Origin of the sequence: Acinetobacter sp. Z1 (assembly GCF_024296945.1) — a bacterium.
In the GTDB taxonomy this organism is placed as follows: Bacteria; Pseudomonadota; Gammaproteobacteria; order Pseudomonadales; family Moraxellaceae; genus Acinetobacter; species Acinetobacter beijerinckii.
The window spans coordinates 634384-692054 of sequence record NZ_CP101115.1 but is presented as its reverse complement, the minus strand read 5'-3'; the positions used below and the strand labels follow the sequence as shown (position 1 = coordinate 692054).

Sequence of the window (57671 nt, the reverse complement as noted above, 5' to 3'; positions counted from 1 at the left end):
TGGTGGTGACTTGGATGAGCTGATTCAAGTACAACCTGAACATGCCACTGACTTTTTCAAAATGATTGAAGAACTCAAAGGTGACTTACGTGCAATTGAAACTTTAGGTGTACCTGTTGTTGCAGCTTTAAACGGTACTGCGCTTGGCGGTGGCTGGGAAATCGCTTTAGGTTGTCATTACCGTATTGCCATTAACGATCCAAAAACCAAATTTGGTTTACCTGAAGTGACTTTAGGTCTACTTCCTGGTGGTGGCGGTATCGTCCGCATGGTGCGTCTACTTGGCTTACAAAATGCATTCCCGTTCCTCATGGAAGGTAAGCAATTTGGTGTCGATAAAGCAAAATCACTGGGTTTGGTACATGACACGGCTGAGAATGAACAAGAGCTTTTAGAAAAAGCGATTGCTTGGGTTAAAGCTAATCCGAAATCACAGCAACCATTTGATGTGAAAGGCTACAAAATCCCTGGTGGTGATCCTAAAACGCCTGCGGTTGCGCAAGTGCTTGCAATTGCCCCTGCCATGCTACGTGACAAAACTAAAGGCTGTTATCCTGCACCTGAAGCAATCATGGCTGCTGCGGTTGAAGGTGCACAGGTTGATGTTGATACCGCACTTCGTATTGAATCACGTTACTTTACACAACTGACTGTCGGTCAAGTGTCGAAGAACATGATCGGTACATTCTGGCATGGTCTGAATGCAATTAAATCAGGTGCAAGCCGCCCTGCTGATGTTGCAAAATGGCAAGCGAAGAAAGTCGGTGTTTTAGGTGCAGGTATGATGGGTGCAGGTATTGCCTACTCAACCGCAATCAAAGGTATTCCTGTAGTACTCAAAGATGTGTCTGTAGAAAATGCAGAGAAAGGCAAAGCTTACTCGCAAAAGCTACTTGATAAACGTGTTTCACAGGGTCGTATGACAGCTGAAAAACGAGATCAAGTCTTAGCACTGATTACTGCAACCGCTGATGCTGCTGATTTACAAGGCTGTGATTTAATTATTGAAGCAGTATTTGAGAATCAAGAACTCAAAGCCAAGGTGACTCAAGAAGCTGAACAGTATTTAGCTGAAGGTGGAATCTTTGCATCAAATACGTCAACTTTGCCGATCACAGGCTTAGCTACAGCAAGTAAAGATACTAAAAACTTTATTGGTTTACACTTCTTTAGCCCTGTAGACAAAATGCAATTGGTAGAAATCATCAAAGGTAAAGAGACTTCTGCTGAAACATTGGCTAAAGCATATGACTTTGTACAACAAATTGCTAAAACGCCAATCGTGGTAAATGACAGTCGTGGTTTCTTTACCAGTCGTGTGTTTGGTACGTTCATTCAAGAAGGTATGCGTCTTCTTGCTGAGGGCGTACATCCAGCAAAAATCGAAATGGCAGCACTCAAAGCAGGTATGCCTGTTGGTCCTCTTGCGATTCAGGATGAAGTGTCTTTAACTCTGACTGAGCATGTTGCAGGAGAAACGCGCAAAGCACTGCAAGCTGAAGGTAAAGACTTACCTAAAACTCCAGTAGATGAGGTGGTTCACACCATGATTCACGAGCTGAATCGTAAAGGTAAAGCAGCCGGTGCAGGCTTCTATGACTATCCTGAAAATGGCAAAAAACATTTGTGGGATGGGCTCAGCCGTTGGACGAAAGCGAATGATATTTCTGAACAAGATATGATTGATCGTTTCTTATTTGTTCAAGCACTCGATACTTTACGCTGCTATGAGGAAGGCGTTCTGGAATCAGTAATTGATGCCAATGTCGGCTCGATTTTCGGAATCGGTTTCGCACCGTGGACAGGTGGAGCGATTCAATTCTTGAATCAAAATGGCGTTGCGAAATCACTACAACGTTCAGAAGAATTGGCAGCTAAGTATGGTGAACGTTTCAATCCACCACAATTGTTAAAAGACAAAGCGCAAAAGAAAGAAATTATTTCATAAGCTATTTCTTTTGTCTGTTTATAGCCCATATCGATATTTATGATCGATATGGGTTTTTCATATGCATCTCATGCTGTATCAGAATTTCGCCTAATCCATCACAAATTATGCTATAAATATATCCATTCTGCTTTACTTTTTGTCCTTTGGAAATTTGTCTTATGTCTGAGAAATTATGTCCTGAAACCTCGCCTTGGGGTTGGAGAGCACTGATCATCACCTGCATTTTAAGCTTTATTTTTATGGTGGTTTTCTATTTAGCCATAAATAATGAGCCTGACTATATGCCAATGAATCAGAAAAAAGCCGCTGCCGAAATGTCTCAATCTTCTATGAATGCAGAATCGGCTCAGGCAGAACATCAGCACAATCACTAAAGTATTCTTGTCGAAGATGATAAATCTATGTAAACATGGATTTATCATGATATTCGAGATTTTCAATGCTTCACCAAAATCGTCAGGCACTGGTTGTTGAAGGTGGTGGAATGCGTGGCGCATTTACCAGTGGTGTCTTAGATGCATTTTTACAGCAACAATTTAATCCTTTTGATCTTTGTGTTGGTGTTTCTTCAGGCTCTACCAATGTGGCTAATTATTTAGCTGCACAACAAGGTCGTACCCTACAAATCTATTTAGATCATTCACTTCGTTCTGAATTCATTCATTATGGACGCTTTTTTAAAGGCGGTGATTTACTCGATCTAAAATGGATGTGGGACGTGGTTGAGAAAGAAAATCCACTCAATCAAGCTCAATTATTTGCCAATCATCCTGAATTTTATATGGTATTAACGCATGCCATCTCAGGTGAAGCTACCTATATCAAAGCATCTAAAGACAATATTCTCGATGGATTGAGAGCATCTAGCTCTATTCCAGTGCTGACACGTCAAGCAGTTGAAGTTTTTGGTGAGCCCTACTTCGATGGTGGCGTCGCAGATGCATTACCCACTTTTTGGGCAGCAAAGCAAGATCATGTTTCAAAACTGATGGTTTTGAGAACACGACCTAAAAGCTACTATAAAGCGAGTAATAAAGGTGATCAGCTACTTGCCAAATATGCCTTTAAGCAGCAGCGTGGTTTTGCTAAGAGTTTATTGACCAGAACTCAACGATATAACGATTCTGTACAGTTTATTAGATCGCCTTCAGAGCAAAAAATCTTGGAGGTTTGCCCACCAGATTTAAAACATATGGCAGGCAGACTGACTAAAAATAAAACTAAAATTCGTTATAGTTATGATGTTGGTGTTGAAACTGGACTTAAAGCGATTGAGGATTGGAAAAATCTTTAATTAAAATTAGACCACCTTTTATATGCATTAGTTAAAAGGTGGTCTTTATTGTTCTAGCAGATTTATTAAACCAACGAAGTAGATGCTCAGCCTTAAAATACTTTGCTATTCAATCAATCTCTTCTAATTCCAAATATAATCATCACCTTTCAGCAAATCACAATATAAAAACCATATAATATTTAAGGTTTTCTCAATTTGATGAATTAATACGGCTATATCTCAATTTATTGCTTTTCTTTTTTGGAATTTTTTATGGGCAAACAATCAAACTCTCACAACGATTCAAGTGAAACCGTCTTAGGCTGGAAATTTGTTATTATCGTCGGCGTACTGAGCACGATCTTTTTAAGTTTTTTTTATTTGGCAATGAGCCAAGAACCTGATTACATGCCTGGAGCACAACGTAAAGCCCAACAACAGAAAGAACTTGCTCAACATGATCATGCTTCTGCTGCATCAGGCGTTATTGAGCACAATCCACAACAGTAGCATCAGCATATTAACTTACCCAATCTTGATCGCTAAATCGGTTGGGTAAGCAAGTACGAATTTCATCTAGTTTAGATTAATCATCATTTCAATGTGCGGAATTCCACACTCATCATATTGATTGCCTTGTACCGCAAAGCCAAGCTTTTCGTAGAATGAGATCGCATGGACTTGCGAGGATAACTTCAATACCTGCCGAGATTGCTGTCGAGCATAAGTGATGATCTCTAACATGATCAAGTGACCTATACCTTGACCACGATATGGTTTGAGAACAGCGACCCGCCCCACACTATTATTTTGCAATAGTCGTGCAGTAGCGATTGGCTGATCATGATCATAAACCACAAAATGTTGCGAAATTAAATCCTGATCATCCCACTCATCTTGTTCAGAGATGTTTTGTTCGATGATAAACACCTGTTCCCGAATAAATTTGGCATCTTGATGAAGTTGATCCCAATTTCCATTTTCTACTCTAAACATTTCGATCTCGATTCATTTAACACTTACAACCCAGATTTTCAGTCGGCATTTGATCTTGTAACAATAATTCTAAACTTTGTTTTTGAATGCCATACATCTGCTTTAAAGCTTGAATCTGCTGAATAATTTTTGGATCAGGCTGTTGAATATCTTTACGCTTAGTCGCTAAGATCATTTTGTTCTTACTGGTATGTTCTAAGGAGACAAACTCAAAGACTTTGGTTTCATAGCCATATGCCTTTAGTAATAAAGCACGCAATGTATCAGTCAACATTTCCGCCTGCTGCCCTGCATGAATGCCAAACTGTAACATCGGTTGCAACACTTCTGGGCTTTTGAGTTGTGGTCTTAATTCTTTATGGCAACACGGCGCGCACATAATCATCGAAGCATTCAGACGAATCCCTGTATGGATTGCAAAATCTGTTGCCACATCACAGGCATGTAATGCGATCATCACATCCAACTTTTCTGGTGAATAACTACGCACATCCCCTTCAAAAAAATCAAGATGATTAAAGCCCACCTCATCGGCAACTTTTTGACAAAACTCAACTAAGTTTGAACGCAACTCAACGCCTGTGATGAGGGGTGTTTTATTCTGTTCCAGTAAATAATCATATAATGCAAAAGTTAAATAACCTTTACCTGAACCAAAATCAACGATATTTAATTGCTGTTGCGAAGCATCAATCTGTTCATAGGCATTTGAAAAGATTTCAATAAATTTATTAATCTGTTTCCATTTACGCGCCATGCTCGGAATGATTTGCCCTTTTTCATCGGTAATACCTAAATGTTTTAGGAATATACTTTGTTGCTGTACAAATCTATGCTTTTCTCGGTCATGTTGCTGTTGTGTCTGAGGTACGGATATTTGTTTTTTTTGTACATTCAACATTGCTTTCTTTTTATTTTTCTTGAGTTGTACATCTTGATGATGCGTAAATAAATTTGCCTGTTTTGATTGATTGAGTAATTCCGCTATTTTCGCTAAACCTTCATCAAGTGAGTAATTTTTAGTCACATCTTGAGTTGTATGATGATACAAGCAAGACAACATCACTTGACCTTGTAACTCAATGGTACGAAAACTTATCTTCTCTAAATCTGCCAACTCCCCTTTGTACTGACTCAAAATAAGACGCTCAAAGCTATTATTTTCAATAGATTGCTGAATATCCAAGAAAAACTGCTGTTCTTGTTCAAAAGAAAATTTTGGCGCAAACATAATGAAAACCTGACAAATAGAAACTAAATTTTAAAGCGTCTTACTTTAAAAGGGAAATTACATTACGATACAGTTGTACTTTTATTCAGATGAGCTGTAAATGGCTTCAATTTCCCCACTCGATTATGACCCTAAAGAAGAACTCATCAATGCCTATAGTCATGGTATCGGTGCAGGAATCGCTGTAATCGCTTCAATTTTTCTCATTATAAAAGGCGCTCATTTACCTCTCGGTCAATGGATCAGTTTATGGGTTTATGGATTTAGCCTGATCTTATTGCTGAGTAGTTCAATGCTCTATCATTTCGCTCAGAATGAAAATAAAAGATACTGGTACAAAAAATTAGACCACACCGCAATTTATTATCTTATTGCAGGAACGTATACACCTTTTTTAAGTATCGCTATTCCTACAGCTAAAGCACATTATTTATTGATTGGGCTTTGGGTGATCGCTTTAATTGGAACATTATTCAAATTAGTGTTTATTCACCGCTTCCAAAAAGTCTCACTGGCGGCTTATCTGGTGATGGGATGGCTCGCTGTTTTGGTCATGGATGATATGCAACGTTATCTTTCCAAACATGCTATTACCTTCTTGATTGCAGGTGGACTAGCCTACACGATCGGCACGTTGTTTTATGCTTTAAAAAAGGTAAGATATAGCCACGCAATTTGGCATGTTTTTGTGCTAATAGGGGCTGGTTTACACTTCTTAGCGATCTATTGCTATGTTTTATAAATGAAGACATAGCATCAAATTTCCTGAGTAAAATCCGCATTCAAAAGGAATTTTCATGGGCAGATTTGGTCTGTTCCCTGAATAAATAAAGTAAAGGTCTTGTATGTCGTCAGGCGCTACGACTGCTACCACGGAAGTGGCAAGCAATTCAAAAACACGAGTATTATTTGCTAGTCTCGTTGGTACAACAATTGAGTTTTTCGACTTTTATATTTACGCCACAGCAGCAGTACTCATTTTCCCACATTTATTTTTCCCAGAAAGCAGCGATGGTGCTGCGGTACTAAAATCACTTGCCACGTTTGCGATTGCTTTTATTGCGCGCCCCATTGGTGCGGCAATCTTTGGACATTTGGGTGATCGAATTGGTCGTAAGGCGACTTTAGTAGCCGCATTACTGACGATGGGTATTTCTACAGTATGTATTGGCTTGCTTCCAACCTATGCTCAAATTGGTCTTGCTGCCCCACTGCTTTTGGCTTTATGCCGTTTAGGTCAAGGCTTAGGGCTTGGTGGCGAATGGAGTGGTGCTGTCCTACTAGCAACTGAGAATGCGCCTGAAGGCAAGCGCGCTTGGTATGGCATGTTTCCACAACTGGGCGCACCGATTGGTTTTATTCTTGCGACAGGTTCATTTTTACTACTCAATGCATTTATGTCTGAACAAGATTTTATGACATGGGGATGGCGTATTCCATTTATCTCGAGTGCAATTCTCGTTTTAGTCGGCTTATATATCCGTTTAAAACTGCATGAAACTCCTGCGTTCCAAAAAGTTTTAAATAAACAGAAAGAAGTGAATGTCCCTTTTAAAGAGGTAATGACCAAACACTTACCAATGTTAGTGCTTGGCACAGTTGCAGCAATCTGTACTTTCGTGGTGTTTTATCTGACAACTGTATTCGCATTGAACTGGGGTACGACAAAACTAGGCTATGCACGAGGAGATTTCCTTGTATTGCAATTGGTGGCAACCCTATGCTTTGCAGCGTTTATTCCTATTTCAGCGATTCTGGCGGAAAAGTTTGGTCGTAAAAGAACTTCAATTGTAATTTGCATCTTATCTGCATTATTTGGACTCTGCTTTGCACCACTTCTAGGTTCAGGTAATCCTCTTTTGGTATTTTTGTTTTTGTGCCTCGGTTTGTCGATTATGGGATTAACCTATGGTCCAATTGGAACTGTACTTTCAGAGATTTTCCCGACCTCTGTTCGTTACACCGGATCTGCTTTAACATTTAACTTAGCAGGTATTTTTGGTGCCTCATTTGCGCCTTATATCGCAACCAAACTTGCTGAAAGTTATGGCTTAGGTGCGGTGGGAATGTATCTAAGCTTAGCTTCAATTTTGTCTTTGATTGCATTTTTACTCATTCGTGAAACCAAGCATGATGATGTAAACAATCAAATCTAAATCCTTGTACTCCATTCAGGTGATCGTGTTTATATGATCATCTGAATTGCCTCTTATCGATTAATGCGTTTGCTTTCAGCTCAACGTTTATAACAATATTCTCCGAAATAATTTTTATGCTAAAATGCGCGACTCCCATTTTTTAGATGATTGTGCTTATGTACGCAGTGATTATCGTTGCCGTATTTTTAGTCAGTTTCTTATACACTTACTATCGTGGTAAAGAACGCTTAAAAGCATCTCGACAATTATTTGACCATTCGACTTTCTTAGCACCAGTGAATATGTTTATGACTGGGTTTTCAAAACTGCCGAATCAGCCTTTTTTTGATGTGGCGCAGTTTCCAGAACTCAAACCACTGCAAGATAATTGGCAAGTAATCCGTGAAGAAGCCATTCAACTCCAAAATCAAATCAAAGCTGCTGAAAAAAATAATGATGCAGGTTTTAATACCTTCTTCAAACGCGGTTGGAAGCGCTTTTATCTAAAATGGTATCAAGCAAGTCATCCTTCTGCGCAACAACTTTGCCCAAAAACAGTGGCATTGTTAGAAAGTATTCCTTCAGTAAAAGCTGCAATGTTTACCGAACTTCCTTCAGGAAGCTATTTGGGTAAGCACCGTGATCCATATGCAGGATCAGTACGTTATCATTTGGGTCTAGTTACGCCAAACAGTGATGATTGCTTTATTGAGGTGGATCAAGAGCGTTATAGTTGGAGAGATGGTGAGGCAACTGTTTTTGATGAGACCTACGTACACTGGGCTGAAAATAAAACCGATCAAACGCGTATTATCTTATTTTGTGATATTGAACGTCCAATGAAATGGGGTTGGGCTCAAAAGTTGAATCACTGGTTTGGACGGAACATCATGTCAGCAGCTAGCTCACCCAATGATGATCAAGATAAAACAGGTTTTATCAACCGCATTTTCAAATATGGCTATGCCGTGCATCACTATGGTCGAGGCTTAAAAGAGCGTAATCGTCCTTTATACTATGTGTCTAAATGGCTACTATTCGCCATTCTTATTGGCTTAGTATTACTTCCAAGTTTTTTATAATAAAAATTTGCTGTAAAAAAGAGATGCTATTGCATCTCTTTTTTATTAAATAACGTATTCGTTATTTATTTTGAGGTGCTTGAGCACTAGCGGTTTGTGCAGCAGCTGCGTCAGCCGCTTGAACAGCTGCCTCACCAATTAAAGCAATCTTGGCTTTTTCTTGGCTTTTAGCAGAAAGAGCTGGATTTGATGCCACAATACGATTGATGTTTGCAGAGTTTGCAGGTGCAATCGCCGCAGTTTGCAAGACGATTGGACGATTTCCAGTATCACCTAATGTATAACGAATACCAGTACGTGGACTTATGACTGTCGTTACTTCGCGTTTTACTTGTGCTTGTGCGGTAGTTGTACCTTGAGCAGCCAAAACTTTATCCACCGTCGTGGTTTGTGGCGCATCATTTGCAAATGTAATACCTGATACCGCAGCACCTGCTAAAATTAAAAGTTGTAATGGTTTTTTCATTTTCTTCCCGCTTTTAATGCGAACCCAATCAAGATTTATAACTTCAATAATAAAACTACAAAGATGGATTTGACTCAAGTTACTTCTCGTAAAAAAGCAGAGCCTATGCTCTGCTTTTTACTGTGTAGATTAAATCTAAAATAAAGTTAGATTTTACCGTGACATTGTTTGTATTTTAAACCAGAACCACAAGGACAAGGTGCATTACGGCTTTCTGGCACTGGGAATGGTGTATTGCTAGTAACATAATCAAGCTCTTCAGATGCGGTCACCTCACCAGTCAAGCCATCAACATCGTCGTGCTCAAATGAAAGACGCATAGATTCTGCTTGACGTTGTTGCTGAGCCTCAAGTTCAGCCAACTCTTCAGCGGTAGGAACATGTACACGCGATAAATCTGTTACAACATCCGACTTAATCACACCCAACATATTTACGAATAAGTTAAATGCTTCTTTCTTGTACTCTTGCTCAGGGTTTTTCTGAGCATAGCCACGTAAATGAATGCCTTGACGTAAGTAATCCATTGCAGCCAAATGATCTTTCCAATGGCGATCCAATGAGTTCAACATGAAATGACGTTCAAGCATTGCAGCAGACTCATCGCCCATTTGTTCACGACGTTGACGGTAACGGGCAATCACTTCATCAGAAATACGTGCAATTAAACCTTCTTCATCTAATCGACGATCTTGGTCTAACCATTGCTGAACAGGTAATTCAATGCCTAAATCTGCATGCAAGGCATTTTCTAGACCTTCAATATCCCATTGATCGTGAATCGATTCAGGTGGAATAAAGTTTGCGATTAAACCTTTAATCACTTCTTGATGCATTTCTTCGATGTAATCTTGCAATGTGCTTTCAGCTAAGACTTCATCACGTTGTGTATAAATGATCTTACGTTGCTCATTATTAACATCATCGTACTTCAACAAGTTTTTACGAATGTCAAAGTTACGTGCTTCAACTTTACGTTGGGCATTTTCAATCGAACGACTCACCATTTTATGTTCAATGGCTTCATTTTCTTGTAAACCCATTGCACGCATCATCGCAACAACACGATCACCTGCGAAAATACGCATCAAGTCATCTTCTAGCGATAAATAGAAACGAGAAACACCTGGGTCACCTTGACGACCTGCACGACCACGTAACTGGTTATCAATACGACGTGATTCATGACGCTCTGAACCGATGATGTGTAAACCACCAGAACTTAGTACATCTTCGTGATCTTTTTCCCACTGTGCTTGCAAACGTGCTTCATCTTCTGCGGTATGATTTTCGATTTTTGCTAATTTCGCTTTCCAGTTACCACCAAGCAAAATATCCGTACCACGACCCGCCATGTTCGTTGCAATGGTTACTGCATTCGGACTACCCGCTTGAGCAATAATATCGGCTTCACGCTCATGCTGTTTTGCATTCAAAACCTCATGATGAATACCTGCTTGAAGCAATTTAGAAGAAAGAATTTCACTGGCTTCAATGGTTGCAGTACCAATCAAAATAGGTGCAACCCCTTTTTGACGGATATTACTGATTTCTTCAATGATGGCGTTGTATTTGCCGTTGCGATTCAAATAAATTAAATCATTATGATCTTCACGAACCATCGGACGATGGGTTGGAATCAATACAACATCTAAACCATAAATTTCTTTCATTTCAGAAGCTTCAGTATCAGCCGTACCTGTCATCCCTGAAAGCTTTTTATATAAGCGGAAATAGTTTTGGAATGTTGTCGTTGCAAGCGTTTGGTTTTCTGGTTGAATTTCCATATTTTCTTTGGCTTCAACCGCTTGATGCAAACCTTCTGACCAACGACGTCCAGGCATCGTACGACCAGTGCTTTCATCCACAATAATCACTTCTTCTTTTTGTGTCTGTGGATTAATGCCGATGATGTAGTGAACATTCTTTTGATACAAGTAGTGCGCACGTATCGCAGCCGTTACATGGTGAACCAAGTTTAGATTGGTTGCTGAATATAGGCTTTCACCTTCAGCTAACAAGCCCATACGAATTAACTCTTGTTCAACTGCTTCATAACCAACTTCGGTCATTTCAACCGAACGTTGTTTCTCATCAACCCAGAAATGACCGCCATCAGCTACTTTTTCTTCCTTTTGAGGACTCAACTGTGGTGGGATACTGTTGATTAACTGATATAAGTGAGATGAGTCTTCACTTTGCCCAGAAATGATCAAAGGCGTACGTGCTTCATCAATTAAAATTGAATCCACCTCATCGATGATGGCATAGCTCAAACCACGTTGTTTCTTCTCTTGAAGAGAAAACACCATGTTGTCACGAAGATAATCGAAACCAAATTCGTTGTTAGTTCCGTATGTAATATCCGCAATGTACGCTTCAGCTTTTTCGGCTGGCATTTGCATCGAGTAAATGACACCAATGCTTAAGCCTAAAAATTCGAATAAAGGACGGTTCAGTTCAGCATCACGTTGCGCCAAATAATCATTCACGGTAATCACGTGAACGCCTTGTCCGCTCAATGCATTTAGGTAACAAGCCAAAGTACCCATTAGGGTTTTACCTTCACCTGTACGCATTTCAGCGATTTTACCTTCATGCAAGGTAATACCACCAATCAACTGCACATCATAATGACGCATACCCATGACGCGTTTTGCCGCTTCACGACATACAGCAAAAGCTTCAGGTAATAACTTATCTAAACTTTCACCATTATTAAAACGTTGTTTGAATTCTGGAGTTTTTGCAGAGAGGTCTGCATCGTTTAATACAGATATCGTCGGTTCAAGCGCATTGATTTGATCAACAATTTTACGCATGCGTTTGAGTTCGCGCTCATTTTTTGTACCGAAGATACCTCCGATCAGACTTGCCAACATGAATAAACTCTCTAATCCTGTTTGTTTAAATAAGTAATTTTTTCTTAGCTGTTATTATGGAGTCAGAAATAAGAACTACAAGGGCTTTGCATCCAAACAGGTAAAAAATCTGCTAGGCGATTCTGACATCACACAACCAAAGAGCCGTTAATGTAGCAAATTTGCATTTAAGTTACACCGATTTAAATGTGAATTTATGATCAAATTTTCTAAGTCAGCAAAATTCAATTATCATAATTATTCATAAGAAAATGAAAAAACAATAATTTTATTTATAAGAATGATCCTGCATATTAAACGGACAGATAGAACATAAAAATGTATTGAGGATGAATCATGACACTACGTTTAGGCGACATTGCTCCAAATTTTCAACAAGAATCAAGTGAGGGTACAATTGATTTTTATGAGTATTTAGCTGATGGTTGGGGGATTTTATTTTCGCATCCAGCAGACTTTACTCCAGTGTGTACAACTGAACTTGGTTTTACAGCAAAACTAAAAGATGAATTTACGAAACGGGGCGTAAAGGCAATTGCCCTGTCAGTGGATGATGTTGAATCACATAAAAATTGGATTCAAGATATTAATGAAACACAAAATACCACAGTGAACTTTCCGATCATTGCCGATAAAGATCGAAAAGTATCTGAGTTATACGGATTCATTCATCCAAATGCGAGTGAAACCCTAACCGTACGCTCATTGGTAATTATCGATCCGAACAAAAAAGTACGTTTAATTATCACTTATCCTGCATCGACAGGTCGGAACTTTAACGAAGTCTTACGTGTGGTCGATTCACTACAATTAACGGATAAGCACAAGGTAGCAACGCCAGCAAACTGGCAGCATGGTGAAGATGTCGTGATTGTTCCGTCTCTCAAAGATGAGGAAGAAATTAAACAACGCTTCCCTAAAGGTTATAAAGCTGTGAAACCTTATTTGCGTTTAACAGCACAGCCTGAGCAAAATTGAAGCCGATTAAAGGCTTCAAGTGAAGCGCAAGACAAACGTAGTGCGTAGCAATAAAAACGAGCAACGCTCGTTCCGAATGCAAGTCGAGCAGCTATGCTGCGAATTAAGAAATTAAAGCGTAGTCTTTATTAGCTACAACATTAAAAAGCGCTTGTTTTAAGCTTAAAAACAAAAAGTGAAAAACAAACTCCATCGCCTATCTTCAGATAGGCTTTTTTTCGAGTGTTTGAAAATTTCTTTGGTATTTTTGAATCAATCGGTTATAAAAATATTTCGATATTGAGACACAATAAAAATATTATGATCTATAACATTCATCATCTTCACTGTGGGAGTTTCTGCCCTGTCTGCGCGCCATTATTCGGTCAAAAGGGTTGGAAAGCGCATTTAGTCTGTCATTGCCTTCTGATTGAAACTGACCGTGGCTTAGTTTTAATTGATACAGGTTTAGGAATCCAAGATTATTTACATACTGAACAACGTTTAGGGAAATTACTTACCCGCTTTGGACAATTTGAATCTAACCTAAAGCTAAGCGCTATCCATCAGATCCAAAAGCTTGGTTTTAATCCCAGTGATGTGAAACATATTTTCATCACTCATCTCGACTTTGACCATGCTGGCGGGATTTCAGATTTTCCACATGCAACAGTCCATATGCTCGCTTCTGAATATAATGCGACGCAATCTCTTTCTGGCAAAGCCAAGGTTCGATATAAAACTGAACAATTTAAACAACATCGATACTGGAGTTTTGCAGAACACAGCGATGGTGAATCGTGGTTCAACTTAGAAAAAGTCAAAGGTTTACCCTTTTTTAATGATGAAATACTAATGATTCCATTATTAGGTCATACACAGGGTCATTGTGGTATCGCAATCAAAAAGCAAGATGGCTGGATTCTGTTTTGCGGAGATGCCTACTTCTCACAATTAGAATTAAATCCGAAAAATAAACTTAGAGCATTAGATCTCACGGAACGATTACTGGCTGAAAATAATCAAAAGCGTTTACATAATCTGAAACGTTTACAATATCTCGCTCAACATGAATCAAGTATTGAGTTAATTTGTGCGCACGATCCAGTTGAATTCAATCGTTACCAGTAATATGAAAAAAACACTTTCTAGCATTCTTTTAATTTCCACATTAACTACAACTGGATGTATGAAGCATCCGAGTCTAGATGATGAGCAACGCCCTGAAAATTGGGGAATGCTGATTTCGAATACTCATAACTTTTATCAGATCAGTCATGATGTTTTTCGCAGTGACCAACCAAACAATCAATTAATTCCAGCGCTTAAACAGCATCAAATTGATACGGTAATTAATCTTAGAGCAAGAAATGAAGATGCTCAGGTATTCAATGATAAATCATTCAATCTTGTGCACATCCCTATTTATACATGGGCGATTAACCGTGATGATTTATTAAAAGCAATGCAGGCAATTCAAATAGAAAAACAAAAGAATCATAAAATTTTAGTGCATTGTTATCATGGTTCAGATCGGACAGGCGCAACGATAGCGATGTATCGGATTATTTTTGAAAATTGGTCCATTGAAGATGCGGTTAAAGAAATGAAGCAAGGAGGATATGGCTACCATATCATTTGGAAAAACATTGAAAATATATTTACACCTGAAAATGTAAAATGGATTCGACAACAACTGTCGAATCCATCTCGTTAGAATATTGGAATTGCTCTAGATAAAGCTCTATTTATTAAAACAATAGAGCTTATTAAATAAACCGACCTATCAAATTATTCTCGATCAATCTGTAAAGTACATTGCTCAAAATTGCATACCTTGCGAATAGGTTTCACTTAAACTTCTTGTTTTATAAAAGCTGAATTAGCCAACAATATCTTCAAAACTTCAGAATCACCACCATCACTGTCAGTGACCAATAAAAATACTTCGCAATCAGATCGAGATTCGAGCCATGTAATCCCTTCAACTTTAATTGGTAGCGTTTTACCCTCTGCACTCTGAATCAAATGACTCGATATAGGTTGACCATCTGGTGAGAACAGCAAAATAAAACTCCCCAACACATCACCATCATCATAGGTATTTAATGTTTGCTCAACCGCAGCGGTGGCTATCAGTAGGTTTTGATCCACTAAAAAATAGGCATCTGAAATACCACTTACTGAACCATTAATCTCAGGCAATGTTAAATTGAATGAGCGTATAAAGGAGTTTTCTAAAGATTTATGTGCTTGAATTTTTGCTAAATCAAATACTAAAACACCATGAAAGTGATTAATGTTGCCACGTTGAAAGACATAAAGATGACGGTTGTCTGAGCATACTGCTTCAATATTTAAATCGGCTCCGCCGGTGAGTGCAGCACAGTGCTGCAAATAATCATAATCCACCTGATCAAACAAAGTCTTGAATTGATGATTGGATGGATTATATAGGACAGCTTGCTTTCGCTTTTCAGTCGAACCTGATCCCATAATTAATAAATGAGGCTGTTCATTATAAATAATACAACTTAGTGCTTCAAAATCAGGCTTTTCTGCTTTGCTTAAAATTGCTAGAGCTTGTTGTTCAGACGATTCAAATAAAGGGACTTTTTCAAAAGCTGTCGTTGCAGTCAATTTATTTTTTAGGCTCGTTTTTAATAAGTAACGAACATCATCTCCAATCAGATATAAATAGTCCTCTAAGCAAGCAACTCCAGACAATGCACCAATTGCAGAGTCTGGAGAAAAGCTAAATTTTTCAAGTATCCTCAAATCCGTTTGTTTCATAACTTCATCGCCTATTTGATGAAAATCTCACAATCAACTGATCCTGATGATACTTTACTTACTTAGATCAATATGACTATTTATCTCTGATCAAGTGGAACCCAATCAATTACCCAAGCCGATTTCATACCTAAACTTTCATCTGAGGTGATTTTTTTACGCGCTGCGTCAGCAGTATCTCTATCTTTCGATGGTCCAACCATGATACGGATACCTTTAGAGGTTGGGCTAGTTGTCACTTTATAGCCTTTCGCTCGTAATTTAGACACTACTGCATCAGCATTGGCTTGATTTGCTGCTAATGCAACTTGCACCATCCACTTTTTATCACCATTTTCCATCAACTCACGAGCTTTCTCAGCCTCAGCTTTTTTATCTGCTTCAGCTTTACGTTTTTTCTCATCTGCAGCTTTTTTCTCTGCTTCAGCCTTACGCTTTTCTTCAGCAGCTTTCTTATCTGCTTCAGCTTTGCGTTTTTCTTCGGCAGCTTTCTTGTCTGCATCAGCTTTGCGTTTTTCTTCAGCAGTTTTCTTGTCCGCTTCAGCTTTGCTTTTTTCTTCCGCAGCTTTCTTATCAGCTTCAGCCTTACGTTTTTCTTCCGCTAATTTCTTTTCAGCATCTGATTTTTGCTGATCTGACTTGAGCTGTTCAGCTTTTTTCTTTTCATCGACCTTTCTTTTTTCTTCGGCTAGACGTTGTGCTTTCGCTTTATCATCTTCATTTAATTCAGGCGGAATATTATCTGAACTTTCCTGTGCAGCGTTTCGACGTGCGTTAATCGCTGCATATTCTTCAGCTGCCTTTCGTGCAGCAGCAGCTTCAGCTTCTTGTTGCATCTTTAAAAAATCAGCAGCACGCGCTTCTTGCTCTGCAACAGCTTTTTCACGTGAACGGCGTTGTTCTTCAAGTAACCGTTTTTCTGTTTCAACATCAACAGCCAATGGTTGTAGCGAAACCATTTCGCCATCTTGCGCTGGTTGAGCAGTTTTAGGAGTCGATTGCGTTTTGGGAATAGGATGCGTAATAGTCGCTTGTGTATTATCTTGCTCGATTTCTTCATTACCTTTAAGGAGTAATGCAGCCAATAACACACCACCTCCTAATAAAACAACGCCACCCATCCAACGTTGTTTGTTATTCATTGACATTCTTCTAAATACTCCCAGACCGCTTCTAAAGTATGAAACGAACCACAGACTAAAATCAGCTGATTGTTATTACATTTATTCAGCACAGTTTCAAAAGCTTGCTGGATATTACCAAACTCATGTACCTGCTGCCCTTGCAAAGCTTGTTGCAACTGTTGCATTGGTGCGGCTCTTGGCACATCTAAGGTAGCAATAAACCAATCTTTTACTGTTGTTTTTAGTAAATCGGTGACAGACGAAATATCTTTATCTGCCAGCATTGAAAATACTGCGACAACATCTGTGTACTGTTTATTGTATTTTAAGAATTTTCGCAACTGATTCAATAAAAATTCGACGCCATGCGGATTATGACCTGCATCAAAAATGACGGTTTTATCTTGAATGTGCCGTATTTCAAAACGACCTTGCAAACGAGCTTGTTGAATACCCGAGACAATCGCTCCTTGAGAAATATCCACACCACTTGCTAAAACAGCAGCAACAGCAGTCGAAATATTATCTAAAGCTAGCTGCCCTGTAGGGAGCTTTAAAGTTGTGCCAGAAGATGCAAATGACCATGTTTGACCATCATCATTGAGCTGATAAAAATAATCACGGTTTAAAGCATATAACTGGGATTGTGTTTCATTCACCTTGTTTTGAATCGCTTGAGGTAACAGTTGTTGCCCAGCAAAAATCACAGGGATATGAGGACGAATGATGCCTGCTTTTTCGTAAGCAATTTTTTCAATGGTATCCCCTAACCAATCAACATGATCTAGCCCAATATTGGTAATTACCGCAATATCAGGGTCAATCACATTGACAACATCAAGGCGACCACCAAGACCAACCTCAAGTACCCAAACATCACATTGTTTTAACTTAAAAATAACAAAAGCAGCCAAAGTGGTTGCTTCAAAAAAAGATAGACTTAATCCACATTCACGGCGCGCTTGATCGACCATGACAAATGCATCAACCAAACTTTGATCATCAACTTCCAAACCTGCAAGTTTTACACGCTCATTGAAACGATAGATATGCGGTGATTGGTATAAACCAACGTTGTAGCCTTGAGCATTTAAAATTGCAGCTAAAGCGGTTGTGGTTGAGCCTTTACCATTGGTACCCGCCACAGTAAAAACCTTTGCCTTCGGTTGCATTACGCCTAACTTTTCAGCGACAGGAATAACGCGCTCTAAACCTAAATCAATGCCTGTAACGTGAACATGGCCCCAATAATCGAGCCATGTTGTTAATGTATCTGTTGAATGTGGAGCGTCGGGTTTCAAGGTAAGTTCATCAGTTTAGCCACGAGTCTATATACAGTATCACGTAATGCATGACGATGAACAATTTGATCGACCACACCATGATCAAGCAAATATTCTGCACGTTGGAATGGTTCTTCGAGCTTTTCACGAACCGTTTGCTCAATCACGCGCTTGCCCGCAAATCCAATCATCGCTTTAGGTTCAGCAATATGTACATCACCTAACATTGCTAATGAAGCCGTTACGCCACCGTAAACAGGGTGTGTTAATACCACAACATATGGAACACGTGCTTCTTTCATTTTTTGAATCGCAGCCGCTGTACGTGCCATCTGCATTAAAGACAACATGCCTTCTTGCATACGTGCGCCACCAGAAGCAGCAAAACAAATCATAGGTTGATGAAGTTCAATTGCACGTTCAGCAGCTTGTACAAAGCGGTCACCCACAACTGTACCCATTGAACCGCCCATGAAATCAAAGTCAAAGGCACAAGCCACCAAGTCCAAACCTTTTAAAGAACCTTGCATTACAACCAATGCTTCAGTTTCGCCAGTTTTGTCTTGAGCTTCGCGCATACGTTCAGGATATGGTTTGCTATCAACAAATTTTAATGGATCTTTAGCACTAAATTCTTGTCCTAACTCAACATTCACTTGATCAAAGAACCAGTTCAAACGATCACGTGCGCGCATACGTAAATGCTCATCGCACTGTGGACACACATAAGCATTAAAAGACATGGCTGTACGTGTCACTAATGCATGGCATTCAGGGCATTCGATTGTCGGCTCAGTAAAAGTCGATTTAAATATTTGCTGCTGATTCGCAACCTGAATGCTCGGTACTTGACGCTCAGTCCAAGGCGTTGAAGGGCTTAGAATCTTCCCTGTTGTTAACTCTTGACTCATACTAACTCATCGAGCGCAGCTCGAAGCTCCTTGACTTTATTCACCGTCTGTTGCGCAGCTTCATCGGCTGGCAATGTCGCAAAAGATTTAACGAAAGCACTTCCTACGATAACGGCATCAGCAACTTGACCCATCGCTTTTGCAGATGCAGCATCACTAATTCCAAAACCTACACCGACAGGTACGTCAGTCATGGTCTTAATTTTAGCAATACGAGCTGCTGCTTCAGAGGTATCTAGAGTTGCAGCACCTGTCACACCTTTTAGTGACACGTAATAAACGAAACCACTGGCTTGATTTACCACATGTTGAATACGCTGGTCTGTTGAAGTTGGTGCAAGCAAGAAAATTTGATCCATCTTATTTTGTTTTAAGACTTCACCAAATTGTTTAGCTTCTTCAGGGGGTAAGTCCACCAAAAGTACCCCATCAACACCACAGTCTTTCGCATAAGCAACAAACTTTTCATACCCAATCACTTCAACAGGATTCAAATATCCCATTAAGACAACAGGTGTTGTTTGATCTTTTTGACGAAATTCTTTCACCATATTCAATGCATCAAGCGTACTTGTTCCACCTGCTAACGCACGTTCAGCAGCTAAAGCAATCACTGGACCATCTGCCATTGGGTCAGAGAATGGGAGTCCCAACTCGACGACATCAACGCCAGCTTCAACCATTTGGTGAAGTAATGGAACTGTTACCTGTGGATGCGGATCACCTGCCATTACATAAGAAACAAGCGCTTTACGTTGCTGAGATTTAAGCTGTTCAAAACGAGTGGCAAGACGTGACATAGGATTATGCTTTCCTGATTTATATAAATTAAGGAGTTGTTTGTAGTCATACAATAACACTGCATTGTAACGCTATTTTTTGTTCATTGAACAGAGTTTGACGTGATTGCAACAGTGAATGTTTCTACTTACAACTGCCTTATTACATTTATCTATATTTTAGGTTTTTTCTCAATGATCAAAGCTTCCTAATTTCTAATGAATGTTCTTGCATTTTAGAAATAGGCTCAGCTCCTTTATACTAGCCACAATTTCTAAATTTTCTTTTTAATTCTATGTCTGCCCACGCTCAGGAAAAAGTACAAAGCAATGCCCTTGCTTTGTTACCGCTATTGGTATTTTTGATCATCTTTCTCGGGAGTGGTCTTTATCATTCAATGATTGGGACAGAATTTGCCTTCTATCAAGTCAAAGCGCCCGTTGCTGCAATCCCTGCCGTGATTTTGGCATTACTACTCTATAAACAGAAACTGAATGTTGCAATCGAAGAGTTTTTACAAGGTGCTAGTCATCCAAATTTGATTTTGATGTTTATGGTATTCATGTTGGCAGGTGCATTTGCAAGTGTTTCAAGTACGATTGGTAGTGTAGATGCCACCGTTCAACTTGGGCTTTCACTCATTTCAGCTGAATTTGTGTTGCCAATGCTATTTATTATTGCAGCATTTATTGCAACAGCCATGGGAACCTCAATGGGTACCATTGCCGCCTGTGCCCCAATCGCTTTTGGTTTTGCTCAAGCCACAGAAATTGCTCCAATTTATGCGATTGGTGCTGTAGTTGGTGGTGCTATGTTTGGTGACAATCTATCGATGATTTCGGATACCACCATTGCTGCTACACGAAGTCAAAATGTAGAACTCAGAGATAAATTTAGAGTTAATATTTGGATCGCATTACCCGCTGCGATCATGACACTCGTGCTTTATATTTTTATGAGCCATCAGGCTGAAGCGATTCAATCAAAACCCTACGATATTTGGTTGATTTTGCCTTATCTTGCGGTATTTTTTCTCGCCTTTACCCGCTTGCATGTCCTTGCTGTATTGATGATTGGCATCATTCTCTCAGGTGTTATTGGACTCATTGAAAAACCTGAATTTGATTTATTAAAGTTAAACAGCTCTATTTATGATGGCTTTGTTGGCATGTTTGAGGTGGCATTACTTTCCATGTTGCTTGGTGGACTGTCCACGCTGATGCAAAAAGAAGGCGGACTACAATGGTTAATTCAACGTATCTATTCATTAACTCGCCTATTTAAATTCGGTAAACAACGCGCTGGTGAGTTGGGTATCAGTTTTCTGGTTGTATTCTCAAATCTATTTGTGGCGAATAATACCGTCGCGATTATTTTATCGGGTGATATGGCACGTGAAGTGGCGAGAGAATATGGTGTTGATCCTAAGCGTAGTGCCGCTCTGCTCGACATTTTTTCGTGTGTGATTCAAGGTATTATTCCCTATGGTGCGCAATTATTGCTTGCTTGCTCGATTGCCAAACTCTCTCCAGTTGAGTTGATTGGTAATATTTATTATTGCTGGATTCTTGCTGTTTGCGCCGTGCTCGCCATTGTCTTTCATTATCCACGCCTCAAAACATGTTAAATCCTGTGCGAAATAAGAGACTCGGAAATGTCATTCACAACCTGAGCAAGCCAAAGCGACTGAAGCTTTGGTGAAGCGCAAGAACGAGGAAGTGAACCTTGCGGAGCTTCAATCGCTCCTCATGTGAATGACAATGGTTTTGCCTACTTTTGCCAAAACACTTGCGAAGCTTTAAACGCTTCTCAGGTCGAACCTGAACAAAGTTGAAATATATTTCAACTGAAGTGCAAGACGTAGTGGCTTATCCAATAATTAGGTGAAAATACAGCAAGACTCTGTTGAGAAAATTTCTATTTAAATAAGACTTACGCCCAGTGGAAAGATTCATTTAAAATCTAAAGTGATTTTAAAAACTGTTTGGGAGTAACTCCTGTCCAACGTTTAAAAGCCCGTCCAAACGCACTCTGATCTGCATAATCCAGACGTTCCGCAATCTCAGAAAAAGATTTTCCTTGCTGCAAATACAATTTACTTTGCTCTAATCTGTACTGATCTAAAATATCTTGAAAATTGAGCTGATAGGTTTTGAGTTGTCGTTGTAATGTTCGTTCAGAACAATGCAAACGTTTTGCGACATAACTCAGTAATACTTCTTCTTGCTGCAAAAGACCTTGCTCGATATGCGTCTGTATTTTTTGACGGAATTGTTGTTGCTGAATCTCAAAAGAAGTAATGCTGTTTAAGGATTGCTGGGCTTGGGTAGAGAGTACATGGTTTAATTGCTGATCAGCGGCGATACTTTTCGCTTTTAAAATTTGATTAGAAAAACGAATCGCATACTGCCCTGCTTGAACTTGAATCGGACAACCATAAAATTTTTCAAAATGATATAAAGCAGTATGTGGCATGTATCCAAACTGAATCATCTGCGGCGGAACCAACGCATCTTGGACAATCGATTGAGAAATTTTAAAAATCAACGCGAGGTTTAATTCATACATTTCCCGAAAATCGCTATAAGATGCACTCCACACAATTTGAATATATTCAGAAAATTGCTGCACATCGAGCTGTTCTAAATTGGTTTGCTTAAATACCAAAGAATAATAGCGTTGTAATAATTGTAAGGCTTGTTGTAGATCAATACTGGTTGATGCCAAATAACCCATTAAACCTAAATCTTGCAAATTGGCATGTTCAGCTAAAACTAATGTGATCGGACGTGTGAAATGCGGCTGAGCAGCTTGTAACAATAAAGCATAGCGCTCCACATCAAAGTCTCTTTCATCTGGATTTTCCAAGCAAGCTTGAAAAGCCTGCCAAAGTTCAGGCGCGACAACTTTAGACAAATCAATTTGTTCTTGTTGTAAAACACGATTAAATAATCGCAAATATCCAATGATAATTTTGACTGACATATACCGATCTCATCCTGATCTGTCGTTATTTGTATAAAAATTGGCTGTAACTGTCAAAACATTTCATCGGAGTTTTCTCATACTGAGTTCATGAAAAGACAAGTAATAGCAAAAATGAATGCACATGTTTCCTATCAAGTTGAACCCGTTGTAAGAACAAAGCTAGACTTTCATTTAGATCAAGCACCCCGTTTTTGGTTTGGTGGCGATCCATTTCGTACCCGTATGTTTGATGCATTGAGCCTGACTTTTCCTGATGGTGAGCGCTATTTTATTGAATGTGTGCGTTTATTCCGTGACAAAATTGATGATCCAGACTTGCAGGAACGTGTTGCAGATTTCATCCGCCAAGAAGCTCAACATGGTATGGCTCACGATAAGATGAACCAAATCATGAAAGATCAAGGTATGCCAGTTGATCAGTTCACTGCTCGGTTGAAAAAGATTTTTAGATTTGAATTGAAAAATCGTTCAGCTCAATACAACATCGCTATGACCGCAGCCGCAGAGCATTTAACTGCGTTAATGGCAGATACCTTCTATAGTAAAAAAGAAACTTTAGTGGAAGCCGATCCTTTTGTACGCGCATTATTTGCTTGGCATGCAATTGAAGAAATGGAACATCGTGATGTTGCTTTTGATGTGATGCGAGAAGTGGGTGAAGTGCCCGAAGCAACCCGTCGCTTTGCCTTGGTGTTCACAACAGTGATGATGTTTGGTTTTACCTTGTATCGTACTGATGTGATGCTTAAAACGGATGGCTTTAGTTTAAGACAACGTTTTGATATGGCACGCAAGGGTTTGCCTTGGTTCTTTGGTCGTAACGGTATTTTGACTGCGAAAAGATCTCAATACAGTGACTGGTTTAAAAAAGATTTCCATCCAAATCAACATCCTGTTATTCGCCAATACGATGTCTGGATTGATACTTTGGCCAAGACCAATGATCCAATTGCTGCGGGTGAAGCTTTTTGGCAAGCGGGGCTTTAATTCACGTCTCATAAAAAATTCCCCTTTGAATTTAGGGGGATTTTTTCTGTCATTCTCACCACTTCGCATAATGCTGTTCTAACAAACCATATTCATTATCTAATGACACTAATTCGACTTGGTCATTTGCAATCGTACCTCTGACTTTGGCTTGCCATTGATTGAACTGGCTGCCAATCAGTCGTAGATTAATATTTTCAAAACGACACCAACCTGTTTCTACCACTAAGTTTAAACATCCACCCAAAGAACGAATTGACCAAGTATTAGCATCTTTCTGTTCAAATAAAATATCGGTGAGTGGGTACAAACGCCCATCAACCCACAACGCATTTTCATTGCCAAAACTCTCATTAACTCCAGATGCGAGATTCAAACCAATACGGCGATCATTTGCATCACGAAACTGACAAGACAACCAAAACCAAGCCGTTTCAGGTCGTAGAAACCCACAGGTATCATCTAATGCAGCAAGGCTTTGAGCATTAAACTCAACCTGTTGTTTATCAGGATTAATAAAAAATCCTTCTACAGCCAACGTGGTTTGTTTTTGCGTATACGTCCAACCATTGATCCCTGTTGGGCTACATAAACTGAGTGCATCAGTCCCTGCGCAGAAAATACGAGCTTTGAGTTTTATCTCACCATGTTTAGTCACTTGAATATAACGCACACCATTCGCATGCTGTATATCAAATTTATAAGCTGATTTTTTAAAATAGCTTTGACTAAATAAAGGCTGCTCATCGAGTTGAGTTTTTAGAGCAAGCGGCTGAATCGCATTCCACTCAATCACTTTCTGCGTTTGATGATCATAGACATAAAAAAAACCGTGCCCTGCCCACGACAAATCGACAATCGCAATACCAATGCTGTAATGTTCATGCTGTAAACCACAGAATTTAAATTTCTTATATTTAAGCTGTTTACGCCAACCTTTCAGAATCTGACCATAAGGTGTTTTATAAATATAATCATCAAGATTTATTCGTGAAGGGATCTGGTCAAAACGTCCATAACGAGGTTGACCATTGGCTTGTATCAAATCCATTGTTTATTTCCATGATTGCTCGGTCGCATCTTTGCCAATAATAGACTGTAAGTGATCAAATTTACTACTAATTTTGTATTTATAATTGATCGATTTTCATCATGTTCCATGCTTAAAAAACATTTCAAATTTCTATTAAAGTTCATTTTTTCATCAAATATTCACACAGAGGTTTTATTTTAAAAAACAATCTTATACCACTTGATCAAAAACCATGATGAATCAAAAACTACTAAAAGCAAAACTGCTCTGTATGATGATGCTGGCTTTAACAGCATGTAATGACGATGATGATAATAACGGAACGCCAACAGTTGAACGCAAAAATCAAAATATCAACATCCTTGCATTCAATGACTTTCACGGTAATTTAGAACCGCCTAAACGCTTTATTGAAGCAGAAGATCCAACAGACAATTCCAAGAATGTTCGTATTCCCGCAGGTGGTGTTAGCTATTTTGCCGATGCAATAAAAAAACTACGTGCTCAGTATCCAAATAATGCCGTTGTGTCAGCAGGTGACTTGATTAGTGCATCACCACTCACGTCATCGTTATTTTTGGACGAACCGACCATTGAAGCCATGAATGATATTCAGATTGACTTTAATGCTGTTGGTAATCATGAATTTGATCGTGGTACAGATGAACTTCGTCGTTTGCAGAATGGTGGTTGTCAGCAATATACCAGCACACAGCCATGTCAAATTAATAAAGAATTTTCTGGGGCAAAATTTAACTTCTTGGCTGCAAATGTTTCCTTAAAGGCAGACCCTAAAAAAACTCTTTTTTCTGCATATAAAGTTAAAACTTATGGAGGTATTCCAGTCGCATTTATTGGTATGACTCTTGAAGCAACTCCAAGTATCGTGTCTGCAGCAGGTATTAAAGATGTTGAATTCCATGATGAAGCCGATACCGTGAATGCCTTGATTCCTGAGTTAAAAAAACAAGGCATTGAAGCGATTGTGGTGGTGGTACACGAAGGTGTTGCACCAAGTACCAAATTTAATAAGAAAACGTGTGATGGTCTAAGCGGACCATTAACAGGCATTTTAGATCGCTTAGATAACGCTGTTGATGTAGTTGTTTCTGGTCATACGCATCAATCTTATATTTGTGATTATTCGACCAAGAATCCACAAAAGCCATTTTTGCTGACCTCTGCGGGGCAGTACGGTACTGCCATTACCAACATTCAACTCGAATTGGACGGCAAAACAGGTGATGTAATTAAAAAGGATGCCAAACAAGTTCCGATTCAAAGTGAAGCTTATACGTCTGGTACCGCAACGGTAAATTTGACTGATTTATATGAGAAATTTAATAAAACCCCAAGTATAGAAGCAATATTAGATAAATATCGCCAAGCCGTTAATACCATTTCAGCACGAGTCGTTGGAACTGCTACAGGTGTAATTAATCGTAATGCAACAGAAAGTGGCGAAAGTGCACTCGGTATTTTAATTGCGGACGCGCAACAAGCGATGGCATTGACAGCAAGTAATCAAGGATCTGATTTCACTTTGATGAATCCAGGTGGTGTTCGCGCCGACTTACAGGTCGATAGCAATAAGCAGATTACCTTTGGTGATGTATTTACCGTACAACCTTTTGGTAATTCTATCGTGACGATTAGTCTTACAGGTAAACAAATCCGTGACGTTTTAGAACAACAATGGTCTGGAGCAAATGCAGCAACGGTTCGTATTTTACAACCATCAAAAGAGTTTAGTTATTCATATAAAAAAGACACCACTGCTTCACCACGCGCCAGTAATATTCTGATTGCAGGACAAGCTTTAGATGACACTAAGGTCTATCGAGTCACCGTCAATAGTTTCCTTGCTGATGGTGGCGATAACTTTACCGTGTTAAAACAAGGAAAAAATCCAATCGGTGGTGGTCAGGATATTGATGCATTAGAAAAGTATGTTTCACAGAACTCGCCTTTAACCGCACCTAAAACTGAACGCATTAAAGTGCTTCCTTGATTTGATTTGGACTTACACGAACAGGGAAACATAAATGTTTCCCTGTTTTATTTTGGATAAAACATTAGGTTAAAGTCAGATAGGTGTTTTCCCAAATTGTAGGATTAAACTCGCCCTGCACTAAATGAATATACCGCCCCGCGATATGATCAATTGGAATACAGTCATCAACATCCATAATGCGATCAATATGTGGTTTATGCCAAGCTTGCTTTATTAATTGTTTAGCGAACTGTTTTGCAGTCATCGCATTTGGTGCAACAACTAAATGATAGCGATGTAATTCACCAAATACTTCCGAGCTATATCCACCCAGATTAATCAAATATAACTTTTGGTCAGTTGCTGAAGGTGCTGCATCTGAAAACTGGATTTGATAATTAATCCCTTCAGATTGAACACCAGAAAACTGTGCCCAAGCATCAATATGTAAACCTTTTGATTCACCAAACCAAGCTTGTTTTAGTTGAGGAATAATCTCTTGCAAATCATGACCAATCGCCATCACCACATCATGCACTTCGGTATTGGCTTTTGCGTGTCGCCCACCTAACATCACCATAAACAAATTTGGCATATTGAATCACTATGTAAATGATTGAAGAAGTTTTAATAATACAATTCCACCCACTGATAACAATGCATTATTCAAGAAATGAATCATCAACACATGCCAAATATTACGTGTCCATAAATAGATCAGATTTAGAAATAAACCTGCACTCATAAAGCTGATTGTCGCAATCAAATTACCATCAAAATTATGATAATGAATCAAACCAAACAAAATAGAGTTCAAGATAATCAGTATGATGCGCCATAACAAGGGTTGAATAAACAACTTTTGCAATAAGGTATAACGAAAGACAATATCTTCTAAAAGTGCGGTAAATAATGGACCCAAACTAATCATCAACAAACTGATAAAAGGAATATGTTCAGGGTCGATAAAGCTTTTTTCTTCCGTGCTTTGCCCGACAGGCAAAAGTTGGCGTGTGAGTGAAATCACTACTTGTAATAGCACTGCTCCTATCACTACCAATAAACTAGAACGCCAAAATGCCTGTCTAAACTTAATCCAATGAACAAACAGCATATCTTTATATAAAAAACACACTAAAATAAATAGCAACGCCCTTAAAACAGTATCACCCAAACTCACAGCGATTAAGCTGCCAAATATTCCTTCTAAAATAAAACCATTTAAAATAATTAAAGGAATGATCAAAATCGCAAATGTGTCTTTCCATCCCCATACGATTTTTTCGGGAAAATGTTCAGCTCTAACTTGCTGTAAAAAACGCATACTAAAATACAACCACTTATTTTTATCAAAATTTGTCTGTTTTAAATCATGATTTCCATGTGATTTTTGTAGAATCCGTTCATTTTCCAAACATAAAAAAGCCTCTATAAAAGAGGCTTAGTTATTGATCGAATAAGCTGAATTACATCTCAACCATTTCAACACCATCGATACGTGCAACCGTCATCAAGTCTTTATCTCCACGACCTGAAACTGTTGCAATAATGATTTGATCTTTCGACATCGTCGGCGCCAGTTTCGTGACATATGCCATCGCATGTGAACTTTCAAGCGCAGGAATAATGCCTTCAATCTGAGTTAAATCACGGAAACCCTGTAAGGCTTCGTCATCTTTGATTGGCACATATTCAACACGATGCATATCTTTCAAGAAACTATGCTCTGGACCAACACCAGGATAGTCTAAACCTGCTGAAATACTATGTGTTTCAATAATCTGACCTTGCTCATCAGACATAAGATATGTACGGTTTCCATGTAGAACGCCAACATGCCCAGCATTTAATGGCGCAGAGTGTTTACCTGTTTCAATACCATAACCAGCTGCTTCAACACCATACATTTTCACATCTTGGTCATTCAAGAATGGATAGAACAAGCCCATTGCATTTGAACCGCCCCCGACACAAGCCACTAATGCATCTGGCAAACGTCCTGCTTGCTCTTGGATTTGTTGACGAGCTTCACGACCAATAATCGATTGGAAATCACGAACCAATTGCGGATAAGGATGCGGTCCTGCAACTGTACCAATCACATAATAAGTTGTATCAACATTTGTGACCCAATCGCGCATCGCTTCGTTCATCGCATCTTTCAATGTTTTTGAACCGCTTTGCACTGGAACAACCGTGGCACCTAGTAAACGCATGCGATAGACATTCATCGCCTGACGTTTTACATCTTCAGCCCCCATGTACACCACACATTCCATACCTAAACGTGCTGCAATGGTTGCCGTTGCAACACCATGTTGTCCCGCGCCTGTTTCAGCGATGATACGCTTTTTACCTGATAGCTTAGCCAATAACGCTTGACCAATCGTGTTGTTAACCTTATGCGAACCTGTATGGTTCAAGTCTTCACGTTTCAGATAAATTTGCGCACCGCCGAGGTGCTGAGACCATCGTTCTGCATAATAAAGCGGACTTGGACGACCAACATAAAACGCAAGATCACGGTCAAACTCAGCCAAAAACTGGGCATCATTTTTCATACGACCATAAAGACTTTCTAAGTCTTCAAGTGCAGCCATAAGCGTTTCTGACACAAAACGCCCACCATGAATACCAAAATGCCCTTGGGCATCTGGAAACTGGGTGTAGTCAATCGCTTGATTTTGTTGACTAAGGTTTTGCTGATCCACGTTGGACTCCTTGCATAAATTTTTCAATGAGTTGTTGGTCTTTTATACCTTTTGCGGATTCTACGCCTCCGCTGACATCTACAGCAAAAGCGGCTGTAGTATCAATAGCTTCACTCACATTTTCAGGGGTTAAGCCCCCTGCCAAGATTAGTGGAACATCGAGTTTTGGAAATTTAGTCCAGTCGAAATAATGACCTGTTCCACCTTTTAAATCAGGATGCCACGCATCAAGTAGAACTGCACTGGCTCCCACAGCTTGATAGCGTTGAATTTCGGTCAAAATATCTAAATCAGGTTTAACTTGAATAGCCTTGTACCAACGACGTTTACATTGCACAGCAATCTGTTGGCATTGTTCAGGTGTTTCATCACCATGCAGTTGTAATACATCTAAAGGAACTGAATCAAGCACTGTTTGTATTTCTTCTGCGCTTGCATTTACAAATAAACCAACCAACTGAACATAAGCGGGTACTAAGCTTGCCAAGATTTGCGCTTGTTCAATACTGACATGACGTGGGCTTGGAGGAAAGAATACAAATCCAATCGCATCCGCACCTGCTTGTACAACAGCCTCAACATCTTGAGTTCGAGTAATTCCACAAATTTTGGCACGAGTTCGCAATTGTGTTTGGCGCATTTGATGTCCAATTTGAAATGAATATTTGTAACGCTCGTATTGTAAAGCAATTTGGCAGACTTTGGGCAAAGTTCATATTCAAATGCAATTGTTTAAAAAATGTTAACACATTATACTTCGCCTATTCTCGCAACAAGTCTAAAGCAAATTCTTTTGCTTATAGGGAAGTTGGTGCAAATCCAACACTGCCCTCGCAACGGTAACACCGAATTATTAATCTTAGCTAAGCGCCAAATCACTGCATCTGAATGATGTGGGAAGATGATTAATAGCATCACGATTGTGATGATATAGTGAAGTCCGGAGACCTGCTTGTTGTTCATTTCCACATTAACATTCACGACGGGTGAATGTATGGAGCGACGTCATGTCTACTATTTTTCAACCGACACGTTTAGTTGGTGCTATCGCTATTGCGATGGGGTTTTCTTCAACTTCTTTTGCTCAAGATCAATCAAACGATAAAACAGCAACGTTAGATACAATTGTTGTAACGGCATCTCGTTCAGAAGAAAAGTTAAAGAATGTTCCTGTACGTCTAACAGTGATTGATCAAAAGACTATCGAACAAAACCCTTTATTAAATATCTCTGATATCATTCAACGTGATCCATCGGTATATATAAAACAAAGTGGTGGCTTAGGACAAATTTCTGAGATTTCACTTCGCGGTGCTAAATCAGTTCACACTTTAGTTCTTAAAGATGGTGCTCGCCTAAATAGTCAAAATGAACTTGCCCCACTCTACCCTGCATTTTTAGATACAACTAATGTTCAACAAGTTGAAATCTTAAAAGGACCTGCATCTGTACAATATGGTAGTGATGCCATTGGTGGTGTTGTCCAATTAATTTCAAAAAAACCTGAAAAAACAGGTGCCGATTTAACTGGCATTTATGGGGAAAATAATACTTATAAAACAATTGCAAATGCCAATTTAGTGACTGATCAAGGCTTTTATGCACAAATCGGTGGTCAACGCTTAGAAAGTGATGGTACGCGTATCTTTGAAAGCCAAGCTAAAAATGAAAAAGCCAGTTATGACCAAAAAGGCTACCATGCCAAAGTTGGTTACTATCAAGAAAATACCATTGATGCTTCCGCTTCGATTAGTGAAAACAAGGGAACCAGTATTTTCAGTAATGACTATATTACCAATACAGCGCCACGCCTATTTGAAAATCGTGTCATTAATGCGAAGGTTGCCTTCAATATTTTACCTGACTTAATCTTAAACGCACGTTATTCAAATGCGCAAGACAAGCAAAATGTACCTTCTTACGGTTCGCGCTATGATACTGAAAATAACGAAGGAGATTTAAACTTAAAGTGGAAATTCACACCAAATCAAAACATTTTAGTTGGTGCAACATATACGGATGCCAATTATAAAACAAACACGATTCTAAAAGGTGATCAGAGTGTAGATAGCACAGGCTATTACCTACAACACCAATTTAAAAATGAACAATTTGATACGCAAGCAGGTATACGTCTAGAAGACAATGAACGTTTTGGCGATCACACAGTTGGACAAGCTGCAATTCGTTATCATTTCCTGCAAAATGCAAGTGTTTATGCAAATATTGGTAGTGCATTCCGCGCACCAACACTAAATGAACTCTATTCACAATGGGGTGGCAATCAAAACCTTGCTCCAGAAGAAAGCACCTCTTATGAAATCGGTTCTGATTACGATATCACACCGAGTATCAGCACCAATCTTTCTGTTTATCATACAAAGATTAAAAATCTCATTACAAATAATGCTGGTACAAATAAAAATATAGCGAAAGCAAATTTCACAGGTGGTGAGGCTAGCATCAAATGGCATCAAGATGATTTATTTGTATCAACGCAATATGCTTATGTGAAAACGGAAAATAAAGCGACTGAACTAGAAATTGCTTATCGTCCACGTCAGACCTTAACGGTAAGTACAGGATTAGAAAATGCAACTTATGGCATCAGTGCATCAATAATCGCACGTGCTAAATCCTATGCAGACACAGCAAATACGACCCGAGTACCTGGCTATGCAACCGTAGATTTAAATGCTTATTGGAATATCAATCCAAATGTAAAAGTATTTACTAACATTCAAAACGTAGGTGATGTTGAGTATCGTGAGGTATTAAATACTTACCCTTCGAATGATTGGTACATTAATACTGGTCGCCAAGCTTCTGCGGGTGTGACTTTCCGTTACTAATCGAGTAATCGAGACAATAAAAATATTTTCTTAACTCCAATTTCGGGGTAATGTTCTGACCAACATTATCCCCTTTTTATTTGTAGGACAGTTTCATGGGACATCGTTTAAGTAAAATCTATACACGTACAGGCGATTCGGGCACAACAGGTCTTGGGGATGGTTCACGTGTCGCTAAAGATGACTTACGAATTAATGCATTAGGTGATGTGGATGAACTCAATGCAACAATTGGCGTATTAAGAGCACAAATCAGCTCAAGCAAAGTTGAAAATAAAGCCGATTGGGATAAAAGTTTAAGCTTAATTCAACATTGGTTATTTGATTTAGGCGGTGAAGTTTGCATTCCAAACTATCATTTGCTCCAACCGATTTGTATCGAATTTCTCGAAAAAGAAATTGATCATATGAATGAATCTTTACCCATGCTCAAAGAGTTTATTTTACCATCAGGTAGCCTAGCATGTAGTTATGCACATCAAGCGCGTGCAGTTTGTCGTCGTGCTGAACGTGCATTATTATCAGTGCATAATCGCGATCAAAATATTCAAGCTACAGCATTACAACTCTTAAACCGTTTATCCGACTGGTTATTTGTTGCCTCACGTGCTTTGCAACGTGCAGAAGGCGGTAGCGAAGTGCTTTGGCAAAAAAACATTAATGATAGTATTGATCAAGCATAATTATTTTTAGGGTAAATCAAAAATGCGAATTATTGGTCATCGTGGTGCACGAGGCGAAGCGCCTGAAAATACATTAGGTGGTTTTCGTTATCTGCACGATTTAGGTATACGTGCGGTTGAATTTGATGTACGCCAACTTAAAGATGACCAATTGGTCGTGATTCATGATGATGATTTTGTTCGTACTGCTGGTCGCTCACAACAGGTAGAAAACTGTAATTTATTGGAAGCTCAACAATTTGATCATCGACATCAGTGGAAGGCGTGGGCATTTGAAGAGTACACCCCTAGTCTACCGCATGTTTTGGAATGTATCACTGATTTTGAACATATAGAAGTTGAGATTAAAGCCGTTACAGATGAAGCTGCGGCTGAGCGTTTAATTACTCAATTACATCAAGATTTAAAAGGTTTTGAAAAAGCCGCCACAATTACCAGTTTTGACATTAAGATTTTAGCTGCATTACAGCAATACCAAAGCCATTTTAAACGTGGTTTATTGATTGAAATCCCGATTGGCGAATATGCCATAGAACTTGCCCATCAATACGGCTGCGGTCAAATTGGCTGGAAAGATCAATTAGCAACTGATGAAATCATCAAATTAACTCAGCAAGCAAATTTGAATATCAGTGTTTGGACTGTGAATGAAGTTGAACGTGCCAAGCATCTTCAACAATTGGGTATTCAAGGTTTGATTACCGATGTACCCACCACGATGTTGCAGCATTTGAAGTAAGCTTAAAAGGCGGAATAAATTCCGCCTTTTTTTATTTTACTTTTTACGTTGTGCTTGAATTAAACGCTGTCCTTTTGCATCGAGTAAATATAAATTTGTACCATCAAATTGAAACCGTTCAACGCGTTGCAGTGAATCCATAATATCTGCTTCTTGTGCGAGTGCTTTATTACAACTGAAATGCCCCGCCATTACATCTAAATCCAGTTTGCGCTGTGTGAAATCATATTTATATCGACCATAAATATTATTGCAACCCGTATGACCCGAAACACTTGTAGCAACGGAGTGCAACGTGAAGCTTGGATATTGATTAAAGAATAAAGCACGTTTGTTTTGTATCATGGTAATTTGCCAATCGACATCCTGTACACCATCTGTACTTTTACGTATTTGGATTGCAGGCACTTGATTCACCCGCTTTGGTTGTAATGTTTTTTTCTGTACAGTTGTTGGTTGACTTTGACACGCTGTGAGTGCGACAAGTATAGGAAATATTAATGTTTTGTGAAAAAATGTCCTGAAAGAAAAAATAGGATTTTTCACGATAATTTGCTCAGACATTGATTTATTTCACCTTTTAACGAATTGACCAATTTAATAAACGAATCTTGTTACTGTTCTTTCGATACAACTGTAGAATAATGCTAGTGCTAATTTATATGAGCATGCTAATATCGAGACAAAATAGCAATATATCGTCATGATTGGTTTTGCTATCTCGTTTAGTTTTATTATCTTGTGCAAACAAGATTATTAGGAGCGCTGACGGATATGAATTCCGCCCCACTCAAGAAAGCACCCATTAATTGGATTGCAATTTTTGCATTGGTTTTTTTACCAATCATTGCGCTAATTACGATTCCAATCTATAGCTACCATCATGACTTCAGTATGGGCGCATGGATTAGCATGTTCGTCTTACTGGCTGTAAGCAGTTTAGGTATTACCGCTGGCTATCATCGTTTATGGGCACATCGTGCTTATGAAGCAGCTCTACCACTTAAAATCTTACTGATGATTGCTGGTACATTTGCAGTTCAAAACAGTATTTTGTTTTGGGCTTCTGGTCATCGTACACATCACCGCCACGTCGATGATGTCGATCAAGATCCTTATTCTATCAATAATGGCTTTTGGTATGCGCATATGGGTTGGATGTTACGTAACTACCCTGCGGCTGAACCAAACTATAAAAATGCACCAGACTTGTTGAATGACAAGCTCGTGATGTTTCAACATAAATATTATCTTCCAATGGTGATTGGCGTACACGTAGGTCTCCTGTTACCAATCGGTTGGCTTGTAGGTGATGTTTGGGGCGTACTGTTGCTTGGCGGTCTAGTTCGTTTATTTATTAGCCATCATGTGACATTTTTCATTAACTCACTTTGTCATATGTGGGGCAAACGTCCATATACTGATGAAAACACAGCGCGTGATAATTTTGTTTTAGCAATCCTCACTTGGGGTGAGGGTTATCATAACTACCACCATATTTTCCAATACGACTATCGTAATGGCGTGAAATGGTGGCAATATGACCCAACAAAATGGTTGATTTGGACAAGTTCTAAACTTGGTTTAGCAAAAAACTTACGTCGCATTCCAAGCTTTAATATCCAAAAAGCTGAACTTGCAATGAAGTTTAAATATGCTGAACAAGACCTTGCGATTTATGGTCATGATGTAAATACAGATATTGCGCAGATGAAACAACGTATCGCGCAAGAATATGAAGCATTTACACATACTTTAAATGATTGGGCTAAATTGAAAGAACAAGAGTTACAAGCAAAGAAAGCAGCAATGGCTGAAAAGATTCACCAAATGGATCATAAGCTTAAAGTTGATTTCCAGTTGCTTGAACATCGTTTGGCTCATCACCGTGAATGTTTAGAAACATTAGTTCGCAATATCAAAAAAGCACCTGTTTCTGAGTAATCAATTTACTCAATCAAAATGGTCTCTCAGTGAGGCCATTTTTTATGCCTATTAGAATAGCTTTAGTGCCTATCTCAAATTTGTTATAGTCCTTATCTACCCTCTAAGTCCGATAATGAACTTATGCATTTTAATCCACGCTATTCTTCACTTAATCCAAAGCTTTATCATCAACAACAACCAAGCCCTTTACGTGGTGCCAAAGCTGGTCATTTTAATGAAAGTTTAGCGGATGAATTACAGTGGAGTGAAGAAGATAAAGCGAACTGGGTTGAAATTTGTAGCGGACAAAAAACCTTCACCGACTTCCCACCTTTAGCGATGGTTTACGCAGGTCATCAGTTTGGGCAATGGGCAGGACAATTGGGTGATGGTCGTGGTTTATTAATCGGACAAATACTCAATAAGTATGGTGAGACGATCGATTTACACTTGAAAGGTGCTGGGTCTACTCCCTACTCGCGTATGGGTGATGGTCGTGCCGTACTTCGTTCAGTCATTCGAGAATATTTAGCAGGACATGCATTAAATGCTTTGGGTGTTGCTTCAAGTCATGCAGTCGGTTTCACCACTTCAACGCAGGGTGTACAGCGTGAAACCTTAGAACTCGGCGCAATGTTGTTGCGCACTTCAGAATGTCATATTCGTTTCGGTCATTTTGAGTGGATTAATCAATATGCCCCTGAGCTTTTAGCAGAGTTCACGCAGAAATGTATCGAATGGCACTATCCAGAATGTCTAGAAGCGGAACAGCCTATTCTCGCGTTCGTTGAAAAAGTAATTGAGCGTACTGCGATGATGATTGCCAAATGGCAATTAGTCGGTTTTGCACATGGTGTAATGAATACTGATAATCTCAATATCACAGGTTCAACCTTAGATTTTGGCCCATACGGTTTTATGGAGCGTTTCCGTCCAAATTGGATCAATAACCATTCTGACTATCAAGGTCGCTATACATACCAAAACCAACCAAGTGTTGGTCATTGGAATCTGTGGACATGGTTGAATAATTTAATTGCTCTAACAACACCTGAGCATAAAGAACAATTTAAACAAGATTTAGCAAAATGTTTGGAAAAATTTGAACCCATTTTTTTAGAACACTATGGGCAAGGCTTGTGTGAAAAGATGGGAGTTCCACATTTTCATAAGGATAGTCTCGATTGTAGTTTTGCTTTCTTGAGGATCTTGCAAGCAGAACAACTCGACTATACCCAAAGCTTTCTTCGTTTACAAAACCAAGAATATAAAGCACTGCGTGATGATTGCTTGGATATACGACAATTCGATAGCTTTCTTCAACAGTATCAATCGATTCGTGAACATCAGAATACTGAAGAGTTAGATCAAAATATGCGAAAAGCAAATCCGCACTATATTCTGCGTAATCATATGGCGCAGAAAGCAATTGAGCTTGCGGAGCGTGGTGATTTTAGTGAGGTTGATCGTTTATTTAAATTACTTAATCAGCCCTATACACAACAATTAGATTTAGAAGTTGAGCAAGACACTGCCCCATTACCAAGTGATGTTCCTGAAATTTCTGTTAGTTGTTCATCTTAAATATGACTAGGTTGAGTTTTTTGTACTGCGATTGCAGCTCAAGCGAACTTTCATCAGAAGATAAATTATGAAGCTAGGACTTGCTGTTGGATTTGCACTGCTGATTGTTTTAGTTGGCTTAGCTTTTTATAAATTTGAAAAGTTCTTACCAACGTCCATAAAACCCCATAAACCGCTTTCAATCGCAGATATACAACGGCTCAATCAAACTAAACCAGTCACATCCATTGAGGTTTATAAAAGCCAAAGAGTTTTACAACTCAAACATCATGATGCGTTGATCAGAAGCTACCCGATTCGTTTGGGTTTTGATCCTATTGGGCATAAACAGTTTGAAGGCGATGGTAAAACACCTGAAGGTAGCTATACTATTGATTGGCGCAATCCTCAAAGTGCTTACTATAAATCTTTGCATATCTCCTATCCGAATACCAAAGATAAGGCTTATGCTGAACAGCATCAGAAATCCGCAGGCGGTGATGTCATGATTCACGGAACAGTGCCTAAACGTGCAACTTCATTTGCAGCAAGTGCAACCTACATGCCTCGTAAAGACTGGACTTTGGGTTGTATCGCTGTAACTAATGCAGATATGGATGAAATTTGGTCATTAGTACCCAACAATACAAAGATCAATATTTATCCATAATTCTTTAAAATTATCCACATTTTCTGTGGATAATACTGTGGTTATCCACAGGATAAAAGAATAAATCTCTATATCGGCATACGAATACATTTTAATGACAAGTAAGCGATTCACATGCTACCAAATGACTGACGCATTATTTATCAAATTCGTAAGTCATGCTTTTCAAATATTCAAAAATCTAAACGAAAAAAATATGAGAAGATAAACTCAATCTGATCGAGGGGATTTAGAGATGTCTCAAAAAAATTTAATTACAACAATTTTGATTTGTATGCTGTCAGGTTTTCATTTCGCACATGCCATGCCCATGTCTGATCAAGATACTCAAGTGATTTCTCGATCAGCTCTCGGGGTTTGGATGTTGAAACAGGATTTAAATCAACCCAAATACAACTGCGCGATTCAATTTATATCGGCAAAAGATACCCAAACCAGTTTTTCTATTTTTGGTGCAACAAAACAGTCTTCACATGCAACGATTTTATTTCAGGCTAAAAGTATTCCTACAACACTTGCTCCAGCAGAAATGCAGATCCAACTTAGACAACAAAATTTAGCACCGACCGCATTAAAAGCCCAACTTTTGCCAAGTTCAAACGTAGGCATGCTCGCAGTGAATACAGGAGATATTCAACAAACGCTTAAATCCATGCGTGATCAAGAAAAAGATATGCAGTTAAAATTGAATGATGCCACTATTTACACGCTGAACTATGAAGGTCTTGCTCAAGCACGCACAGCGATGCAAGATTGTCTCTCTGGTAAAGTAGTTAAGATCAAATCATTAAAACAAGCAACCGCAGAAATTCGTCCAGTCGGTCATTCTACTATTACAGGTCAAGCATTCTATAAAGGTGCTGTACTTGCAAAGAAACAATATCCACCAAAAGACAGTCAAGCAGTGGGTTTGATCTGGATGACAGACGAATTTAAAACATGGTATGAGCAAGTCAAACGTAATCAGAAACTTCCTACGCACATACCTGAATCGATTCTCAAGCATTTCATGTCGACACGTATTTTAGATAATCAAGGTCGTTTCAAATTCACAAACTTGCCTGCTGGCGATTACATACTGATTGCAAACTTTTCATATGAAAAAAATGTCAGCCATACCGAAGTCGTTGGACGAACTGATGTTTATGTGGGGAATCAATATGTCGGCTCAAACGACCAAATTGCACGCTGGAACTATATTGTGAAAGAAGGAACTTCTTTCGAGAAACCTGTCAAAATATTGAAAGATGGAGACACAATAAATGTAAGTTTAGATAAATCACAAATTATGTGCTTTTTGGTCTGTTTCTAAATTTCATTAGGCTTGCCTTATCAAGGTCATAAGGCAAGCGCTTATATTAATTTATTCTGGATATTCAAAACGATAGCCAACACCATAAACAGCCTGAATCCACTCATGTCGATTACCTGTTTCAGCAGCTTCAGTAATTTTACGACGTAGATTCTTAATATGGCTATCGATGACACGGTCTGCCACATCAAAACTATCTGGATTAATATGATCCAACAACTGTGCGCGTGAATAGACTTGACCTAAATGTTCTAAGAATAATTCTAATAAACGGAACTCTGTTGGCGTTAAAGTCAACGCTTTTTGTTGATACCAAATTCGTTGTTGAGCTTTATCAATACGGAATAAATCATTTTGCTCTGGTTCAGCCTTACGCTCTAAACGGCGTAACACCGCTTGCACACGAGCAACCAATTCTTTCGGGCTAAATGGCTTACAGATATAGTCATCTGCACCCATATTTAATCCTAAAACACGATCAATTTCTTCTGTTCTCGCAGTCACCATGATAATCGGTAAATCAGACTGTTCACGCACTTTACGGCAAATCGTTAAGCCATCCATACGCGGTACCATAAGATCCAAAATCATCAAATTTGGTTTGCGCTGCTGAAACTGAGCATAAGCATCTTGACCATCATGAAACATGCTCACTTCAAAACCAGCAGCTTCCAAATAATCACGAACCAACTGTGCCAGTTCAACTTCATCTTCAACCAACATAATGTGTTTCATGGTTTTCATCCTATCTATCATCCTCAACATCAGAGGAGCTAAAAGTTATTTAATTGATTTTGGAAAAGTCAGTACACAACGTAATCCACCTAATGGTGAATGTTCAAATGTGAGTGAGCCACCTAATGCTTGCGCCAATTTACATGACAGCGCTAAACCTAAACCTGTACCACCCGTACTCCGTGTACGAGAATCATCAACACGATAAAAACGTTCGCCTAAGCGCGCCAGTTGCTCGTCATTTAAACCAAACGGACTGTCATCCACATACAATATCCATTGTTGCTCATTTTGTTGAGTATGAATCTGTATCTTTCCACCTTGCTCTGTATATCGAACGCAATTACCTAATAAATTGACAATAATTTGTTTAAAGCGATCGCGATCTAAAGACAAAATCAAACCTTCACCTGAAAGCAAAACTTCGAGTTGGTTTTGCTCAAAGGTCGACTTAAAGTTCTCAGCTTCCTGTAACACCACTTCCCAAGGATTGACCTCAGCAAAATAACATTTCAGTTGTTGAGCATCAGCTTGTGCTAAATCCGCCAAATCTTGAGTCAACTTTTTCAAACTTGACACTTGTCTCATCATGGCACTTAAATGTTCTGGCGTGGCTTTACGAATGCCGTCTTGCATCGCCTCAATCTGAGCTTGTAAAACCGCTAAAGGGGTTTTTAATTCATGTGACGTGTCCGCAACCCATTGCCGACGAGATTCTTCGTGTTGATGTAAAATATCAGACAAATTATTGATTTGGTTTGACAAATCACCCAACTCATCATTCCGTCTAATCTTCACTTGATGTTGATAGTTTCCGCGAGTTAATTCTAAAGTGGCATTAAGCAAACGTTGAATTGGCTTTTTAAAATAGGTCGCCATTAATAATGCAGCAACTAAACTAGATAATACAGTGAGCACATAAACCAAAAATAGATAACGCTTTTGATTACTAAAGAAGTTAATACTTGATGCATCATCCTGATCTAAAACAGGTTTCAAACCTAAATAACCAACCACTTTTTCCCCGACAACAATCGGACGAAATGAAAGTTGATCGCTCGCAGGCTCACCTACAATAAATTGCTGTTTGTCATCATACAAAGACAATCGAGAACTCAATCCTAAACGATCTGGAATGGAGACAAATTGTTTTTTCACATGGTTCTGATTATTGTTCGAACTAACCGCTTGCTTCGAGTCATTCGCTTCTTTTTTTAAGCGAAATTGACTTGGACTCAACGGAAAACGCAAACCTTCAAAGGGTTGATATTCTGAGGGTAAATTCAGTTTTAATATTTTTAACTCTTCATCATTAAAGATTTGGCGATTTTTAATTTCAGTATTATTTTGCGCTAAGGTTGGAGATAGACTGAGTAGCGTGTGATCATTGAAGTAACGTTGCTGCAAAGCAATATCATATTGGCGACGTAACCACCACTGAGAAAGTCGATCATAGTCGTCGGGTGCAGCAGTCCCTTCAATTTGTAAAATCTGCGCCTGAATCGCATTGCCCCAATCGTGATAAACCGTATAGACATTACCTAAGTTAGCAATCAGTCGATCCAATTTTTGCATTTCCACATCAGCCACATAACGTGCAAAGTTCTTTTGCATAGTCCAATGCAAAATACCTAAGCTAATCGTTGCGATGAGCAAAGTGGTCAATAAAACAGTTAAAAACAAGCGTAAGGCTAAGGGCACGCGACGAACATTCAAATGCAGAATCTCAATAGTGTTCTATTTATGGATTGTAACCAACATGGTCGAAAAAAACTCTCCATTGTTTCTTCATCTTTATTATCTAATCTTTAATGATCAAATCTCAACTGATCACGCTGGATAAAACAATGAATAAGACCAAAATTGTACTTATGACAACTCTGCTCGGTTCTGCTTTGGGTTTGGCGGCCTGCCAATCAACCCCACCTACAGACCAAGCAATGAAACACGATCATCAACGTCATAATATGCAACGCGCTCCGCTGACACCAGAACAACGTGCCGAATGGCAAGCAAAACGTGAGCAGCGTTTAGAACAACGTGATCAAATGCGCCAGCAACATCAAGCTCAAAAAGCTCAAATTGAAAAAGCCTGTCAAGGTAAACGTATTGGCGAAAAAGTTAATGTTCAATGGAATAATCGCATCATTGAGGGAACTTGCGACGTTCGTTTTACCCCAGATAAATCTCAGTTCAAACGTCAAACCAACCCAACAAGCTAATCCCCTCTTCCTCATGGCGCTTTTAAGCGCCTTTTTTTTAACTTTTAAAATTGGTGTTCCACTGCGATTTAGATTGATAAAATAAAACTTATACCTTGAATTATTTCATTAAAATTCTTATTTAAATGCAATCAACGCCATGATTTTAAATTTTTTTAATTTTTCTTTCATTCGTAAATATATTTAACAATTCATAAGAATTCATTTCTTTTTTTTATCCAAATTTAGACTAAATCAGTCATTACACAGCTGCTTACGATTTTCAATTAGCAAAATGAGAAAAAATCTTAAAAACCACATACAATCTAAGCGCTTATACAGGCAACACGACAATCTTTGACTTCACAGTCACTAAGAAATGACCTGTAATAGCTTGTACCGAACTATAACTTGTTGCACGATTAGCAGTACAAAATGGTGCCATTGGGCACATTTATCATTGACTAAGATTATAACTCTGGTTTAACCAGTATTGAGGAACCCGCTATGCCACAATACAAAGCACCCTTACGTGATATGCAGTTCGTATTGCACGAATTATTAAACGCTGAAGCACATTACGCGAAACTTCCTGCATTTCAAGACACAGTAAGCCGTGAATTGGTTGATCAATATCTAGAAGCAGCGGCTGATTTTTGTGAGAATGAACTTTCTCCAATTAATCAAACAGGCGACCGTGAAGGTTGTACTTGGAATGATGGTGTTGTTACTACACCTACAGGCTTTAAAGAAGCGTATCAAAAATATATCGAATTAGGCTTCCCTTCTCTTTCTGCTGATGAAGAGTTTGGCGGTCAAGCATTACCAAACTCATTAGGGATTTCGATCTCTGAAATGGTGGGTACAGCAAACTGGTCTTGGGGTATGTACCCAGGTCTTTCTCATGGTGCTGTTCGTACAATTGAACACCACGGTTCTGATGAGCAAAAAGCGACTTATATGCCAAACCTTGTATCAGGTGTTTGGACAGGTACCATGTGCTTAACAGAATCTCATGCTGGTTCAGACTTAGGTATTATTCGTACTAAAGCAGAACCAAATGATGATGGTAGCTATGCAATTTCTGGCGAGAAAATCTTTATCTCTGCTGGTGAACATGACATGGCGGACAACATCGTTCACATCGTTCTTGCACGTTTACCAGGTGCACCTAAAGGCACTAAAGGTATTTCTCTCTTCATCGTACCTAAGTTCCTTGTAAATGCTGACGGTTCAGTTGGCGAGCGTAACGCTGTACGTTGTGGTTCGATCGAACACAAAATGGGTATCCATGGTAACGCAACTTGCGTAATCAACTTTGATAAAGCAAAAGGTTACTTGATTGGACCAGAAAACCGCGGTCTAAACTGCATGTTCACATTCATGAACACTGCACGTATTGGTACGGCAGTTCAAGGTCTTGCTGCATCTGAAGGCTCTTTCCAAGGTGCTTTAGCATATGCGAAAGATCGTTTAGCAATGCGCTCACTTTCAGGTCCTAAAGCGCCTGAAAAAGAAGCAGATCCAATTATTGTTCACCCTGCTGTCCGTAACATGCTTTTAACTCAAAAAGCATTTGCTGAAGGTGGTCGTGCACTAGTTTATTTATTGGCTCAGTATGCAGATATCGTTGAAAAAGGCGAAACTGAAGAAGAACGTAAGTTTGCTGACAACATCTTATCTTTGTTAACTCCAATTGCTAAAGCATTCTTAACTGAAACCGGTTCTGAATCTGCGAAGCATGGTGTGCAAGTATTTGGTGGTCACGGCTTTATTTCTGAGCACGGTATGGAGCAAATCGTACGTGATACACGTATTGCTTGCTTATACGAAGGTACTACTGAAATCCAAGCGCTTGATTTGTTAGGTCGTAAAGTGTTGCAAACTCAAGGTGCAATGCTTAAAGATTTCACTAAGATCATCCATAAATTTGTTGAAGCAAACAAAGACAATGCTGCAATGCAAGAATTCATTGCACCATTGGCTGCTGCAAACAAAGAATGGGGCGATATCACCATGCAAATCGGTATGCGTGCAATGCAAAATCCTGATGAAGTGGGTGCAGCTGCGGTTGACTACTTATACTTCTCTGGTTATGTAACGCTTGCTTACTTATGGGCGCGTATGGCACTTGTTGCTCAAGAGAAATTGGCTGAAGGTTCAACTGAAGTTGACTTCTACAATGCAAAAGTGACCACTGCTCGCTTCTACTTCAAGAAGATCTTGCCACGTGTTCGCTCACATGTAGATGTTCTTTCAACTGGCGTAGCGCCATTGTTTGAACTTGATGCGGAACACTTCGCGTTCTAATCATAGATTAGAATGAGATGCAACGTTCATCACAAAAAAAGGACTGGTCAGTTTTGACCGTCCTTTTTTTGTTTAATCAATGCTAAATTTACCTTATTCATTTATTTGTTCGTTTTATTTGATCACTTTGCACATGACCTGTGCGTAGAAGGGAACGATTATGCCAATTTACAATGCTCCTTTAGCAGACATGAAATTCATCTTAAATGATGTATTTAAAGCAGAACAATTTTGGCAGTCTAATGAGAAACTTGCTCATGTAGATGCCGCAACCGCTGAAGCAATTTTAGAAGAAATGGCTAAATTTGCCCAAAACGTCACTCACCCACTTAACCGTACAGGTGATGAAGAAGGCGCACGTTGGGAAAATGGCGAAGTTTTCACACCAGCTGGTTTTAAAGAAGCTTTCCGTCAATACGCTGAAGGTGGTTGGATCGGCTTAGGTGCAGATGAAGAATGGGGCGGTCAGGCAATGCCTAAGATGCTGACTGTACTCTCTGATGAAATGTTATTCGCAACGAATCCTTCATTCATGCTCTACCCGCTTCTTTCTGTTGGTGCAGGTATGGCTTTAAACAGCTATGCTTCACAAGAGCAAAAAGAAACTTATTTACCTAAAATCTACTCAGGCGAATGGTCAGGCACCATGTGCTTAACTGAGCCACATGCAGGTACAGATTTAGGGATTATTAAAACTAAAGCTGAACCAAATGAAGATGGTACCTACCATATTACAGGTACTAAAATCTTCATCACTGGCGGCGATAACGATCTAGCTGAAAACATTATTCACCTTGTACTTGCGAAAACACCAAATGCTCCTGCGGGTTCACGTGGTATCTCGTTATTCATCGTACCTAAGTTCCTGTTAAATGAAGATGGTTCACTGGGTGAACGCAACCCTGTTGGTCCTGGTTCTATCGAACATAAAATGGGGATCAAAGCCTCTGCAACATGTGTAATGAACTTTGACGGTGCGAAAGGCTACCTCGTTGGTAAAGAAAACGAAGGTTTGGCTGCGATGTTCGTAATGATGAACTATGAACGTTTGTCAATGGGTATCCAAGGTCTGGGTGCTTCTGAATTTGCTTATCAAAATGCAGCACAATACGCGACTGATCGTTTACAAGGTCGTAGCGCTGCTGGTGTTCAATCTCCAAACAAACCTGCTGATAGCATTTTAGTGCATGGTGATGTACGTCGCATGTTGCTCAACGTACGTGCCAATAATGAAGCTTCTCGTGCATTTGCAGTGTACGTTGGTCAACAACTCGACATCACTAAATTCTCAACTGATGCTGAAGCTGTTAAAAAAGCCAATGACCGTGTCGCTCTATTAACGCCAATTGCAAAAGCATATCTCACTGATACTGCCTTCCAAGCAACCTTAGATGCTCAAATGGTATTTGGCGGTCATGGTTATATTCGTGAATGGGGTATGGAACAATGTATCCGTGATCTTCGTATTGCTCAGATTTACGAAGGTACAAACGGCGTTCAATCTCAAGATTTAATTGGTCGTAAAACCATTAAATGTGGTGGTGCTTTCATCGCAGAGTACATCACTGAAATCCGTGATTTTGCCAATGCATTAGATACTGATTTAAACTTCATTAAAGATGCAACTTTAGACGCTGCAACTGAAATTGAAGCAATCACTCAGTTCATCATTGAGCAAGCTGCTGAAAATGTAGACTTCCCGAATGCTGCTGCAGTAGATTACTTACATGCAGTTGGTTTACTCAGCTTCGCATATATGTTTGCTAAAATCTCAGCTGCGGCAAAAGATAAGTCTGGTGATTTCTATCAAAACAAACTTGCTTTAGCACAATACTTCGTCGATCGCATCTTACCTGAAATCGACTCTCGTTTAGCAAAAATCAAAGCGGGTTCTGACTTGATCATGAACTTCAGCGAAGATTACTTCACAAACCAAGCTTAATGCTTTAAGCAGAAAAAAGCGTCTGAATATTCAGACGCTTTTTTATTTCAATGATTCAGAACTTTAATATTTAGCTGACTTTATATAAAAACAATACCGATTGTAAATAATCTAAATTTCAAAACATTTATCCTTTCATTTAGATTCCATAAGTTTCACTACGTTTTGTGCACGAAATTTGCTGTATATTCTCGACATCCCCAAAGATTATTCCATCCATATGTCCAATTCAAAACAGAAACTTGAAAACTTACAGCGTCTTTTCGATCGCTTCGGTCACTATGCCGTTGAAGCATTCCATTATTTGGCATTGTTTATTATTGGCTGTATGGTCGCATGGTCAGCAGTACATACAGTTATTGATATTTTAACAGTTAAGCAATATGCAACCATTGACGACATTTTATTGCTCTTTATTTATCTTGAGCTAGGTGCAATGGTTGGAATTTATTTTAAAACCAATCATATGCCTGTGCGTTTTTTGATTTATGTCGCAATAACTGCACTGACTCGACTTTTAATTGCAGACATCCAACATAATCATAAAGCATCTATGGATTTGGTAATTATCACAGGTTCTATTTTAATTTTAGCTTTCGCCATTCTAATCGTACGTTTTGCTTCATGGAATTATCCATCTGTCATTCGAGGCAAAGAGCAAGAACAACAAGTTCCAGTAAATAAAACACCTCGACCACAAGATGATGAACTCGCATAAAAAAAAGCAGGCTTTGTGCCTGCTTTTTTATTGATTGATTTATCCAACTCGATAAATTCTGTACTTAGAATCGACCAACACATATTTGCCTTGTACTTGCATCCAATTGTAACCGCGTGGTGGTTGATATAAACGATGATAGCGATAATTAGAAACGACATAACGATTACTACGGAATTCTGACGGTAATCGCTCACCACGTTTGAAATTGATACGTTGACCATAATGATGACCTCGATCATCCTTAGACCATCGAGGTTGTTCACGATGATCATGACGTTTGTCATAACGTTGTTCATAGCGATCTTTATAATCGTGGTGATTATTCCAACGATTAGAATCTGCCATCGCTGAGGCTGATATGCCAAGCATAAGAGATGATACGAGTAATACGACTGTCTTTTTCATTGTTTAATCCTTTGTTTCGATCTGAGTTCAGATTAAGAGAAACTCAAGGAGAAACCATGAATAAAACACACGACATTGCAAAGCTTTGTAATGAAATCCAAGAAATTATGAAGATTCATTTCCTGTTAAATTTTTATAAACCTAATTTAAAATCAGCGGATAATCTCAATTCGGAAATTATCATCAGTCACTAAAAAATAACGTCCCTCAATCATCACCCAGTGCCGACCTCTTGGTGGTTCTCGCAATGAATAAGAATTCCAATCCTCAATCACGTAACGTTCACTGCGAAACTCGTTCGGCAACTCATTCCCTACCACAAACGACTCTCTACGATAACGATGCTCATATTGAGTCTCAGGATAATATTCAATACGCACGCCAGGACGATGATTTGGATAATGGGAATAATTATTTTGATTTGGTTGATAGTAATAGCCTTTTGGGGGCGCAGTCGGTGTGTAACGCTGATTTGAAAATGCAAAAGGATCTTGTGCTGGTTGTTGATAAGTAGGTGCTTGCTGGTAAGGTCTGCGCTCAACCGAACTGTACCCACCCCATGCATTATCAGCAAATGTGCTTATAGGGAGATAGCTCAGCACGCCCATCAAGCCGTAAAAATATATTTTTGATTGCTTCATCATGATCTCCCTAAAAATCTGACTATCTTTATATTTTAGAATAAATTATATACAGGACTGTTGTAATAATATTTTTTCAGATTAGCCGTTCTATTCAATAGATAAACAGCATGCAGCTATATACATAGATAGATATGTTAAAATCAGTTTTTGGATTTTGAGGCAATATCTGTGGCTGAAATGAATTTTGATCGTCTCTATCAATTTTTTTGTAAAGTTCCAAGTGTGCAAGAATCACTGATTGTGGCACATGGTACAGATGGTCAACATGCATGGTGGTTTAAATTCAATATTAATGTTGAACATCCACTCGCATGGCAAACAGTTCAAGAGCTTGGACATGTACTCAATTATTTATCGACCAATGAGCGTTTACCCACGCAGTTTTTCCCTGTTTCACCCCCACCCTACATGAATGGGGAAGCAAAAGATTTTCTCGGTTGGGTCATTCAATGCAACCATGCTGAGTTTAATCCAGATGTTGTTTGTGATTGGTTAGAAGCACGCTTGCCAAATCCAGTGGATGATGAAAGTCAGTGGAAAATTAAAACCGATCTGAGTGAACTTGAAACGTTAACAGATAAGGATTTAGATCAGTTGGTGCCACCAAGCCCTTAATTTTTTACTGATTATGTATTGCTTTCAACAAGCGGAATGTCAAATAAACTTCTGAATTCTGCTTGTTGAGCTCAGGTTCTAAATTAGGTTAAGTTGTAACCTAAATATTCTTGTGGTGATTCAGAATAAGGTAAAATCAAATAATTATTTTTTAAAATAAGCTTTTTTAATGCCATTTGATGAGCAGAATCTAGAGGATAGATCACAGACAAGTCTTGCATTAAATCTTCAATTTTTTCAGCCCGAAACTCATCTGTTTTTACCCAACCTAACAACGCAGCACCCAACCCCATAAACTCATAACCATAGTGTTGCATGCGTTGAATAATGGCAAAATTTTCAAAAGGATCAAAATCACAAGTAAAATAACCATTCGGCATCATGGCTATTTTAAGTGATTCAGTCTCAATTTCAGCAACTTTAACCACAATCTCCGTATCCATAGACGGAGCAAAATCTTGATTCAAATATATTAAAGCCTGTAAATCATCCTCATCATAATGCTGCATTTTTTTAGACAGCTCTTCTATCACACATTGATTTTCTATACGGCGAAGCTGTTGAATATAATGCTGCAATTGCTTTGGCATACAAACATTCTGGTAAGTTTGCTCCCATTTAGGATCATTCACATCGATATCTTTAAGATCATCACTATAATCAATATATAGCCGCTCATCTCCAACCGCATGCATGGAAGTATATTCAGCTTGCGATCGATCATCTAAAACCAAAAAGACTTTCTTTGCTTTAACGTCTTTTTTTATAGAAAAATAGCACTCTAAAAGCTCATCCCAATTCTGAATATCTACAATATCTGCGTAATGTACTAACTGATGAGCAACCAAACTAAGTTGCTCATCTTGTTTGATATTCAGTTTGATATTCAGTTTAATTTTCGCCATTCAATAGAATCCTACTTACTGAATTAAAAAGTCGATAAACCTGACCATTCCATAAAACGATACAGCCAATATTTGGCTTTGGATTCATCTGCATATTGCTTGTAATCAACCGTCATTTGACGACCGTTTGCATTAGTCCATGAGGAGTTAAAATAAGTTGTTGCATCTTGAAACACAGGCGCTTGAACCGAACCAATGACACGCATATCCGTTTCAAGATTATAATTTTTCAAATTTCGTGCAGTAAAGTTTGCTGAACCAAGCATCAGCTCCGCTTGTTGAGCATTATATTTCAATAGCATTTTACTGTGGCACTGTTCGCCACGCGTATTACACCAACGAATAGGAATACCAGCAGCATTCAATTCTGATGCAACTTGTCGGTTTGGAATACCATTTTTTTGACGGCCAAACGCATCTTTATTTGGATCAAGCATGATACGGACATTTACACCACGTTGTTTTGCTTGTTTTAATGCTTCAATAATATTGCGTTCAGATAAATAGAACATTGCCATATCCAAATGTTCATTCAGTTTGGCATTTTGAATCATTTTTAAGGTTGCATCATAAATCGCTTTTTCGGTCAAAACCTGAACCTGCGGCAAGCTTTTGTCTTCTGTAAGTCCACCCATAATCACAAATGGACTTGAACCATGAGACATATTTGCGACTGCTTGTTCTGTTTGCAGAACATCAATTGCTATTGGACCATCAACCACTAATGCAACATTACTATGATGCGAGCTACCATCATGCGGATTGGCTGAAGTCACCAAACTTTTCCAGCCTTCAGCAGTATCGACAACCAAGGTTTTACGATGATTGGCTTTAAAATTGAGCAGTTCTAAATAACTACGTAAGGTTACTTTATCTTTTCCAAAAGGATTGCTTAACCAACCACCTTCAGAGTTATTGCCTAAATTTTGACAGCAGATATACCAAAAGCCCGACCATAATGGATTGGATGCTCGTAAAGGTCTTAAATCAGTTTCAATAACGTCCACACCTGCTTGGCGAAGCTGACGATAATGTTTAGGCACGATCCCACCATAAACTGAATTGATTGGATCAGTAATAACGACCACTTGAATAGCAGGATTAAGTGTACGCTTCACAATGAGTGCATCCGTCAGTTGTTGCATCAGTGGAAACTGCTTAACTTTGGATTCACCTACTTCCTGATTAAATAAGAACATATCTAGCACAATGGTGGTTTGTGCCTCATCAATTAGCTTAAACATCTCATTGAAAATATGTTGGTCAACTTGTTGTTGATCTTTTGCATCGATATAGGTTTGATCTGCTAGGAATTTCACATTGGCATGGCGAAGCTGACCCGTAAAATCCAGCCCTTTCGGAAGTGGTTTTACAGTATGGTAAATTGCAGAAGCAATATACCCAATCGCAAAAATACTCAATATGACTGCCATGTAACGTCGACCTGACCAGTTTAATTTTTGATGAATTCTTTGGAAGATACGCATATAACAGAAAAAGCCCTAGCCTAATGGTCTAAGGCTAGGGCTTATACTTATATTTTTCAATAAGATTTAGGTGACAAATTAGAAACTAAAATTCACACCAACTGTAAAGTTACGTCCAACTTGCGGAATGGTAGATAAGAATGAAGTATGTTGGTAAACCTGATCATCTAGCAAATTATTCGCATTTAAGAACACACGATAATCACTCAATTTACTGTACTTACCAGAATAAGCCACACCAAGATTCAACATATTATAGCTTTGTGTATCAGTTTCATAAGCAGCGATCTTATCTTGCTTAAATACATGATAGTACTCAGCCGAACCGCTGAAACCATCACCAAAATCAGCATTTACTTTTGTTCCTAAACGTCCTGCTGGTACGCGAGGTGCATTTTCATTGTCGATCTTACCGCGGACATAATCACCAAACACACCAAGTTTATAGATTGGTGAAATTTGATAACCTACCTCAGCTTCAGCGCCATAGAATTTTGCTTTATCTTGAGCATATTGTACTAAACGGAAATTCTCATAACGATCTAGAGTTTGCGCATAGATGTAGTCATCAAACCAGTTGTGATAAACATGGAAATGGTAGTCAAATTTATCATCGTCATAGTGCAAACCAAGTTCGACATTATTGGACTGTTCTTTCTTCAATTGATCATTACCCAATTCATAGGTATTGGTTGCAAAATGTCCACCATTCGCATACAACTCTTGCGCTAAAGGTAAACGTTCTTGGTGCGAAGTGACCAATGAAAGTTTGTAATTAGGCGCAAACTCCCAGTTGGCAGCACCCGAAATAGAAAAAGCTGAACCGTCAAAATCTTTTTTAGTCGAATCTTCAATATCAATCTTTTGTTGATCTACACGAGCCGCTAACTCGACATGAACATCATTAAATTGAGCATGCTCAAGAGCAAAAATACTCCACTTCTTCGTGGTATTTGGTGCTAAAAAGGCTTCTTCACCTGTAAGTTCTAATTTTTGCTGACCATATTGTGTACCAATGACCCCTTCCCAAGGACCCAACGGATTATGGACTAACTCTAAACGGCCGTCATAGCCCTTGTTTTTAAAGCGTGTTGCGATAGTATCTTCTTCAATTTCATCATGTTGATAATCAGTATAACTTGCTTGCGCACGTAGTTTTTTAAAGCCTGCAAATGGATCATTCAACTCTGTACGCACATCATAACGTTCAGATTTCAAATCAATCCAAGGACCTGCTTCATGTGCATGGTCATGATCGTGGTCGTGATCTTCTTCGTGGTCGTGGTCACCATGATCATGTCCATGGTCATCATCGCCACAATGTAAATGAGGTTTACCAGAGAGATGCGCTTTGCAGCTTTCGTACTCATGACTATGTCCAGGTAAACCGTATTTATCTTTACGATTGCTATAAGAAATACCTGTAAAACCACGATCATAAATCCATGACAAACCGACATTTACAGTTTGCCCTTCAGCAAAAGTATTACCTACACGACGTTCTTTCTCGCCTTCGTGAAAATAATCTGGCGCGATATAATCATTTGCCTCACGTTTTAAACCTTCCACACGTAATGCAACTTGATCACCCAAACCAACCGTCACACCCGCGCTAGCAAGCTTTTCATCGCTGCCCGTGTTGTAACGTAAACCGACATTTCCTTCATAGCCTTTCTCTGGCATTTCAGTTGGAAGCTTGCTGTCATTGACATTGACCAAACCGCCAACAGTACCTGCGCCGAACAATAAAGTAGATGGTCCACGAATGACTTCAATCTGTTTAGCCAAGGCTGGATCAACCGTCACCGCATGGTCAGGTGATAAAGTCGAAACATCAATGTTTTCAGAAGAGTTCTGTAAAACTTTTACGCGTGCGCCATCTTGCCCACGAATCACAGGTCGACTTGAACCTGCGCCAAATTGATTCGAATAAATCCCAACTTCTTGGCTTAATGCCTCACCGACGGTAACAGCACCTTGTTGTAATTGTTTTTGATTCACCACTGTATCTGCAACAGCAAAGTCTTTAGAGGTTTGCTCAAGCGGATGGGCTTTAATTCTAATTGTCTCTAAGGTTTCAACTTTCTCATTTTCTGCTGCAAATGAGGATACAGATGCGACTGCTAATATAGATAGAGTCAATATATTTTTAGGAAATGACATGCCGTGTCTCGGAATCAGCTTACAAAATTATTGTTATATTATAACATTTCATTTATTTTGCAATAAAAAACAGTACAAGAAAATTCATTTGTTAAACTGCATATCCACGATTCGAATTGAGTTCGTTAGCCAAAGCTATGCCATTTACGCTGTCACATGCTGTTCTCGCGCCACCATTATCAAAGTTGAGTAAAGGTCATTTACCTATAGCTGCATTGGCAATCGGTTGTATGACCCCTGATCTGTATCGCTTATTTACACAACAGAGCATTGACTTGACGCATCAATGGTCTGGGATTTTATTTCCAAATCTACCAATTGGCTTATGCTTTTGCTTATTGTGGTATCTCATCTATCGCCCCGTGATCTATCGTTTTTTAGGTATACGTCACGCGTTGAACATTAAATCATTTGATAATTTTATCGCATTTAGTCTAATGAGTTGTGTTGCAGTGATTATTGGTACAGCAACGCATTTGATTTGGGATGGTTTAACCCATCTCGACTTTCGTACTTTTGCATTTAAAAGTTTGCTTGCACAACAGATTTCTTTGTTCGGGATTGACTATCCCCTACATTTTATATTGCAAATCGCTTCATCAATTATCGCTTTGCCTTTTATCTTTTATATGTGTAAAAGCTATTACCATCAGTATAAACAACCGAAAGCTGCTCCTATAAAAATTAAACTATTTATTATCATAAGTTTAGTCATTTCAACAATTTTTGGACTATTTTCTGTTTGGGACTACAGTCGTCATATTCACGCTGAGCTTTGGCACACCGAACGATATTTTTTTATCGGTAAATCGATCAACGAATTCAGCCAAGCAGCTTTAATTTTATTTACAGCATCTTGTTTAATACTATTATGCTTAGATCGAAATGCTCGCCTAGAATAGTTTTATTTAAAAGCGTATGTTTAAAATCCGCTTGAAAAGATTAAGACTTGAGACTATACGTTCAACAAGGCATAATCTCCCCTTCATTGGTGCTGCGCTGTTTACGCATTCACCGTCTAGCCAATATAGTTTGGATAAATAATTCAATATGATGCGCACTCATTACTGTGGCTCTTTAACTGAAGCCCAAATCGATCAAACAGTTACTTTATGCGGATGGGTTCATCGTCGTCGTGATCATGGCGGTGTAATTTTCCTTGATATGCGCGACCGCGATGGTCTCGTTCAAGTGGTTATTGATCCTGATACACCTGATGCATTTTCAACTGCGGATAAAGCACGTTCTGAATTTGTATTAAAAATTACAGGTCGTGTACGTCGTCGCTATGAAGGTACTGAAAATGCCAATATGGTGAGTGGTCAAATTGAAGTCTTAGCGAAAGAAATCGAAGTTCTTGCTGCTTCTGAAACACCGCCATTCCCATTGAATGACGAAAACACCAATATTTCTGAAGAAATTCGTTTGAAATACCGTTTCTTGGATATTCGTCGTCCAGAAATGTTAGATCGTTTACGCTTCCGCTCTAAAGTTACAAACTTAATTCGTAACTATTTCGAAGACCACGGTTTCCTTGACGTTGAAACACCGATCTTGACTCGTGCAACACCTGAAGGCGCACGAGACTATTTAGTTCCAAGCCGTGTTTCAAATGGCAGTTTCTACGCGCTTCCACAATCACCGCAATTGTTCAAACAGTTGTTAATGGTCGGTGGTATTGATCGTTATTACCAAATCGCTAAATGTTTCCGTGACGAAGATTTACGTGCGGATCGTCAGCCTGAATTTACCCAAATCGACGTTGAAACATCGTTCATGAGTGACGATGACATCATGGATTTAATGGAAGGTTTAACGGTTAAAATGTTCAACGAATTATTGAATGTAAAATTCGATAAATTTGAACGTATGACCTATAACGATGCAATGCGCGACTATGCTTCTGACAAACCAGATATGCGTATTCCATTGAAACTTGTTGACGTTGCAGACTTAATGCAAGACGTTGAGTTCAAAGTATTCGCTGGTCCTGCAAAAGACCCTAAAGGTCGTATCGTCGCATTGCGTGTACCAGGTGCTGGTTCATTACCACGTAGTGCAATCGACGAATATACTAAATTCGTAGGCATCTACGGTGCGAAAGGTTTGGCTTATATCAAAGTCAATGAACTTGAAAAAGGCATCGAAGGCTTACAATCTCCAATCGTTAAATTTATCGAACCAATCGTGCTCGATTTATTAAAACGTGTAGGTGCTGAAAATGGCGACATCGTGTTCTTTGGTGCCGATAAAGCCAAAGTTGTAAATGATGCGATGGGCGCACTTCGTGTCAAAATCGGTCATGACTTGAATCTTACAACATGTGAATGGGCTCCTCTTTGGGTTGTCGATTTCCCAATGTTCGAAGAAACTGATGATGGCAAATGGACTTCTGTTCATCACCCATTCACACTGCCAAAATCAAGTGTTGAAGAGGTGAAGAACAATCCAGGCGCTGCTCTATCTGTTGCATACGACATGGTATTGAATGGTACAGAAGTTGGCGGTGGTTCACTGCGTATCTATACTTTAGAGATGCAAAAAGCAATCTTTGAAGCATTAGGTATTGGTGAAGAAGAAGCAGAGGAAAAATTCAGCTTCTTACTCAATGCATTACGCTACGGTGCTCCTCCTCATGGTGGTTTAGCATTTGGTCTTGACCGTTTGATCATGTTGATGACAGGCGCATCGTCGATTCGTGATGTCATTGCATTCCCGAAAACCAAGACTGCTGAATGTCCATTAACTCAAGCACCTGCACCAGTTGAAGCAAATCAATTGCGTGACTTAGGTATTCGCTTACGTGAAAAGCCAAAAGCTGAAGAAAAGTAAATTCAGTTTGTTGTTTGGTAAAACCCTGCTTTATGCAGGGTTTTTTATATTCGAGTTTTTCTTTGAGAATATCAGTCCTAATGGCATAATAAGCTGCTTTTTATTGAGAGGTCAGTCTTATGGCAATGCGTCCTGATGTACGTCGACATGCAATCGTGATTATTATTTTTTCACTTGCTCAATGGTTTTTCATGCGTTACATCTTGGCAAATGAACTCTTCAATATGACTACAAATGAACGCATTTTATATTTTTGCGTAAGTAGTTTAGTCGGAGCACTTCTGATTTTTGTCGCACTGATTTACATGGTGCTTAAAGGCAACGCGAACAAACAAGATTAATCGTAATGTCTTTTTATATCACTTTACTTCGTGTTTTACCTTTAGCATTTTTGCGCAGTATCGCAAAAGTGGCAGCTTACTTTATTAATCAAAATCCGAATAAAAGTATGCTTTGGAAAACACGTGTAAATCTGGGTCTAGCTTATCCAAGTATTCCAGAAAATGAACGCGAGCAGCTTGCGAGAGAAAGCGTTACCAAACAGTGTTTGAGCTATATTGAATCTGGAAAATGCTGGGCAATGCCTCCAGAATGGAGCATTGAGCAAATAAAGACAGTTCATCAGTTAGATGTGTTAACAAATGCATTAAGTGATCCGCGTGGTGCATTGATTATCACCCCTCACCTCGGTACATGGGAAATGATGAATGCATGGGTACATCAATATGGTATTCCAACCATCATGTACAAACCGATGAAAGATTCAGGATTTAATACTTTTGCATTGCATGCGCGTCAAAGATTGAAAGCAACCCTTGTTCCAACCGATGCAAATGGTGTCAAAGCACTATTTAAGAATTTGAAACAAGGTGGGTTTAGCGTCATTCTACCCGATCATGTTCCTCAGCCTTCTGGTGGTATAGTCGTTCCTTTTTTTGGAATCCCATGTCTAACTAGCACGCTTGCAAGTAAAATGGCGCAAAAAACGCAATGCCGCTTAGTTGGGTTAAGTTGTTTTCGTCGTGAAGATGGCGAAGGCTTTGATGTTTATTGCGATGATCTCAATGATCCTGAACTGTATGATCGCGATATCATAGTTGCAACAACCGCATTAAATAAAGCCGTTGAACAAATGATTAATCGCTTTCCTACAGAATATATGTGGGGATATAAAAGGTTTAGAGGTGGTGATACTAAGTTTTATTAAAATATACTTAGTATTAAATAAATTCTTCTTGACGTATTTCAAAAATAATTTATTTTTCAAATGAATAATTTAATGATCCAATCATTTAAAAGGATAGTAGTTGCATGCGAATCTTGATTACAGGCGGAGCTGGATTTATTGGTTCAGCTGTAGTACGTCATATTATAAAAAATACCA

Annotated in this window: 53 protein-coding genes and 1 riboswitch (2 of these 54 only partly in view); of the genes, 30 read left to right on the top strand and 23 right to left on the bottom strand. The window is 39.0% G+C overall.

Annotated elements, in window-relative coordinates; translation table 11 throughout:
* The 4 genes from NGC85_RS03300 to NGC85_RS03285 form a co-directional block, all read left to right on the top strand.
* On the top strand, positions 1 to 1948 hold the 3' portion of the coding sequence (locus NGC85_RS03300; RefSeq protein WP_005061537.1) for a 3-hydroxyacyl-CoA dehydrogenase NAD-binding domain-containing protein. 188 nt of this gene lie to the left of the window's left edge; only the last 1948 of its 2136 coding nucleotides appear in the window; the start codon falls outside the window, past its left edge; it ends in the stop codon at positions 1946 to 1948.
* 161 nt (positions 1949 to 2109) lie between these two features.
* Complete coding sequence (locus tag NGC85_RS03295; protein ID WP_254804826.1) at positions 2110 to 2325, top strand: hypothetical protein; 216 nt, start codon at positions 2110 to 2112, stop codon at positions 2323 to 2325.
* 65 nt (positions 2326 to 2390) lie between these two features.
* Complete coding sequence (locus NGC85_RS03290; RefSeq protein ID WP_254804825.1) at positions 2391 to 3245, top strand: patatin family protein; 855 nt, start codon at positions 2391 to 2393, stop codon at positions 3243 to 3245.
* A 255-nt stretch (positions 3246 to 3500) separates the two neighbouring features.
* Positions 3501 to 3737: a hypothetical protein gene (locus tag NGC85_RS03285; protein ID WP_254804824.1), complete on the top strand. Its 237-nt coding sequence runs from the start codon at positions 3501 to 3503 to the stop codon at positions 3735 to 3737.
* A 66-nt stretch (positions 3738 to 3803) separates the two neighbouring features.
* On the opposite strand, the gene NGC85_RS03280 is transcribed toward NGC85_RS03285, so the two are convergent.
* Both NGC85_RS03280 and NGC85_RS03275 read right to left on the bottom strand, forming a co-directional pair.
* Positions 3804 to 4223, bottom strand: coding sequence for a GNAT family N-acetyltransferase (locus tag NGC85_RS03280; protein WP_254804823.1), 420 nt, complete (start codon positions 4221 to 4223; stop codon positions 3804 to 3806).
* A 16-nt stretch (positions 4224 to 4239) separates the two neighbouring features.
* Entirely contained in the window at positions 4240 to 5454 is a 1215-nt protein-coding gene (locus NGC85_RS03275; protein WP_254804822.1) for an SAM-dependent methyltransferase, read from the bottom strand.
* A 100-nt stretch (positions 5455 to 5554) separates the two neighbouring features.
* Here NGC85_RS03275 and NGC85_RS03270 point away from each other — a divergent pair, with 100 nt between their 5' ends.
* The 3 genes from NGC85_RS03270 to lpxO all read left to right on the top strand — a co-directional run bounded on the left by NGC85_RS03270 (position 5555) and on the right by lpxO (position 8674).
* A complete protein-coding gene (locus NGC85_RS03270) occupies positions 5555 to 6196 on the top strand; it encodes a hemolysin III family protein (RefSeq protein WP_254804821.1) in 642 nt (213 codons plus the stop codon).
* Positions 6197 to 6299: 103 nt separating this feature from the next.
* Positions 6300 to 7610, top strand: a complete 1311-nt coding sequence (locus NGC85_RS03265; protein ID WP_254804820.1) for an MFS transporter — start codon at positions 6300 to 6302, stop codon at positions 7608 to 7610.
* A gap of 158 nt (positions 7611 to 7768) precedes the next feature.
* Complete coding sequence (gene lpxO, locus NGC85_RS03260; RefSeq protein ID WP_039909598.1) at positions 7769 to 8674, top strand: lipid A hydroxylase LpxO; 906 nt, start codon at positions 7769 to 7771, stop codon at positions 8672 to 8674.
* A gap of 61 nt (positions 8675 to 8735) precedes the next feature.
* On the opposite strand, the gene NGC85_RS03255 is transcribed toward lpxO, so the two are convergent.
* Together NGC85_RS03255 and secA are read right to left on the bottom strand one after the other, a co-directional pair.
* Positions 8736 to 9140, bottom strand: a complete 405-nt coding sequence (locus tag NGC85_RS03255) for a hypothetical protein (protein ID WP_005055904.1) — start codon at positions 9138 to 9140, stop codon at positions 8736 to 8738.
* 146 nt (positions 9141 to 9286) lie between these two features.
* Positions 9287 to 12022, bottom strand: a complete 2736-nt coding sequence (gene secA / locus NGC85_RS03250; protein WP_254804819.1) for a preprotein translocase subunit SecA — start codon at positions 12020 to 12022, stop codon at positions 9287 to 9289.
* Positions 12023 to 12358: 336 nt separating this feature from the next.
* Between secA and NGC85_RS03245 the strand changes: the two genes are divergently transcribed.
* The 3 genes from NGC85_RS03245 to NGC85_RS03235 all read left to right on the top strand — a co-directional run bounded on the left by NGC85_RS03245 (position 12359) and on the right by NGC85_RS03235 (position 14696).
* Positions 12359 to 13000 (top strand): peroxiredoxin, encoded by a 642-nt coding sequence (locus NGC85_RS03245; RefSeq protein ID WP_254804818.1) that lies wholly within the window; start codon positions 12359 to 12361, stop codon positions 12998 to 13000.
* 300 nt (positions 13001 to 13300) lie between these two features.
* Complete coding sequence (locus NGC85_RS03240; protein ID WP_254804817.1) at positions 13301 to 14110, top strand: MBL fold metallo-hydrolase; 810 nt, start codon at positions 13301 to 13303, stop codon at positions 14108 to 14110.
* Between the two features lies 1 nt (position 14111).
* Entirely contained in the window at positions 14112 to 14696 is a 585-nt protein-coding gene (locus NGC85_RS03235; RefSeq protein WP_254805539.1) for a dual specificity protein phosphatase family protein, read from the top strand.
* 137 nt (positions 14697 to 14833) lie between these two features.
* Here the strand turns inward: NGC85_RS03235 and NGC85_RS03230 are convergent, their stop codons facing one another.
* The 5 genes from NGC85_RS03230 to trpA form a co-directional block, all read right to left on the bottom strand.
* Entirely contained in the window at positions 14834 to 15772 is a 939-nt protein-coding gene (locus NGC85_RS03230) for a hypothetical protein (protein WP_254804816.1), read from the bottom strand.
* Between the two features lie 80 nt (positions 15773 to 15852).
* Complete coding sequence (locus NGC85_RS03225) at positions 15853 to 16920, bottom strand: SPOR domain-containing protein (protein ID WP_254804815.1); 1068 nt, start codon at positions 16918 to 16920, stop codon at positions 15853 to 15855.
* Positions 16911 to 18197 (bottom strand): bifunctional tetrahydrofolate synthase/dihydrofolate synthase, encoded by a 1287-nt coding sequence (gene folC / locus NGC85_RS03220; protein ID WP_254804814.1) that lies wholly within the window; start codon positions 18195 to 18197, stop codon positions 16911 to 16913. The genes NGC85_RS03225 and folC overlap by 10 nt, the downstream gene beginning before the upstream one ends.
* Positions 18194 to 19090 (bottom strand): acetyl-CoA carboxylase, carboxyltransferase subunit beta, encoded by an 897-nt coding sequence (accD, locus tag NGC85_RS03215; protein ID WP_254804813.1) that lies wholly within the window; start codon positions 19088 to 19090, stop codon positions 18194 to 18196. Before accD ends, folC begins: the two co-directional genes overlap by 4 nt.
* Positions 19087 to 19890, bottom strand: a complete 804-nt coding sequence (gene trpA / locus NGC85_RS03210; RefSeq protein WP_254804812.1) for a tryptophan synthase subunit alpha — start codon at positions 19888 to 19890, stop codon at positions 19087 to 19089. Before trpA ends, accD begins: the two co-directional genes overlap by 4 nt.
* 275 nt (positions 19891 to 20165) lie before the next feature.
* On the opposite strand from trpA, the gene NGC85_RS03205 reads away from it, so the two are divergent.
* Entirely contained in the window at positions 20166 to 21497 is a 1332-nt protein-coding gene (locus NGC85_RS03205) for a Na+/H+ antiporter NhaC family protein (protein ID WP_254804811.1), read from the top strand.
* Positions 21498 to 21832: 335 nt separating this feature from the next.
* Here NGC85_RS03205 and NGC85_RS03200 read toward each other — a convergent pair whose 3' ends face one another.
* The gene (locus NGC85_RS03200; RefSeq protein ID WP_005055920.1) at positions 21833 to 22855 is read right to left on the bottom strand and encodes an AraC family transcriptional regulator; all 1023 of its coding nucleotides are present in this window, start codon (positions 22853 to 22855) and stop codon (positions 21833 to 21835) included.
* Between the two features lie 114 nt (positions 22856 to 22969).
* Here NGC85_RS03200 and NGC85_RS03195 point away from each other — a divergent pair, with 114 nt between their 5' ends.
* Positions 22970 to 23845 carry a metal-dependent hydrolase gene (locus tag NGC85_RS03195; protein WP_254805538.1) on the top strand — a complete coding sequence of 292 codons (876 nt, stop codon included), beginning with the start codon at positions 22970 to 22972 and terminating at the stop codon, positions 23843 to 23845.
* Between the two features lie 55 nt (positions 23846 to 23900).
* Here the strand turns inward: NGC85_RS03195 and NGC85_RS03190 are convergent, their stop codons facing one another.
* Positions 23901 to 24896 (bottom strand): DUF2804 domain-containing protein, encoded by a 996-nt coding sequence (locus NGC85_RS03190; RefSeq protein ID WP_254804810.1) that lies wholly within the window; start codon positions 24894 to 24896, stop codon positions 23901 to 23903.
* A 217-nt stretch (positions 24897 to 25113) separates the two neighbouring features.
* Here NGC85_RS03190 and NGC85_RS03185 point away from each other — a divergent pair, with 217 nt between their 5' ends.
* On the top strand, positions 25114 to 26889 hold the full coding sequence (locus NGC85_RS03185) for a 5'-nucleotidase C-terminal domain-containing protein (protein WP_254805537.1): 1776 nt from the start codon (positions 25114 to 25116) through the stop codon (positions 26887 to 26889).
* A 64-nt stretch (positions 26890 to 26953) separates the two neighbouring features.
* Here NGC85_RS03185 and NGC85_RS03180 read toward each other — a convergent pair whose 3' ends face one another.
* The 4 genes from NGC85_RS03180 to NGC85_RS03165 form a co-directional block, all read right to left on the bottom strand.
* The gene (locus tag NGC85_RS03180) at positions 26954 to 27466 is read right to left on the bottom strand and encodes a DUF1543 domain-containing protein (RefSeq protein WP_254804809.1); all 513 of its coding nucleotides are present in this window, start codon (positions 27464 to 27466) and stop codon (positions 26954 to 26956) included.
* A gap of 9 nt (positions 27467 to 27475) precedes the next feature.
* A complete protein-coding gene (locus NGC85_RS03175) occupies positions 27476 to 28195 on the bottom strand; it encodes a CPBP family intramembrane glutamic endopeptidase (RefSeq protein WP_254804808.1) in 720 nt (239 codons plus the stop codon).
* 142 nt (positions 28196 to 28337) lie between these two features.
* Positions 28338 to 29582 (bottom strand): tryptophan synthase subunit beta, encoded by a 1245-nt coding sequence (trpB, locus tag NGC85_RS03170; protein ID WP_005055926.1) that lies wholly within the window; start codon positions 29580 to 29582, stop codon positions 28338 to 28340.
* Positions 29563 to 30222: a phosphoribosylanthranilate isomerase gene (locus tag NGC85_RS03165; RefSeq protein ID WP_254804807.1), complete on the bottom strand. Its 660-nt coding sequence runs from the start codon at positions 30220 to 30222 to the stop codon at positions 29563 to 29565. The genes trpB and NGC85_RS03165 overlap by 20 nt, the downstream gene beginning before the upstream one ends.
* A 117-nt stretch (positions 30223 to 30339) precedes the next feature.
* A riboswitch (cobalamin riboswitch) is annotated at positions 30340 to 30553 on the top strand.
* Positions 30554 to 30589: 36 nt separating this feature from the next.
* Here NGC85_RS03165 and NGC85_RS03160 point away from each other — a divergent pair.
* From NGC85_RS03160 to NGC85_RS03150, 3 genes are all read left to right on the top strand, one after another.
* Complete coding sequence (locus NGC85_RS03160) at positions 30590 to 32434, top strand: TonB-dependent siderophore receptor (protein WP_005061489.1); 1845 nt, start codon at positions 30590 to 30592, stop codon at positions 32432 to 32434.
* A 95-nt stretch (positions 32435 to 32529) separates the two neighbouring features.
* Positions 32530 to 33117 (top strand): cob(I)yrinic acid a,c-diamide adenosyltransferase, encoded by a 588-nt coding sequence (locus NGC85_RS03155; protein ID WP_254804806.1) that lies wholly within the window; start codon positions 32530 to 32532, stop codon positions 33115 to 33117.
* 22 nt (positions 33118 to 33139) lie between these two features.
* Positions 33140 to 33856 (top strand): glycerophosphodiester phosphodiesterase, encoded by a 717-nt coding sequence (locus NGC85_RS03150; RefSeq protein WP_254804805.1) that lies wholly within the window; start codon positions 33140 to 33142, stop codon positions 33854 to 33856.
* A gap of 36 nt (positions 33857 to 33892) precedes the next feature.
* Here the strand turns inward: NGC85_RS03150 and NGC85_RS03145 are convergent, their stop codons facing one another.
* Positions 33893 to 34420, bottom strand: a complete 528-nt coding sequence (locus NGC85_RS03145) for an META domain-containing protein (protein WP_254804804.1) — start codon at positions 34418 to 34420, stop codon at positions 33893 to 33895.
* 210 nt (positions 34421 to 34630) lie between these two features.
* On the opposite strand from NGC85_RS03145, the gene NGC85_RS03140 reads away from it, so the two are divergent.
* The 4 genes from NGC85_RS03140 to NGC85_RS03125 all read left to right on the top strand — a co-directional run bounded on the left by NGC85_RS03140 (position 34631) and on the right by NGC85_RS03125 (position 39327).
* Entirely contained in the window at positions 34631 to 35800 is a 1170-nt protein-coding gene (locus tag NGC85_RS03140) for an acyl-CoA desaturase (protein ID WP_254804803.1), read from the top strand.
* A gap of 123 nt (positions 35801 to 35923) precedes the next feature.
* The gene (locus NGC85_RS03135) at positions 35924 to 37366 is read left to right on the top strand and encodes a YdiU family protein (protein WP_254804802.1); all 1443 of its coding nucleotides are present in this window, start codon (positions 35924 to 35926) and stop codon (positions 37364 to 37366) included.
* Positions 37367 to 37433: 67 nt separating this feature from the next.
* Entirely contained in the window at positions 37434 to 38015 is a 582-nt protein-coding gene (locus NGC85_RS03130; RefSeq protein WP_254804801.1) for a murein L,D-transpeptidase family protein, read from the top strand.
* Between the two features lie 235 nt (positions 38016 to 38250).
* Positions 38251 to 39327, top strand: a complete 1077-nt coding sequence (locus NGC85_RS03125; protein WP_254804800.1) for a hypothetical protein — start codon at positions 38251 to 38253, stop codon at positions 39325 to 39327.
* 51 nt (positions 39328 to 39378) lie between these two features.
* Here NGC85_RS03125 and NGC85_RS03120 read toward each other — a convergent pair whose 3' ends face one another.
* Positions 39379 to 40062: a response regulator gene (locus NGC85_RS03120; RefSeq protein WP_005061478.1), complete on the bottom strand. Its 684-nt coding sequence runs from the start codon at positions 40060 to 40062 to the stop codon at positions 39379 to 39381.
* A gap of 45 nt (positions 40063 to 40107) precedes the next feature.
* A complete protein-coding gene (gene baeS / locus NGC85_RS03115) occupies positions 40108 to 41778 on the bottom strand; it encodes a sensor histidine kinase efflux regulator BaeS (RefSeq protein ID WP_254804799.1) in 1671 nt (556 codons plus the stop codon).
* 131 nt (positions 41779 to 41909) lie between these two features.
* Here baeS and NGC85_RS03110 point away from each other — a divergent pair, with 131 nt between their 5' ends.
* From NGC85_RS03110 to NGC85_RS03095, 4 genes are all read left to right on the top strand, one after another.
* Complete coding sequence (locus NGC85_RS03110) at positions 41910 to 42284, top strand: heavy-metal resistance (protein WP_254804798.1); 375 nt, start codon at positions 41910 to 41912, stop codon at positions 42282 to 42284.
* Positions 42285 to 42770: 486 nt separating this feature from the next.
* A complete protein-coding gene (locus tag NGC85_RS03105; protein ID WP_254804797.1) occupies positions 42771 to 44573 on the top strand; it encodes an acyl-CoA dehydrogenase C-terminal domain-containing protein in 1803 nt (600 codons plus the stop codon).
* A gap of 160 nt (positions 44574 to 44733) precedes the next feature.
* On the top strand, positions 44734 to 46515 hold the full coding sequence (locus tag NGC85_RS03100; protein ID WP_254804796.1) for an acyl-CoA dehydrogenase C-terminal domain-containing protein: 1782 nt from the start codon (positions 44734 to 44736) through the stop codon (positions 46513 to 46515).
* Between the two features lie 220 nt (positions 46516 to 46735).
* Positions 46736 to 47233 (top strand): phosphate-starvation-inducible protein PsiE, encoded by a 498-nt coding sequence (locus tag NGC85_RS03095; protein ID WP_005061467.1) that lies wholly within the window; start codon positions 46736 to 46738, stop codon positions 47231 to 47233.
* 39 nt (positions 47234 to 47272) lie between these two features.
* Here NGC85_RS03095 and NGC85_RS03090 read toward each other — a convergent pair whose 3' ends face one another.
* Entirely contained in the window at positions 47273 to 47641 is a 369-nt protein-coding gene (locus NGC85_RS03090) for an RcnB family protein (RefSeq protein WP_005055944.1), read from the bottom strand.
* A 152-nt stretch (positions 47642 to 47793) separates the two neighbouring features.
* Positions 47794 to 48282 (bottom strand): RcnB family protein, encoded by a 489-nt coding sequence (locus tag NGC85_RS03085; protein ID WP_254804795.1) that lies wholly within the window; start codon positions 48280 to 48282, stop codon positions 47794 to 47796.
* A gap of 171 nt (positions 48283 to 48453) precedes the next feature.
* On the opposite strand from NGC85_RS03085, the gene NGC85_RS03080 reads away from it, so the two are divergent.
* On the top strand, positions 48454 to 48900 hold the full coding sequence (locus NGC85_RS03080; protein WP_005061464.1) for a hypothetical protein: 447 nt from the start codon (positions 48454 to 48456) through the stop codon (positions 48898 to 48900).
* An 83-nt stretch (positions 48901 to 48983) separates the two neighbouring features.
* Here the strand turns inward: NGC85_RS03080 and NGC85_RS03075 are convergent, their stop codons facing one another.
* The 3 genes from NGC85_RS03075 to znuD all read right to left on the bottom strand — a co-directional run bounded on the left by NGC85_RS03075 (position 48984) and on the right by znuD (position 53455).
* On the bottom strand, positions 48984 to 49805 hold the full coding sequence (locus tag NGC85_RS03075; protein ID WP_254804794.1) for a hypothetical protein: 822 nt from the start codon (positions 49803 to 49805) through the stop codon (positions 48984 to 48986).
* Positions 49806 to 49828: 23 nt separating this feature from the next.
* Positions 49829 to 51292, bottom strand: a complete 1464-nt coding sequence (locus NGC85_RS03070; protein ID WP_254804793.1) for a phospholipase D family protein — start codon at positions 51290 to 51292, stop codon at positions 49829 to 49831.
* 78 nt (positions 51293 to 51370) lie between these two features.
* Complete coding sequence (gene znuD / locus NGC85_RS03065) at positions 51371 to 53455, bottom strand: zinc piracy TonB-dependent receptor ZnuD (protein WP_254804792.1); 2085 nt, start codon at positions 53453 to 53455, stop codon at positions 51371 to 51373.
* 137 nt (positions 53456 to 53592) lie between these two features.
* Between znuD and NGC85_RS03060 the strand changes: the two genes are divergently transcribed.
* The 5 genes from NGC85_RS03060 to rfbB form a co-directional block, all read left to right on the top strand.
* The gene (locus NGC85_RS03060; protein WP_254805536.1) at positions 53593 to 54357 is read left to right on the top strand and encodes a DUF4184 family protein; all 765 of its coding nucleotides are present in this window, start codon (positions 53593 to 53595) and stop codon (positions 54355 to 54357) included.
* 148 nt (positions 54358 to 54505) lie between these two features.
* Positions 54506 to 56287 carry an aspartate--tRNA ligase gene (gene aspS / locus NGC85_RS03055; RefSeq protein ID WP_254804791.1) on the top strand — a complete coding sequence of 594 codons (1782 nt, stop codon included), beginning with the start codon at positions 54506 to 54508 and terminating at the stop codon, positions 56285 to 56287.
* A 119-nt stretch (positions 56288 to 56406) separates the two neighbouring features.
* Positions 56407 to 56628 (top strand): hypothetical protein, encoded by a 222-nt coding sequence (locus NGC85_RS03050; protein WP_254804790.1) that lies wholly within the window; start codon positions 56407 to 56409, stop codon positions 56626 to 56628.
* A 5-nt stretch (positions 56629 to 56633) separates the two neighbouring features.
* Positions 56634 to 57494 (top strand): lysophospholipid acyltransferase family protein, encoded by an 861-nt coding sequence (locus NGC85_RS03045; protein WP_254804789.1) that lies wholly within the window; start codon positions 56634 to 56636, stop codon positions 57492 to 57494.
* Positions 57495 to 57598: 104 nt separating this feature from the next.
* Positions 57599 to 57671, top strand: partial view of a dTDP-glucose 4,6-dehydratase gene (gene rfbB / locus NGC85_RS03040; protein ID WP_005061458.1) — the beginning only. 986 nt of this gene lie beyond the right edge of the window; 73 of the gene's 1059 nt are visible here — the first part of the coding sequence; its start codon is at positions 57599 to 57601; the stop codon falls past the right edge of the window.

Coding starts and splice junctions, on each gene's coding strand:
- accD (WP_254804813.1), bottom strand. CDS start 19,090: ATGAGTCAAGAGTTAACAACAGGGAAGATTCTAAGCCCTTCAACGCCT.
- NGC85_RS03155 (WP_254804806.1), top strand. CDS start 32,530: ATGGGACATCGTTTAAGTAAAATCTATACACGTACAGGCGATTCGGGC.
- secA (WP_254804819.1), bottom strand. CDS start 12,022: ATGTTGGCAAGTCTGATCGGAGGTATCTTCGGTACAAAAAATGAGCGC.
- NGC85_RS03295 (WP_254804826.1), top strand. CDS start 2,110: ATGTCTGAGAAATTATGTCCTGAAACCTCGCCTTGGGGTTGGAGAGCA.
- NGC85_RS03050 (WP_254804790.1), top strand. CDS start 56,407: ATGGCAATGCGTCCTGATGTACGTCGACATGCAATCGTGATTATTATT.
- aspS (WP_254804791.1), top strand. CDS start 54,506: ATGATGCGCACTCATTACTGTGGCTCTTTAACTGAAGCCCAAATCGAT.
- NGC85_RS03120 (WP_005061478.1), bottom strand. CDS start 40,062: ATGAAACACATTATGTTGGTTGAAGATGAAGTTGAACTGGCACAGTTG.
- NGC85_RS03085 (WP_254804795.1), bottom strand. CDS start 48,282: ATGAAGCAATCAAAAATATATTTTTACGGCTTGATGGGCGTGCTGAGC.
- znuD (WP_254804792.1), bottom strand. CDS start 53,455: ATGTCATTTCCTAAAAATATATTGACTCTATCTATATTAGCAGTCGCA.
- NGC85_RS03165 (WP_254804807.1), bottom strand. CDS start 30,222: ATGCGCCAAACACAATTGCGAACTCGTGCCAAAATTTGTGGAATTACT.
- NGC85_RS03125 (WP_254804800.1), top strand. CDS start 38,251: ATGTCTCAAAAAAATTTAATTACAACAATTTTGATTTGTATGCTGTCA.
- NGC85_RS03100 (WP_254804796.1), top strand. CDS start 44,734: ATGCCAATTTACAATGCTCCTTTAGCAGACATGAAATTCATCTTAAAT.
- NGC85_RS03135 (WP_254804802.1), top strand. CDS start 35,924: ATGCATTTTAATCCACGCTATTCTTCACTTAATCCAAAGCTTTATCAT.
- NGC85_RS03075 (WP_254804794.1), bottom strand. CDS start 49,805: ATGGCGAAAATTAAACTGAATATCAAACTGAATATCAAACAAGATGAG.
- NGC85_RS03150 (WP_254804805.1), top strand. CDS start 33,140: ATGCGAATTATTGGTCATCGTGGTGCACGAGGCGAAGCGCCTGAAAAT.
- NGC85_RS03195 (WP_254805538.1), top strand. CDS start 22,970: ATGAATGCACATGTTTCCTATCAAGTTGAACCCGTTGTAAGAACAAAG.
- NGC85_RS03060 (WP_254805536.1), top strand. CDS start 53,593: ATGCCATTTACGCTGTCACATGCTGTTCTCGCGCCACCATTATCAAAG.
- NGC85_RS03145 (WP_254804804.1), bottom strand. CDS start 34,420: ATGTCTGAGCAAATTATCGTGAAAAATCCTATTTTTTCTTTCAGGACA.
- NGC85_RS03045 (WP_254804789.1), top strand. CDS start 56,634: ATGTCTTTTTATATCACTTTACTTCGTGTTTTACCTTTAGCATTTTTG.
- lpxO (WP_039909598.1), top strand. CDS start 7,769: ATGTACGCAGTGATTATCGTTGCCGTATTTTTAGTCAGTTTCTTATAC.
- NGC85_RS03230 (WP_254804816.1), bottom strand. CDS start 15,772: ATGAAACAAACGGATTTGAGGATACTTGAAAAATTTAGCTTTTCTCCA.
- NGC85_RS03280 (WP_254804823.1), bottom strand. CDS start 4,223: ATGTTTAGAGTAGAAAATGGAAATTGGGATCAACTTCATCAAGATGCC.
- NGC85_RS03275 (WP_254804822.1), bottom strand. CDS start 5,454: ATGTTTGCGCCAAAATTTTCTTTTGAACAAGAACAGCAGTTTTTCTTG.
- NGC85_RS03270 (WP_254804821.1), top strand. CDS start 5,555: ATGGCTTCAATTTCCCCACTCGATTATGACCCTAAAGAAGAACTCATC.
- NGC85_RS03235 (WP_254805539.1), top strand. CDS start 14,112: ATGAAAAAAACACTTTCTAGCATTCTTTTAATTTCCACATTAACTACA.
- NGC85_RS03245 (WP_254804818.1), top strand. CDS start 12,359: ATGACACTACGTTTAGGCGACATTGCTCCAAATTTTCAACAAGAATCA.
- NGC85_RS03090 (WP_005055944.1), bottom strand. CDS start 47,641: ATGAAAAAGACAGTCGTATTACTCGTATCATCTCTTATGCTTGGCATA.
- NGC85_RS03070 (WP_254804793.1), bottom strand. CDS start 51,292: ATGCGTATCTTCCAAAGAATTCATCAAAAATTAAACTGGTCAGGTCGA.
- NGC85_RS03190 (WP_254804810.1), bottom strand. CDS start 24,896: ATGGATTTGATACAAGCCAATGGTCAACCTCGTTATGGACGTTTTGAC.
- NGC85_RS03200 (WP_005055920.1), bottom strand. CDS start 22,855: ATGTCAGTCAAAATTATCATTGGATATTTGCGATTATTTAATCGTGTT.
- NGC85_RS03185 (WP_254805537.1), top strand. CDS start 25,114: ATGAATCAAAAACTACTAAAAGCAAAACTGCTCTGTATGATGATGCTG.
- NGC85_RS03175 (WP_254804808.1), bottom strand. CDS start 28,195: ATGCGTTTTTTACAGCAAGTTAGAGCTGAACATTTTCCCGAAAAAATC.
- NGC85_RS03160 (WP_005061489.1), top strand. CDS start 30,590: ATGTCTACTATTTTTCAACCGACACGTTTAGTTGGTGCTATCGCTATT.
- NGC85_RS03240 (WP_254804817.1), top strand. CDS start 13,301: ATGATCTATAACATTCATCATCTTCACTGTGGGAGTTTCTGCCCTGTC.
- NGC85_RS03130 (WP_254804801.1), top strand. CDS start 37,434: ATGAAGCTAGGACTTGCTGTTGGATTTGCACTGCTGATTGTTTTAGTT.
- NGC85_RS03140 (WP_254804803.1), top strand. CDS start 34,631: ATGAATTCCGCCCCACTCAAGAAAGCACCCATTAATTGGATTGCAATT.
- NGC85_RS03290 (WP_254804825.1), top strand. CDS start 2,391: ATGCTTCACCAAAATCGTCAGGCACTGGTTGTTGAAGGTGGTGGAATG.
- trpA (WP_254804812.1), bottom strand. CDS start 19,890: ATGTCACGTCTTGCCACTCGTTTTGAACAGCTTAAATCTCAGCAACGT.
- NGC85_RS03110 (WP_254804798.1), top strand. CDS start 41,910: ATGAATAAGACCAAAATTGTACTTATGACAACTCTGCTCGGTTCTGCT.
- NGC85_RS03225 (WP_254804815.1), bottom strand. CDS start 16,920: ATGTCAATGAATAACAAACAACGTTGGATGGGTGGCGTTGTTTTATTA.
- NGC85_RS03265 (WP_254804820.1), top strand. CDS start 6,300: ATGTCGTCAGGCGCTACGACTGCTACCACGGAAGTGGCAAGCAATTCA.
- NGC85_RS03095 (WP_005061467.1), top strand. CDS start 46,736: ATGTCCAATTCAAAACAGAAACTTGAAAACTTACAGCGTCTTTTCGAT.
- NGC85_RS03285 (WP_254804824.1), top strand. CDS start 3,501: ATGGGCAAACAATCAAACTCTCACAACGATTCAAGTGAAACCGTCTTA.
- NGC85_RS03180 (WP_254804809.1), bottom strand. CDS start 27,466: ATGCCAAATTTGTTTATGGTGATGTTAGGTGGGCGACACGCAAAAGCC.
- NGC85_RS03105 (WP_254804797.1), top strand. CDS start 42,771: ATGCCACAATACAAAGCACCCTTACGTGATATGCAGTTCGTATTGCAC.
- NGC85_RS03205 (WP_254804811.1), top strand. CDS start 20,166: ATGTCTGCCCACGCTCAGGAAAAAGTACAAAGCAATGCCCTTGCTTTG.
- NGC85_RS03255 (WP_005055904.1), bottom strand. CDS start 9,140: ATGAAAAAACCATTACAACTTTTAATTTTAGCAGGTGCTGCGGTATCA.